The organism is Labilithrix sp., assembly GCA_019637155.1.
Lineage (GTDB): Bacteria > Myxococcota_A > Polyangia > Polyangiales > Polyangiaceae > Labilithrix.
The window spans coordinates 225,878-275,626 of the sequence record JAHBWE010000017.1 but is presented as its reverse complement, the minus strand read 5'-3'; the positions used below and the strand labels follow the sequence as shown (position 1 = coordinate 275,626).

The following is a 49,749-nucleotide window of genomic DNA, read 5'->3' as shown; positions in this document are numbered from 1 at the left end:
GGCGCGCGGCGAGGGTGCGCCGCCGGAGGCCGCGGTCGCGCGTCCGATCGGCGCGCTCGGGAGCGTCCTCGCCGCGAACGAGACCGCGCCGACGGAGCCCCTCGCGGCGCGGCTCGCGACGTTGATCGACGCGCTCCCGAGCTGAGCGCTCGGCGCGGCGTTACAGGAAATCGTCTGCTCGTTTGCGGCGCGGGTCTTGTACGATGCGGAGGTGTCGCGCGCGTGGATGCTCGTGTTGCTCGCTGCGTGCTCGGGCGCCGGCGCGTCCGAGACCGAGGCGAGGACGGAGGACGACCTCGCAGAGCGGCGCTACGTCGACGCGTACGCCGACGCGCCGATGACGGGCGTCGCGCGGACGAAGATGCTCGGCGCGCTCGACCGCCTCGCGAAGGTCGCGCGCTCGAGCAAGAGCGAGCTCCGGCGGGCGATCGCGACCGAGACGCTCGCGCGGATCGAGGACGGCGACGTGCTCCTCGGATCGATCCAGGCCGCGCGCGGGATCGATCGCTGGCACATGTGCAAGGACGAGGAGCTGCCGGTCTGCGCCGGCGCCCCGCCCGCGAGCGACGATCGGGTCTGGACCGGCGACGCCGAGCTCGCGCGGCGCCTCGAAGAAGGGCTCGCGGGCTACCAGTGGGGCAACCGCGTCTACTTCTCGATCACGGAGGAGACCGACGTCGGCGAGCTCGCCGCCACGCTCGTGCACGAGGCGGTGCACGTCGCGCATCGGTCCGAGTGCCACTACTACGCGGTCGTCGACGACCACGTCGTCGCGCCCGAGCCGGCGTACGTCGAGGAGTACCGCTCGTTCCTCGCGGAGTGCTGGTACGGCGACGACGCCGCGACGGCGGAGGAGTGCGTCGCGTACGCGAAGGCGGCGACCGACGACTACGGCTTCGGCGTGAGCCCCGACGCGGCGGCGCTCGGCGCGCGCCTGATCGGCGAGCTCGTGCCGGCGAAGGCGACGTGGCCTCGGGCGTTCGGCGCCTGCGAGTAGAGCCCGTCGAGGAGCGCGAGCGCCTCGGTCCGTGAAGGCAGGCCGGCGCGGCGGCGCGTCTCCGCGCTCAGGTCGTCGCGCGCGATCGCCGCGCGGAGCCGCGCGAAGCCGGCCGCCTGCGCGGCGACGACGCGCGACGGATCGGCGACGCGCGCGAGCGCCCACCGGTGGAGCGCCCACGAGAGCGCGGCGTGCGAGGTCTCGTCCGCGGCGATCCCGCGCATCGTCGCGCGGACGGCGGGCTCCGTCGCGCGCTCGGCCTGCCAGGTCGCGACGAGCGCGGCGTACGTCTCGAGCACGCAGCCCTCCACCGCGTTGTCGAGGGCGATCGCGTCGAGGTCGCGGATCGTGGGCTCGACGCGATCGCGATCGAGCGCGCTCTCCGCGCCGAAGCGACGCGCGAGGGCCGTCATCTCCTCGGCGTGGCGCGCCTCTTCGACCGCCGCGCGCGCCGCCCAGCGCACGAGCCGCTCCGGCGCGCCGTGCGCCTCGAGCTCGCGCTCGAGCCACTGGAACGCGTCGACCGAGGCGGCCTCGAGCTCGGCGTTCGCGAGGAACAGCGCGGCGAGGTCGTCGCGCCCGTGTGGCCGCGCCGCGACGAACCCGGGCGGCCGCCGGCCGGCGGTGGCCATGTAGCCTCCGGCGCCGGCCGCGCCGATTCCACACGTGATCCAGTCGCACGCGACCTCACACGTGTTCGCCTGCAGCGGCGCGCATCGGTGCGCGCACTCGCTCCACGCGGGGGACGCGCCGCAGAGCGCGGCGCACTCCTCCCCCGCGAGCTCGATCCCGACGTCGACGTCCGCGGGCCGCGCGACCGCCCAGCGCGCATGGCACTCGTAGCCGTAGTTGCGATCGTCGCCCTCGCAGGTGGCCTTCGTGAACATCGAAGGCTGCGGGCGCTGCACGCACGCGATCGTGGCCGGCGCGCCGTCGTCCTCGTCGCCCGGGGCGAGCGACGTCTTCGCTCCGCACGCGATGGCGCAGGAAGAGGAGGCGACGGCGAGGGCGATCGCACGGCGGAAGATCGCCGGCAGATCCGGATCGGCCATCCCATGAGGCTGTCAGGGCCGTGGATGGGGCGCCCGTCGCGTTCGTGTCTCTCGATCACGATCGCTGGTGCTCGACCATGAAGCTCACCGACGGGTACCCCGCGCGCGCGGCGGTCTGAAAGAGGCTCTTCACGACCGCGCTCGAGACGTCCTGGTCGATCCGGAGGACGACGTTGCCCGGGAACGGCTTGTTCGGGTGCAGCTGCTTCCACGTCTCGCGGCGGGCGACGAGCGCGTCGAACACCTCGTCGACGCGCTGCACGCGCTTGCTTTCGTCGACCGCGAGGGTGTTCCCCGCCGCGCTCCCGTCGACGAGGATCCGCGTGCCGGCGACGCTGATCATCGGCGCGTCGATCATCTCCATGACGTTCGACGCGTGCGGCAGCCTCGGATCGAGCCCGATGCATCCGCACTCGCTCGGCGCCTGGAAGGTGAGGAGCAGGAACACCACCGAGACGACGAGGAAGTCGATCATGCTCGTCAGCGAGAGCGAGGTCGTGACCGGCCGCTGCCCGCCGCCGAGCTTCCGCGCGACGAACGAGAGCGGGACGTTGCGGAGGAGGCGCGCGCCGGGCCTTGCGACGGTCATCGTGAGGCTTCGACCGGCGCGCGGCGCGCGCCTTGGGTCTCATTGCCGGCCGCTGCCCGCCGCCGCGAGGGTCGTCGCGAGGTGGACCCGCGCGCGGCGGTAGATGCGCGCGCGACGCATCTTCGCGCTCCGTATCTGGACGGACGTTCAGTCAAGCCGCGGGGGCGCGAGCGACTACGCTGGCCGCGCGATGATGCGGTCGATCGAACAGGTGCTCGCCGACTACGACGCGGACGCGCCGCTCGAGCGCGCGTTCACGATCCCGGGCTCCTGGTACACGGACCCACGCGTCGCGGAGGTCGAGGCGCGCACGGTCTTCACGCGCTCGTGGCAGCTCGTCGGCCGCGCCGATCAGCTGCTCGCGCCCGGCTGCTACGTCACGGCGGAGATCGCGGGCGAGCCGATCGTCGTCGTGCGCGGGCAGGACGGCGTGCTCCGCGCGTTCTTCAACGTGTGCCGCCACCACGCCGCGGCGGTGATGACGGAGTGCGCGGGCAAGGCCGATCGCCTGCGCTGCCCCTACCACGGCTGGACGTACGGCCTCGACGGCGCGCTCCGGGGCGTGACGGAGCTCGAAGGGTTGGAGGGCTTCGAGCGCGAGGGGATGGGCCTCGTGCCGGTGCGGGTCGCGGCGTGGGAGCAGCTCGTCTTCGTGTGCCTCGACCCGACCGCGCCGTCGCTCGAGGACTGGCTCGGCGCGCGCCTCCGCGCCGAGGTCTCCGCGCTCGGCGTCGGCGCGCTCCGGTTCGCGGGGCGGCGGGAGTGGACGCTCGCCTGCAACTGGAAGGTGTTCGTCGACAACTACCTCGACGGCGGCTACCACGTGCCGTTCCTCCATCGCGGCCTGAACAGCGTGCTCTCGTTCAAGGAGTACACGATCGACTGCTTCGATCGCGTGTGCCTGCAGGCGAGCCCGGTCGAGAGCGGCGCCGGGAACGACGCGATGACGGCTTCGGTTCGAAAGGGCCGCGCCGCGTATTACTGGCTATATCCGAATTTGATGCTCAATTGCTACGAGGGATATCTGGATACGAACCTCGTTTTGCCGCTCGGGCATGATCGGGTAAAGGTCGTCTTCGATTTCTATTTCGATGACGTCGAGAGCGAGGCGGCGCGCGCCCGGAACGAGCGGAGCATCGAGGTCAGCGCGCGCATCCAGGACGAGGACCACGCGATCTGCGAGTCGGTCCAGCGTGGCCTCGGCTCCCGCGCCTACCGCGCGGGCCGCCTGTCGGTGCGGCGCGAGGCGGGCGAGCACCTCTTCCATCGCCTCCTCGCGGCCGACCTGCGAACACGGTAATCGATGGAAGAAGGAACAGGGATAAAGGAGCTCTTCCCGGGCGTCTATCGCGCGGCGCGGCCGCAGCCGAACGGCTGGGAGAACGCGATGTACGTGCTCCGGCTCGCGGACGGCTCGCTCCTCGTCCACAGCGCGACGCGGCTCGGGGCGGGGGCGTTCGACGAGCTCCGCGCGCTCGGTGACGTCCGCTGGCTCCTGGCGCCGAACCACTACCACCACGTCGGCATCCCGGCCTATCGCGAGGCCTTCCCCGCGGCGCGGGTGATCGCGAGCGCGACCGCGGCGCGCCGCCTGCGCGCGAAGGGCCACGAGGTCACGACGCTCGATACCGCCGGCGTCGCGCTGCCCGGCGGCGCGTCGTTCCTCGTCGGCGAGGGGACGAAGAACGGCGAGACGTTCGTGTCGTGGCCGACGCCGGAGGGCCGCGTATGGCTCGTGTGCGACGCGTTCTTCAACGTGCCGTCGCTGACGCGCGCGTCGGGCGCGATCCTCCGCGCGCTCCGCACGGGCCCGGGCCTCGCGATCGGCCAGACGTTTTGCTGGGTCGGCGTCGGCGAGAAGAAGGTCTATCGCGCGTGGCTCGAGGGCGCGCTCGAGCGCGAGCCGCCGAAGCAGCTCCTCTTCTCGCACGGCGCCCCGCTCGTGCTCGCGGAGCGCACGCTCCACGATCTCGTCGCGCGCCGCCTCTGATCGGCGCCGTCTCCGCTCAGCGCCGCACGCGGATCGGGTGGCACGCGATGCCGTGGAAGTCGAGTACCTCGTCGGGCTTGCAGATGGGGACGCACGCCTCGAAGGCCTGGTTCCACTCCTTGCCTTCCGGACACGGCGTCGGCGTCGCGGGCGGTCGCTTCGGCGGCTTCGCGGGGCGCGCGCTCGGCTTCGGAGGAGGCGGTGGCGGCGGTGGCGGAGGTGGTGGCGGCGGCGGTGTGCTCGATGCGGGAGGTGGAGGCGGTGGCGGGGGAGGTGGCGGCGGGGGTGGAGGTGGCGGCGCCGACGTCGACACGCAGGCGCTGCGCGTCAGGCTCCATTCGGTGCCGGGGGGGCAGGGCGTTGGGTCGTCGACGCAGGTGGCGGTGGTGTAGTCGAGCGCCTTGCCGGGCATGCAGTAGGGGAAGCATGCGCCGCGGTTCTCGAACCACAGCGTGTCGGGGGCGCAGCCGTGGGTCTCGGGCACGCAGCCGGTGCCGGGGGCGTCGACGGTCTTTCCGGCGGGGCACGAGGTGACGCAGCCGTTGTGGAGCTCGCTCCAGCGCTTGCCGGCGAGGCAGGTCCGCGGGAGCCAGCCGCAGATGCCGGGCGCGGCGTCGGGCACCTGCACCTTGCCCGGCGCGCACTCCGCGCTGCACGCCTTCGTCGCGGGATCCCAATGCAGCGCCCCGGGACACACGCACCCCCCCGCCGCTTCGCTCCACACGAGCTCCCCAGGACACGCCCGGTACACCGGCTTCGGCGGAGGAGGCGGCGGCGTCTCCGCGCGCGCGATCGACAGCGCACCAAGAGCGCCAAAGACCGCGAACGTACCGAGCACGCGCCGCATTGCGGTCGCGGACTATAGCGCGCGTTCGCGACCCGGCGAAGCCGCGCGCGCTCGCGAGCGGGCTCGCCGCGCGCGCTCGCCACGCGCGTTCGCGAGCGGGCTCGCCGTGCGCGCGGTCGATGATCGCCTTCGGGTTCGCGCTCGGGCGTAGCATGTGGCTTGGATGACGGAGCCGCGGGTGCTCAGCACGTCGGTCGGGGAGCTGCCGCTCGAGGAGTATCACCTGCGCCTCGAGGGACGCGCGTGGCGCATCCTCCATACTGGCGCGGTCCTGAGCCACGAGGACGAGCAGCGGTTCCTCGGGGCCGAGGTTCGCCTGCCGTACGGCATCGTGCTGTGGCCCGCGGCGATCGCGCTCGCGCACGAGCTCGTCGCGCGCACGCTGCGCGGCAAGCGCGTGCTCGAGATCGGCGCCGGCACCGGGCTCCCCGGCATCGTCGCGGCGACGCTCGGGGCGCACGTCGTCCAGACGGACGTGCACGAGGTCGCGCTCGCGGTGTGCAAGATGAACGCGGCGCGCAACGACGTGGCGGCGATCGAGCAGCGCCTCGGCGACTGGACGGCGTGGACCGACACCGATCGCTACGACGTCATCCTCGGCTCCGACGTCATGTACGGCACGACGATGCACCCGCACCTGGCGCACATCTTCGAGACGAACCTCGCGCCGGGCGGCGTCGTCCTCCTCTCCGATCCGTTCCGGAAATCGAGCTTCGCCCTGCCCGAGGCGATGGCGGCGCGAGGCTGGCGCGCCTCGGTCAACAAGTGGACGGTGGGCATTCGGCCGCCCGAGCGCCCGGTCGGCGTCTTCGAGCTCACGAGGTGAGACGCTCCGACGGAGTGTCACGAGGCGCCGCCGCCCTGACAATCTGGCGATCCGTCTCCGAGCGCGCCTCGCGCAAAGTCCATGGAAGCGCGCGTGGCGCGACGGCATGATCCGTGGATGGAGCTTCGCGCATGAGCTCGTACGGTTCGCTCCTCCTCGCCGTTCCCGCCGTCGCCGCGCTCGGCGCGGTCTACTCCGTCGTGCGCACGCTCGTCGGCGTCCGTCGCCTCGACCTGGCGCCGCCGGAGCCCCCGCGCTGGCCGAAGATCTCGATCGTCGTCCCCGCGTGCAACGAAGCGGACACGCTCGCGGACGCGATGCGCGCGAAGCTCGCGAGCGACTACCCGAACCTCGAGATCGTCCTCGTCGACGATCGCTCGACCGACGAGACCGGCGCGATCGTCGATCGTCTCGCGGCGGAGGACGCGCGCATCGTCCCGCTCCACATCGATCGTCTTCCGGAGGGGTGGCTCGGCAAGCTCCACGCGATGCACGTCGGCGCGCGCGCGGCGACGGGCGAGTGGCTCCTCTTCAGCGACGCGGACGTGCACCTCGCCCCCGGCCTCCTCCGCCGCGCGGTGGCGGTCGCGGAGCAGCGCCGCCTCGACTTCATGACGATGGTCCCGCACCTGTGGACGACCGGCATCGTCGCGCTCGACGCGGCGCTCACGTCGTTCCTGCGCATCGGCGTCTCGCTCGGGCGGTTGTGGGCGGTCTCGGATCCGCTCTCGCGCGCGGCCGTCGGCGGCGGCCTCTTCAACATGGTCCGCCGGAGCGCCTTCGAAAGGACGCCGGGCTTCGAGTGGCTCCGCCTCGAGATCACCGACGACCTCGCCTTCGGTCAGATGATGAAGAGGAGCGGCGCGCGCTGCGCGGTCTTCAACGGTCGCGACGACGTGTGCCTCTACTTCTACCGCACCGTGCGCGAGATGGCGGGCGGGTTCGAGAAGAGCTTCGGCGGCACGAAGGCGTGGCCCGTCATCGCGACGTGCCTCGGCTTGCTCTTCGTCGAGCTCGCGCCGCTCGCGTTCCTGACCGCGCCGGAGCGGGCGGTGCGCGCCGTCGCCGTCGCGATCATCCTCGTGACGACGTGCGCCCAGGTCGCGGTCGCGCGCTGGTCCGGTCGCCCCGCCGCGACGGGCGCGGTCCCGTTCGTCGGCGCGAGCCTCCTCTTCGTCGTCGCGCTCCGCTCCGCCGTCCTCGCGCACGCGCGCGGCGGCGTGCGCTGGCGCGGCACCTGGTACTCGTCCGCCGCCCTCCGCGCGGGACGTCGCGTGGAGCTCTTCTGACGGGCGTAAAGGAACTGCGTACAATCGCAGCTTGGAGATACGAATGCCGCATACAACGGGCGCTGCTAGAACGTCCGCATGTTCGTTCACGATCACGTCGCGTTGACCGTCAAAGACCTCGCGGTGAGCCGCGGCTTCTACGAGTACCTGGGCGGTCGGGTGGTCAGCAAGCCGTCGAAGGCGTTCATGGAGATCGTGCTCGGCGAGATCCGTCTGCACCTGGTCCCCGCCGAGGGCGACACGAAGGCGGCGACGGCCCCGCGCATCGATCACCTTTGCCTCCGCGTCGGCTCGGTCGACGACCTCACGTCGGTCGAGGCGCGCGTCAACGCGCATCCGCTCCTTCAGGGTCGCGCGCCCTGTCACGTCGAAGACTCGCCGCCGCTCGGCGAGGGCGGCAAGGAGCACGCGGAGGAGCGCCCGCCGCGCAAGACGCTCTACTTCGAGGATCCGGACGGCATCCGCCTCGAGGTCCGCGCGTACTCCTGAGTCTCGTACTCCTGAGTCTCGCGCCGAGCCGCGCGTAGTACGTCAGAACGTCACGCCGGTGGTGACGCCGCTGCGGTGGATGCCGTCGACGTCGGGGATGAAGTAGACGTGGAACGGCACGTAGATCGAGCCGACGCGTGGCGTCCACCCGGCCGCCACGATCGCGTGCGCTTCGCTGCCTTTCAGCGGCGCGATGTTGGTGCCGATGCCGATCTGGAACGAGTTGTTCAGCTCCGCGCCGATGAGGAAATTGGCCGACGGCAAGAAGCGACTCTGCTCGAGCCCGGCGATCATCCCGTTCGCGAGCAAGAGCACGTTGAGCCACGAGTGGCTGACGACGCGATAGAGCACCTCGTATCCGACGAGGAGGTGACTCGGCGCGCGGAGGTCGGCGCGCTGCTTCAGCGTCTCTCCGTCGAGCCCGGCGGCGGGCCGGTTGTAGTTGAAGACGTAGCCGTACCCGATACGAAACCCGTGCAGCAGCTTGTCGTCATGCGGCGACCGCGCCCGCGGACTCGCACCCGTCGCGTCCGGCGGCGCATCGACCTGCGTAGCTTCGAGCGTCATCCTCACCGATGAGGACGACGATGACGGTGACGACGCGGGTGCGGGCGGCGGCTCGGGCTCGGACGCGGGTGGGTTCGGCTCTGCGTGCGCGGGGGTAGCGACGAGAAGCAAGGTGACGACGCCGACGATGGAAGGAATGTGCATGAATGACTCCTCGTCTCGCGGAAGAGCAGCCCCTGCGCCGCCCGCCCCCCCACACAATTCCGCGCCCTTCACGCGCTGACGTGTGCAGCGCGCTGCACACCGCTGTCGCCGCGAGGTCACGCGTTCCCGCACCCCGCGCGTCTCGACCCCGCCTGAGCGGGGGCTGCGAGGGCTCGGCGCGCGAGCGTTCAGCCGTGAGCGTTCGGGCCGTGAGCGTTCGGGCCGCAAGTGCTCACACGCGTTCCCGCGGACTTGGTCTTGGAGTGTGCGCGCTCAGGCCGTGAGCGTTCAGGCCGCAAGTGCTCAGGCCGCGAGTGCGAGCGCTCAGGCCGCGGGGGTTCAGGTCGCGAGCGTTCGGGCCGTGAGTGCTCTGGCCGGGAGCGTTCAGGTTGCGAGTGCTTCGCGGAGCGCGGTGGCGAGTGAGCGTGCGACGCTTGGCGTGGGCACGCCTGCGGCTCGAACGATGTCGGCGCACGGGACTTCGCGCTCGCATCCATGCGCGAGCGCGCGCCATGCGGCGGCGGTGGCGTTCTCGACGATGGCGCGGTCGCCGACGGTCAGCTTGGTCGCGTACCAGTCGGCGAGGTCGAGCGCGAGGGCGGCGTGCTCCGCCTCGTCGCGTGCGATGCGCCGGAACGTACGGCGCAGCGCAGGATCGGCGGCGTGCGTCGCTTGATAGGTGGCGACGAGCGCGCCGTACGCCTCCCGAACACAGCCCTCCACCGCATTGTCGACCGCAAGCTCGAGGATCGACCGTCGCACGGACCCCCCACGCGCCCCCCGCGCCAGCGCAGGGCCGAGTGCGCGCGCGTGGGCGGTCGTGATGCGCGCGCTCCGCGTCGGCGGCGCGTTGGGACCCGCGTGTGATCGGCCACGATGGGTCATGATGCTCGTGCCTCGCGCCGGCGGTGCGCTGAGCGCCCGCGCGTGGGTGGTCATGAGGTGGGCGTGGACTAGCTCGTCGCGGCGGGCGTGGGTGGTGCGTGCGAGGAGGGAGGAGGGGGCTCGATGGGTAGCGAGATTTTCGTGGAGGTCCTCGAAGGCTAGGACGGAGGCTGCTTCGAGGTGGGCTAGCTCGGCGAGGTATGCGGGGAGCGATGCGAGCCAGGGGCGCGGGGGCGGTTCGTAGGCGATCGGGCGGCGGCCGGTGGAGCAGCCCCACGTGCTGCCGTCGATCTCGTTTTGCTCGAGGTCGGTGAGCTTGCCGTCGCGGTGGACCTTGAAGAGTCGCTCGACGACGGGATCCTCGCAGCCGCCGTAGACCTGGCGGAGGACGAAGCCGTCGCTCTCCGTCCGCGCGTTTGGACCCGAGCAGGTCGGGCTGCGACGGCTCAGCGCCGCGACGATCGCGGCCTCCGCGAGCGTGTCGATCGGCGCGACGAGGGCGCGGAGCTCCTCCACCGTCGTGATGACGCGGACGTCGTCGCCGCTCGTCACGACGCCGTATTCGCGCTCGATCGCGTGGTCGTTGCCGTCGTAGCGCCAGCCCTCCTCGTCGCTCCGCGCCGCCTCGACCCGCGCGAGGCAGTCCTCCCGGTTCGTCGCGCCGCTGCACGGCGTTCCTAGTGTGCCCGTCGTCGCGCGCGCGCCGGGCGCCGCCGGGAGCTTGTGGCGCGCGGGGACGAAGCTCCGGAACACGGCGCCGTCGGCGCTCGGGCCGAGCGAGAGGCCCGCGTAGCGGTCCTCGGGGTGAAGGTCCAGGCACGGCACCGTCTCGGGCATCGGCGTCGGATCGGAGTAGCAAGCGACCGGCGCGAGCGCCGCGACGATCGCGCCGAGGACAGGGGCGAGCGTCGGCCGCATCGTTCGATGGTACCAGCGCGCTCGGGCGGCGAGAGGACCTCGTCGGTCGAGACGAGGGGCGAAGCGCCCCACTCCGAGACGATCGAAGCGGGAGACGAGGTCAGTGCGAGGCCCATATAAAAATCATCGAAGTGGGGTTGCGGGCTTTGGGGGTGGGCCTTACTTCTCTCGTCCGAGCGCGTGCCCTCGATCGCCGATTTGGGCGAAGGATGCCGCGGGCTCGAAAGTTTGGGTTTCTCCGGGTGTGAGAGGCAAGTGACCTTGGATCCAGAGTTGATGGTTCGAGTCCATCCCGGTCCACCGCTGCGCGTTTGCGCGCGTGGCTTCGTTACGGACTGGTAGCCGAAATTGGTAGAGGCGCGTCACTTGTTAGTGTCGAGTAATCGTAAGTCCATCGTGGCTTCTCCATCCGCGGGCGTTAGACGCCCTCCATTCCGGAGGGCGCGGGTAGTCGTGTCATGTCCACCGAAGTTCGTCAGAAGATCCCTGTTCCCCGGCGCTCCTTCCTCTGGTCTCTCAACGAGACCTCGGGAGAGATCCTCATGCACGTCGGGCCGACCGAGTTCACGCCGTCGGCCAACGACCGGATCGTTCGGTCCAACGGTCGCGGCGGGTTCGAGCAGGCCTCGATGGAGGCGCGGCCCTTCGTCGTCGCGCGCGACGGCGAGTACGTCGTGCTCGAGAACCCCGTCCGCGACACGCACGCGGACGACGCGGCGAAGAACGGCGCGTTCATCGCCGGCGGCAACAAGGAGAAGGAGCTCGTCTCCGGAACGAAGCGGATCATCCCCGGTCCGTGCTCGTTTCCGCTCTGGCCCGGTCAGAGCGCGGAGGTGCGGCCCGCCCACAAGCTCGGCGCGAACCAGTACCTGCTCGTCGAAGTGGTGGGTGAGGTCGAGGAGCGCGCTCCCTACTACCGGCTCGTGATCGAGTCGGCGGGGCTGTCGTCCGCCGTCATCGATCAGGGCGGGGAGGCCGAGTCGGCGCCGCTGACGGGGCCCGAGTCCGTGCCCGCGGCGTCGCTGCGGCTCGGACAGCGCATCGTCATCCAGGGACGCCACACGCAGCTCTTCATTCCCCCGTCGGGGATCGAGATCGTGCCGCCGGTCGAGGAGTCGGAGTCGCCGAAGGAGGCGGCGGACGAGGACGCGACGGTGGGGCTCCCGGCCGAGGTCGCGCAGGAGTGCAACAAGATGGTTGCGCTCGTGCGGGAGGGCGTGAGCGCGAAGCAGTTCAGCACGATGAAGAACGAGCTGCGGCACCGCCAGGAGCTGCCGCTCGGACAGCGCGCGATCATCCTCGCCGCGCTCGACCACGCCTTCGAGGCGCGGGCGGGGGCGGGGCCGGCGAAGCGCGTCGACCGCGGACAGCGGAGCGGCCCGACCGATCCGTACGCGCGGCGCGCGGTCGTGCTCGGACCGAAGGAGTTCTGCATCCTCTTCGACGCCGACGGAAACCCCCGCATCGTGCGCGGGCCCGCGCGCGTCTTCCCCGGACCGCACGACACCTTCCTCCAGCGTGGATCGCGGCGGCGCGTCTACGACGCCTACGAGCTCTCCGAGCAGCAGGCGCTGTGGCTCCGCGTCATCACCCCGGTCTCGCGCGCGCGGCTGCTCGCGCAGCTGCCGGCGGGCGTCACGCTCGAGCGGGAGCACTACGACGCGGGGTCGGAGCTGATCGTCCGCGGTCAGCCCTCGGTGTTCTTCCCGTTCATCGAGGCCGAGGTCGTCAACCCGTCGACGCGTGAGCCGCACGTCGGAAACGATCACGACGCCGTCATCATCAACGCGATCGGCATCGATCAGAAGAAGGGCGCTTACGTCCGTGACCTCCGCACCGGAATGGTGAAGATGGTCCGCGGCGAGACGTCCTACCTCATCGACCCGCGCTTCGAGGAGCACGTCCAGCGCCGGATGGCGCGGGAGTCGTGGAACCTCTGGGTCGCGCACGCCGAGCCGCACAAGGCGCTGAAGACGAGCGCCGGCGAAGAGCCGGACTCGTTCAGCACGCCGTGGGCGGTGTCGATCATCGTCCCGAACAACGAGGCTTGCCTCGTCGTCTCGCGGAACGGGCGGCGCGTGGAGATCGGTCCGAAGTCGATCCTGCTCGAGTACGAGGAGTCGCTCCTGGCGCTCCACCTCTCGAAGGGCGCGGCGAAGGACGGTCACCACACGGTGAAGACCTGCTTCCTCCAGGTGCAGGGATGGCGCGTCGCCGACACCTTCGAGCTCGAGTCGAGCGACTTCGTGAAGCTGCGCGTCAAGCTCGGCTTCGCGGGGCGCTTCGAGGGCGCGCCGGAGGCGTGGTTCCAGGTCGATGACCCCGTCAAGCTGCTCGCGCACTCCGTGCGGGCGCGGCTGCGGAAGATCGCGCGTGAGCACTCGTTCGCGCGCCTCGTCCGCGAGCTGGGACAGCTGATCCAGAGCACGCTCTTCGCTTCGGAGCTGCGCTTCGAGGAGAACGGGATGGTCGTGGAGTCGTGCGAGCTGCTGAAGCTCGACATCGTCGACGCCGCGCTCGCCTCGCTCTTCGCGGACGCGCAGCGCGAGGCGGTGAAGCTCCAGATCACCGACGAGACGGCGACCCGGCGCCTGGAGTCCGAGCGGCACCAGGACCAGGTCGACGCCGAGGAGCACGCGATCGTGCGGAGCGCGGTGGCGCGCAAGGCCGAGAGCCGGCTCGTCGACGCCGAGGCCGATCACCGCGTGGACGTGCGCAAGCTGAGCTTCCGCTTCGACGCCGAAGACGTCGAGCTGGAGCGCAAGCAGGCGCAGTCGCTGCGGGAGCTCGAGGAGGAGCTCCGTGCCGCTCAGCGGCGGAGCGAGTCCGAGATGGAGCGGCGCCGGAGCGAGTACGCGATCGAAGAGGCGCACCTGTCGAAGGTCGCCGAGGTCGATCGCGCGCGCGCCCAGGCGTTCGCGGAGGCGGAGGCGCTGCGTCTCCGCGCGATCCAGCCCGAGCTCGTCGGAGCGCTCCACTCCGCGGCCGATGCCGAGGTCATGAAGGCGGCTGCCGCCAACATGAACCTGGTCTCGCTGCTGGGAGGGAAGTCTCCGCAGGAGCTGTTCGAGCACGTCCTCCGTGGAACGCCGCTCGAGCGCAGCGTGCGCGACATGCGCGCGCGCTCGAACGGCAAGAACGGCACGACGACCGAGAGCGAGTCGTGATTCTTTCAACGTCGGGGGCTTCGCCCCCGACACCCCCACCCCAGACACGGCCCTCGCGCTGCGCGCTCGGGGCGCTTCGCGCCCGCTTTCGCGGCCGCTTCTGGGGCCCGGTCCGGCCGCCGCGCCAAAAACGCGGCGGTCGGGGTGGGATTTATTTCGAGTCGGCTCGAGCGCGCGGGGCGCGTCGGCGGCTCTCTGAATGACGGCGACGTGGCGGCCACGTGAGCATTAGGTGTTTTCGCGTTTTGGCTAGTGGTAAGCCAATCGACTGCTAATCGATAGACGCAGGTTCGAGTCCTGCATCGCACTAATAGACAGCCTTGGCTGGGCCGCTTCGTCGTTCGTCTCTATTTCGTCAGCCCATGCGCGTGACGAGGCTCGCGAGCCCGATCAGCAGCGCGAGGGCGGTGAGCGCGATCGCGACCATCACGCCGACGAACGCGGCGTTCTTCCGAAAAGCATCGAACGATTCGCCGGTTTGCATGACGGGACCCTCCTCTCGATCATGGGATGAAGCATCGATCGTTCCACCGCGCCGGCGCGGGCGGGGCGCGGCCGAGCTGGCGTGGCGTTTCGGCGTCTGGTCGCGAGTTGCCACCTCGAGCTTCGCGCGCTTCGTCGCGTGGGCCCGCGCGGCGCGTGAAGCACGCACGTTGCAGCGCTATCGAGGAGGAGGTGCGTCATGGAAGCTTCGCGCGAGAACGAGCACGAGCGCGTGAACGAGAAGGGGGCTCGTCCGGTCGTGCTCGCGGCGATCGATCGGTCGCTGGCGTCGGACGAGGTCATCGAGGCCGGCGCGCTCGCCGCGCGGAGCCGCGACGGCGAGCTGCACCTCGTGCACGTGCTTCCTCCGCCGACGTTCCCGAGCGGGCCCGCGATCCCGCCGGTGCCGTCGCTGGTCGAGGACGGCCGCGTCTTCCTGCAGAACATGCGCGACGTCGCGGAGCGCTCGTTCACCGGGCCCCTCGCGGTGCACCTCGCGACGGGCGACGCGCACGACCAGATCACCGCGCTCGCGGCGGACCTCGGCGCGGACCTCATCGTGGCGGGCGCCCCCGCGAAGAGCGCGCTGACGCGGCTGTTGCACGGTTCGGTCGCGCACCGCCTCGCGAACGACGCGCCGTGCGCGGTGCTGGTGGCGCGCCCTCGGGCGCGGGAGGACGCGCCGGCGATCGAGCCGCCGTGCCAGGCTTGCCTCGAGGCGCGCCGGCAGAGCGGGGGCGAGCGGATGTGGTGCGAGCATCATGCGCGCCCCCACGCCCAGGCGAGGCTGCACTACGCGGTGCCGCCGTCCTTCGGCCGTGGCTCGATGTTCCTCGAGCCGCGGCAGTGAGGGCGCGTCAGAACGTGGCGACGACGGGGGCGTGGTCGCTGCCGAGGACCTCCTTGCGGACCACGCAGCTCGTCGTCGTGGCGGCGAGCGCCTCGCTCGCGAGGATGAAGTCGATGCGCCAGCCCTGGTTCTTCTCGCGGAGGCCGCGCCACGGGGGCCACCACGTGTAGACGCTCGCGTCGATGGGGTAGGTGGCGCGGAGCAGGTCGACGAGGCCGTGATCGATCGCGGCGCGGAGGAGCGCGCGTTCGTCGGGGCGTACGCCGATCTGGCCCGGCTTCACCTGGCTTGGATGCACGTCGGCCTCCGTGAGGGCGACGTTGAGGTCGCCGCAGACGACCAGCGTCTCACCGTCGGCGCGGCGGGCGGCGGTCCATTGCTCGAGGTGGCGGAGGAAATCCATCTTCGCCGCGAAGTCCTTGCCGCCGTTGGGGACGTAGACGGAGGCGTAGCGGACGCCCGCGACGAGGGCGTCGACGATGCGAAATTCGTTGTCGAACGCGGGGTGGGTGAAGGCCGGGCTGGCGGGGAAGGTGGAGCGGCGAAGATGGAGGCTGACTCCCGAATAGCCCTTCGGGCCGCCGTGCCAGTAATTCCAATATTCGTGGAGGGTCGTGAGCGGGTCGGGGATCTGCGCGTGGGTGGCCTTGATCTCCTGGAGACAAAGGACGTCGGGCTTCTCCCACGCGATCCAGTCCAGGAGCTGGGCGTGGCGCGCGCGGAGGCCGTTGACGTTCCAGGTCGCGATCTTCACGGTGGTCAGCGGGTCGGAGGTGGGGCCTCGACGATCGTCGCGCCCGCGTCGTCGGACGCGACGAGGATCGCGAAGCGCTCGACGCGATCGAGGTCGTCGGTCGAGAGCGTCGCGTAGTCGAGGCGGCCGCGGAGGTCCGTGTAGCCGTCCTTGAAGAACGCGACGCGGCCGCCGCGCTCGCGGCCGTAGACCTTCACGTACACCGCCGGGAGCGACGCGCCGGTGGACGCGCGGACGACGCGCAGCTGGCCGAACGCGTGCGCGACCTGGACGCCGAGGTCGTGCGCGTAGTGCGCGACGGAGCGGCGGAGGCCCGGCGCGACCGCCTCGATGACGAGGTTCGCGCCGTGGAGGGACGGCGGGATCGGCACCGCCGTCGTCGCCGCGCCGGCGGTGAGCGCGACGTCGAGGACGAGGCCCGGCTCGATGAACGAGAATCGGTCGACGTCGCTCTGGACGAACGGCTGGCGCGAGAAGACGAGCTCGATATCCATCTTGAAGAATCGAACTCGGCATTCGGCGAGGTTCGCGTGCGTGATCGTGATGTCGCCGCCGCGGACCGCGATGTCGAGCGACGCCTGGCGCGCCGCCGCCTGCGTCATCTGCCGGTCGCGCTGATCGGCGTCGACGGAGGTGGCCTCCGGCGGCGGGGCGCCGGTGCCCTCGACCTCGTCGAGCATCTCCACGAGCGCGCCGTAGCGGCTGCGCCAGCGATCGATCGCGACGGTCGCCCACGGCGTCGCGAGGCGGCGCGCCGCCGCGAGGTCGCCGCGGTAGCAGGCGACGTACGCCGCGAGGTAGTCGTGCTGCAGCTTCGCCTCGATCTCGCCGGGGCGGACGCGATCGAGCAAGGCGATCGCGTCCTCGACGCGGTCCATGCAGAGGAGGTAGTGCGCCGCCGCGAGGAGCGCGTCGCTCGCCGGCTTCGCGCGGTGCGCCACGACGTCGAGGAAGGCGCGGTACTGCGCGTCGAGCCCGTCGTTGAGGATGCGCCGCTGCGCGCCGAGGCGATGCGCGCGCGCGTTGATGAGCGGCGCGTACTCGAGGTGCTGGAACCACGCGCGCTCGACCGGATCGACGACGCCGTCGAGCTCCGGGCCCCCCTCGCGGAGGAAGTCCTCCTGATGCCGCAGCCACTCGCCGGCGCGACCGCGGTCGTGGTGCAAGAGCGCGTAGGCCCAGAGGCGATCGTCGTAGACGCGGCGCGCGGCGAGGAGCTCGGTGACGCGCGTGAACGCCTCGCGATCGTGCATGCGCCAGGCGACGCGCTCGAGGTCGACGCGCCCGAGGTTCGCGCCCTCGAGGAACGCGAGCACCTCGGCGAGGGAGCCGCGCTGGGAGACGTGCGACCACGAGGCCTGGTCCACGGTGGAGGGCTCGCGCACGACCTCGAGCTCGCGAGCTTCCGCCGCGACGAGGAGCGCGCCGCCCCGCGTGACGTGGGCCGGGAAATGCGAGAAGCGGCCGGGGAGGGGGAAATAGAAGGCGTATTCGAGCGACTGCGTGCCGTAGGGCGAGAGGTGGACCGTCACCGTGCGGGTGAGGAAACCGCTCGCGACCGGGAGCGCGCCCTTCGGGATCTGCATCAGCACGTCGAGCTTCTCGCTCGCGCTCGTCGGGTTCGTGACGACGACGAGGCAGCGGTAGACGACGCCGGCGATCATCTCGCCCGCGACGCGCTTCTCGCGCTGCTCCGCGCCGTCCCACTCCCAGCGATCGTCGCTCCGCACGTAGCTCTGACCGACGAGGACGGCGGGCGGCGGCGCGTCCTTGGCGCGCGCGGCGATCTCGACGAGCGACGACCGCGCGGCGAGGGCGTGGCTCGCCGGGACCACGGTGAGGCGCGTCTCCTCGAGCTCGGTCGTGTGCTTCGCCGCGACGAACGGCAGGTCGAGGAACGCGAGCGCGCACATCGCCTCGGCGAAGCTCGCCGCGCAGTCGCCGACGTGAGGGGAGAGGAACGGGCCGTCGCCGCCGGCGCGGACGTGCTCGGCGAGGTCGCGCCAGAAGCGGTTCGGCGCGATGAGCGACTCGTCGATCTCGTCACGCCGCCGCTTCCACCACTGGACCTCGGCCCACTCCTGCGTCTTGTCGGCGCCGCGGTAGAGCGGCGCGGCGCGCTTGCGCTCGAGGAGGTCGGAGCGGAGGCCGTCGGCGCCGCCGCCGCCAGGACCACCGATCGCGACGGGACGATCGGTGTCGCCCTCCTGGCGCGCGCGCCCTCCCTTCTTGCGCTTCGGCGCCTCGTCCTCGTCGTAGGCCGAGCGCTCTTCGAGGAAGGCCATCTCCGGGGCCGCTTCGGCGAGCTCGCCCCCGCCCTCCTCGAGCGCCGCGGCGCCGAGGAGAGTCGCGACGAGCCGCGCGTCGCGCTCGGGATCGGGCGGCGTCAGGTCGACGGTGTCGCCGACGAGGCGCGCGAGCGACGGGCGGAGGGAGGGCACCGCCGAGGCGAGGAGGATGCGCTCGACCGTGTTCAGGCGACCGAACGCCCACGGCTCGAGGAACGATCCGAGGTCGGCGCCGAGGAGGAAGCGATCGACGAACGCCTTCTCGCGCTTGTTCGCGAGCGCGGGGCGCACGACCGCGTCGAAGAAGGCGCGGTCCTTCTTCCAGAGGAAGAGGTGTAGCTCGTGGCACGCGTACTTGCTGTAGCGCGCGCGCCGCGTCGCCTCGTCGAGCGCCGCCCACTCCGTGACGAACGAGAGCTCGCGGAGCTCCGTCGGGTCGGAGGTGAGCGTCGTCAGGAGCTGATGCGCGCGCGCGAGCGTGTCGACGAGCTCGATCTTCCCGCTCCGCACGTCGGGCACGACGAGGGGCGTGCCGGCGGGGGCGCCGTCGATGCGGCGCTGCTCGGCGAAGTGACGCGCGGGATCGAGCGCGAGCTTGAGGCGGAGATCGCGCGCGCGGAGCGGAGCGGGCGGGAGCGCGACGTCGGCGTGGAGCGGCGCCGGGAGCGAGGGATCGAGCACGAACGCGAGCAGCAGCTGCGCGCTCGCGCCGAGGTCCGCGCGCGGCACGCGCACGACGCCGTCCGCGTCGGGGCGGAGGTTCGAGAGCACGACCGCGCTCGCGGGCAGGAAGTCGACCGTCGGGAACCCGGGCTGCTCCGTCGCGCTGCGTTCGCGTTGTGGCGCGATGCTGCGCATCGCGCGCGCCGGCATCGAGGGCGCGGGGCGCATGGCCGGCCCCGGCGGCGGCGGAGGGGCGGCCGCGTAGACGCCGCCGCTCGCGGCCTCCTGCCGCTTGGTCGAGGTGGTGCGGAGCGGCCACGGGTGGAGGAGGAGGCTCGGCTTCTCGAGCATCATGCCCGGCCGGCGCTGCGCCTTCCGCCGCTCGAGGACGTAGCGGTACTCGTCGCCGATGTCGCGGCCCGAGACGTAGCGCGCCGTCGCGCGCTCGGCGCGGAACGCGAGCGGCGCGCGCGGTCGCGGCGGCGTGCCCGAGGGCGCGATGACGGGATCGGCGAGGAAGCGCGTCGCGACGAAGTGCACGCGCGTCGACGGCGTCGCGTTCGCGACGTGGAGGACGAGCGCGTCGCCGTCGGCCTCGAGCCGGCGCACGACGGGGAGCGGAGGCGGGAGCTCGAGGAGCATCTCGCCGGCCTGGACCCACGCGCGCGCGGCGGCCGACGGGTGCGCGGCGGCGTGGACCTCGCCGGCGCGCGGGACGACCGTGATCGCCGTCGTCGCGCCGTCGACGTCGAGTCGATAGTCGCCGGCGGCGAGGCCTTCGATCGCGATCGTTCGGTCGACGAGCGAGGCGTGCGCGCTCTCGTCGCCGACGTTCGCGCCCTGGCGCACGGCCATGAGCGAGAGATCGAGGACGGAGCGCGTCTCGCGCGGGCGCGGCAGGACGATCGGCTCGCCCTCGAGCGCGTGGACCGCGGGAGGCGGGACCTCGGCCGCGGCGCCGAGCCAGAAGGTGCGCTGCCCGACCGGCCACGTCGCGACGACGCGCATGACCTTGCCCGCGAGCGGCCCGAGGTCGATCTCGCCGCGCTCGTCGGTCTCGAGCGTGGTCTGGAGCAGCGTCGCGGTGATGCGATGCTGGAGCGCGATCGCGATCGCGCGGCCGGCGAGCGGCTCGCCCGTCTTCCCGAGGAAGGAGAGGACGAAGCGATCCTCTCCCGGCGCCGACGCGACGCGCGCGAGGTGCAGCGACGACGTGATCTCGGTCGACTGGATGACGTTGAGCGGACCGTACGCGCCGTCCGCGACCTCGACCGTCTCTTGCCGCGACGCGACGCGGACGCGGCCGCGGAGCTGGAGCGAGAGCTGGATCGTGCCGTCGGGGACGTTGAGATCGACCGTGACGTCCTCGTCGTCGCGCAGGACGACGGGCTGCGTGCGCGAGGTGGAGGTGCCGGAGAGGTCCGACGCCGTGATCTCGATCCGCGCGTCCTCGACCAGCGCGAGCGAGACCGGCGCGCCGCCGAGGGTGAGCTTCGGCCGGCAGAGGAGGCGCGCGTCCTGGTTCGCGACGAGCGACTCGCGCTCGACGTGGAAGCCGGCGGCGAGGACGGGCTGCTCGTACGGGCGATCGATCGTGATGCGCTGGACGACGCTTCCATGGACGAGGAGCGCGGCGACGACCCCGCCGCTCGTCGCGAACGGGATCGTGATCCCGCCGCCCTCGGCGGGGTCGCGCGGGGTGAGCTCGCGCGCGCCGAGCCACAGCCGCGCGGCCGGGAGCGGCGCGCCGCGCTCGTCCGTGATCGTCACGCTCGTCCCGGCCGCGGTCGTGCGCGCGAGGTGGCGGAGCGAGCCCTTTCGCACGAGCGCGCGGCTCGAGCGGCCGTTGCCGATCAGCTCGACGACGTACGTGCCGGGCACCTTGCACTCGGGCAGCTCGACGCGGATGCGGCGGCGGCGGATCGGCGGGTCATCGAAGGCGAGCTTCTTCTCCGCGCCGCTCGCGACCATGCCGTCGAGGTCGATGCTCGTGTCGACCTCGGCGCTCCGCGCGATCCAGTACGCGAGCGCGTCGATGCGGAACACCTTCACCTCGAGCTCGGGGACGTTCTTCACGTCGACGTCGAGCGCGACGTCGTCGTCCGCGCCGTAGGTGCGCGGGTTCTGCGGCGCGAGCTCGATGTCGACGCGATCGCGCAGCGCCTCGCGCTCGCCCGCGGCGAGCACCTTCGCGCAGCGCTCCGCCTCCGCGCCGCTCGCTCCGGCGAGGAGGCGCGTCGCGGCCCAGTGGCGCGCGAGCCAGTCGCGATCGAGGAGGTCGCTGAACGCGCTCGGGTCCTCGCCTTCGAGGAAGCGCGCGAGGTAGTCGCGGACGAGCGGCGCGTCGTCTCCGATCTCGGAGAGCCCGAGCGCGCCGGCGGCGGCGTTGCCGGGGACGACGAAGCGGTCCTGCGGGACCGACTCGACGCGCGCGCGGAGGACCCACTCCGCGACGCGCGGGAGCTCGAGGTAGGCGCGGAAGCGCTGGCGATCGTAGATGCCGGCTTCGCGATCGAGCTCGAGGCGATGGTAGAGGAGGGTCGCCTTCAGCGTGTTGAACGCGGGCGCGAGCGGCTCCGCGAACGCGAGCGCGCGCTCGAGGAGCCGGGCGCGCTCGTCGCGATCGACGCGCACGTCGATCCACGAAGGAGGGGCGAGGCGCGCGAGGACGGCGTCGACCCACGAACGTTGCTCGCGCAGCCACGAGAGGCGCGCCGCGAGGTCGTGGAGCTGCGCGAGCGTCAGGAGCGAGTGGATGGCGAGCGCGCCGAAGCGCCCGCTCGATCCGTTCTTGTCGACGAGGTCGTCCGCGACGAGGTCGAGCACGCGCGGGAGGTCGGCGCGGCGGAGGCGCGCGAGCAGCGGACGCCGGTACCGCCGCGCGTCGAACGAGGGATCGCGCAGGAGGTCCGGCAGCGCGGCGTCGGTGACGTCGTCGAGGTTCTGGCGCCGCCGCAGCGCGTCGGCGAGGACGGCGCGGTCGTCGAGCGGGTCGAGCCGCGTCGGGAAGCGCTGCGCCTGCGCGACGACCTCGGCGCGATCGTCGAGCCTCGTGTCGGTCTCGCGCCGGACCTCCTCGGAGGCCGCCGGCAGATCGCGCTGCATCTTGAGGAGGAGCTGGCGTCGCGCGAGGGTGACGTAGCGCTGCTCTTGCCGGCCGTGGCGGTCCTCCCAGCTCGCGAGGAGCGCGTCGACCTCGTCGAGGCGCCCGTCGTGCTGGAGGAGGACGCCGCGCCAGTAGTCGTGATCCACCGTGCCGGGCAGCAGCGTGGCGAGCGCGGCGGCGCGATCGCCGAGCGCGAGCTGTTCGAGGGTCGCGAGCTCCATCGCCGCAAGGTATCCGAATGCGACGCGACGCGGGCGCGAGGCGCGCATAATGTTCGTCATCGTGAAGCGCGTCCGGATCCGCTCCGCGGGGGGCTACGAGAAGCTCGAGATCGAGGAGGTCGCCGCGCGCGAGCCGGCGCAGGGCGAGGTCCGCATCGCGGTGGAGGCGATCGGCGTGAACTTCGCCGACTGCATCGTGCGGATGGGCCTCTACGCGTCGGCGAAGGAGTACGTCGGCTGGCCGATCACGCCGGGCTTCGAGGTCGCGGGGCGCGTCGATCGCGTGGGCGAGGGCGTCACGCGGCACCGCGTCGGCGATCGCGTGATCGGGCTCACGCGCTTCGACGGCTACGCGACGAGCGTGGTCGTTCCCGAGCATCAGGCGTTCGGCTTCCCCGCGGCGTGGTCGATGGAAGCGGCGGCGGGCTTCGCGGTCGTGTTCTTCACCGCGGACTACGCGCTCTCGGAGCTCGCGCACCCGCGGAAGGGCGCCTCGCTCCTCGTCCACTCCGCCGCCGGCGGCGTCGGCACCGCGCTCCTCCAGCTCGCGCGCGCGTACGAGCTCCGCGCGATCGGCGTCGTCGGCGCGCCGCACAAGGTCAAGGTCGCGAAGGAGCAGGGCGCGGAGCACGTGATCGACAAGAGTAGCGAGGACCTCTGGGCGGCGGCGGAGCGGTACGCGCCGAAGGGCTACGACGTCGTGCTCGACGCGAACGGCGTCGAGACGCTCGCAGGGAGCTACGAGCACCTCCGTCCGACCGGGCGCCTCGTCGTCTACGGGTTCCACACGATGATGCGGCGCGGCGGCCCGGGCACCCCGAGCTGGCCGAAGCTCGCGCTCGACTGGCTCCGCACGCCGCGGTTCAACCCGCTCGACCTCACGAACGACAACAAGAGCGTGATGGCGTTCAACCTGAGCTACCTGTTCGAGGAGCGCGCGCTCATCGACGAGGCGAGGGCGCGCCTGATGGCGCTCGCCGACCGCGGCGCGATCACGCCGCCCGCGACGCGCGCGTTCCCGTTCGACGCCGTCGCCGACGCGCACCGCGCGATCGAGAGCGGCACCACGACCGGCAAGCTGGTCCTCACCGTTGGCCCCCCGCGTGCAGATGCTGCAGGCGATGGGTCAGCGCCACACTCGCGGTAACGACGACGCGGTCGTGGTCGGCAGTGGGCCGAACGGCCTCGCTGCCGCGATCGTGCTCGCCCGCGCGGGCGTCCGCGTCCGCGTCCTCGAGGCGGAGCCCACGATCGGCGGCGGGACGCGCACGGCCGCGCTCACGGAGCCGGGGTATCGCCACGACGTCTGCTCGGCGGTGCATCCCTTCGCGGTGCTGTCGCCGTTCTTCGCGACGCTCCCGCTCGCGGAGCACGGGCTCCGCTGGGCGCAGCCGCCGATCGCGGTCGCGCACCCGCTCGACGACGGCGGCGCGGGCGCGCTCTTCGCGTCGGTCGACGAGACGGCGCGCGCGCTGGGCGGCGACGGCGCGGCGTACCGCATCGTGATCCGGCCGCTCGCGCGGGACCTTCGCGCGCTCGCCGGCGACGTTCTCGCGCCGGTGTTGCACGTGCCGCGGCATCCGCTGAAGCTCGCGCGGTTCGGGCTCCGCGCCGCGCTCTCCGCGCGCATGCTCGCGCGCGGCGCCTTCGAGGGCGCGCGGGCGCGGGCCCTCTTCGCCGGGCTCGCGGCGCACTCGTTCTTGCCGCTCGACGCGCCGTTCACAGCGTCGTTTGCGCTCCTCCTCGCCGCGTCGGCGCACGCGTGCGGCTGGCCGTTCGCGCGCGGCGGCTCGCAGCGGATCGCGGAGGCGCTCGTCTCGGTGCTGCGGACGCACGGCGGCGAGGTCACCGGCGGCGTGCGCGTCCGGGACCTGGATTCGCTCGCCGCGCGCGCGGTGCTGTTCGACACGTCGCCGGCGATCCTGGAGCAGGTCGCGGCGGCGCGGCTGCCGGAGCGCTACCGCGCGCGCCTCCGCCGCTGGGAGCGCGGTCCCGGCGCCTTCAAGATCGACTATGCGCTCCGCGCGCCGGTGCCGTGGCGGGCGGAGGAGTGCCGGCGCGCGGGGACGGTGCACGTCGGCGGGACGTTCGAGGAGATCGCGGCGGCGGAGGCGGCCGTCACGCGCGGCGAGCACCCCGAGCGCCCCTTCGTCCTCGTCGCGCAGCCGAGCCTCTTCGACGACACGCGCGCCCCGCCGGAGCGGCATACGCTCTGGGCGTATTGCCATGTACCGAACGGCTCTACTTTGGATATGAGAGAGGCTATCGAAGCGCAGATAGAGCGATTCGCGCCCGGCTTCCGCGACGTCGTCCTCGCGCGCGCGGTGCTCGGGCCGCGCGAGCTCGAAGCGCATGACGCCAATTTCGCCGGCGGCGACATCAGCGGCGGGCTCGGCTCGCTCTTCTTCAGGCCCGTGCCGGCGTGCGATCCGTATTCGACGCCGGCGCGGGGTATTTATCTATGCTCCTCGTCGACGCCGCCGGGGGCAGGGGTCCACGGGATGTGTGGCTATCACGCCGCCAGGAGCGCGCTCCGGCGTGAGCTCAGGGCGCCGCCGCGAACGTGAGCTCCGTGCGGTCCTCGACGGTGGGATCGAGCGTCACCGTGCAGGTCGTGCTCGTCGACTCGACGCACTGGCCGGCGGGCCACGTCACGTTCGCGCGCGTCGTGACGCGGAGGCGCACCGGCGCGAGCGGATCGTTGCCGCGCACGCGCACCGCCGCGCCGTTCGTCGCCGCGAGGCCGGTCGCGCCCGCGGACTCGATCGCGTTCGCGTCCCACGGGTTCACGTCGCCGCCGGTCGTGCGGTGGCGCGCGACCACGCCGCCCTCGATCGCGAGGTCGACCGCGCCGGGCCCTCGCACGACGACGGGCCAGCTCGGGTTGCAGAAGCGCGCCCCCGCGCCGAGCACGTTGCGCTCGAACCACGGGCGGTAGGGCGCGAGGGTCGTGGCGTAGCCGTCGTTCGAGCCGTTGAGGCTCCAGCCGATGACGCCGCGGACGCCGAGGTTCGAGCGCACCGACGCGCCGCTGTCGCCCTGGCAGATCCCGTAGCGGCCGTTGCTCCCGCTGAGGCGAAGGAGCGTCGGCGTGCTCGCGACGCGCACGCCGGGGATCGCGCCGCCGGTGGAGTTCGTGACGTTGCCGCCGCGGAAGAAGCCGTAGCGGAGGACGCCGTCGCCGGTCTCGTCGCACACGTTGAAGCCGTAGCCGTGGATCGTGTACGGGTCGTTCCGCACGGGGGTGGAGAAGTCGAGCGGGATCGGCCTGTAGTCGCTCCGGTGATCGACCGTGCGCGGACCGGGGCTCGCGGAGGCCGACGCCCAGAGGATCTTGATGTCGTCGGCGGGGCTCCAGTCGAAGGAGCCGCCGGCGTAGCGCGGGAGCGGGGTCGAGTCGCGGAGCGAGAGGCTGCGCGCGCTGAACGTCGTCTTGAGGCGCGGGTCGGAGAGCCCGACGTTCACGTCCGGCCCCATCTGGAGCGACCCGCCGCTGCAGTGCGCCGCCGTGATGAGGCAGCGCGCGCGCGAGACGAACGTCGCCGTGCACACGGTGCCGTACGACGCGACGGGCACGCGCCCCTCTTCGCGCGTCCCGTTCGCGATCGCGCCTTCGTCCGCGCCGTCGGCGTCGGCGTCGCCGTCGTCCGCCACGCAGGCGCTGCCCGCGAGGGCGAGAGGAAGAAGGCACGTCCACATCCACCCGCGCGAGCATGAAAACATGAGAGTATCTATGTACGACGATGTGGGCCGCGCAACCGCACGCCCGCGGATTTCTCGGGGCGCGCTTTCATTTCAGATTTCCGCGCCGCCGCCGCCGGAATGCTGCACCCCTAGAACACGCTGCCCGCGAAGCAGAAGTCCTCGGGGGCCTTCGCGTAGTGAGCCTGGATGAAGGCGCCGAGCGTGAGGGGGTCGACGCAGTCGGCGCGGTAGGTGTGGCCCCACGCGGCGGCGGCGACGGGGACGTCGTTCGACGAGCGCGGCGCGATGATCACGCGGACGCGGATCGCCTCGCTGCACGACGGATCGGTCGGCACCGCGGCGCGGACGGCGCGGAGCTGCGTGACCATGTCGGCGCAGGCCGCGCTCGCGTCGTCGTCGCACTCGTAGAAGAGGACCACCGCGCCGTGCTCCATGCTGTGGACGAGGTAGCCGTCGTCGATCTCGCGGCTATACTCCTGGAAGTTCGCCCACGCCCCGTAGTGCTCGCCGCTCGAAGGCGGGTTCGACGCGTACACGATCGGCGTCCCCACGGCGACGTGGTTCGCGCCCGTGATCGGCGGCGCGTCGACGCGGACGTTGCACGGCCCGCCGTCGAGCGGCACCACGAGGACGTCGTCCGCCGCGTCGACCGGCGCGTCGGCGCCGGCGTCGACCGGGGGATCCGCGTCGACGCCGCCCGCGTCCGGTGGCGCGGCGCCGGGCCGGTCGAGGCGCGCCGGAAGATGCTCGTCGCACGACGCCGCGACGAGCGCGAGCACGCCAAGGGCGACGACGACCGCGACGCGACGACACTCCATTCTCCGGCCCCGCATAGCATCGTTCCGAAACGGCGGCATCGAGCCTCAGCCTCGAGGATCCGGATGGAGCTACCTTCGCCGCGAAAGGCGGTCACCATGTCCATCGTCCTCCATCACCATCCGTACTCGCGCGCGGCCGGCGTCGTCTGGGCGCTCGAAGAGGTCGGCGAGCCGTACGAGCTTCGCTGGGTCGACATCATGAAAGGCGAGCAGAAGTCCGCCGACTACGTCGCGCTCAACGGGATGGGCAAGGTGCCCGTCCTCGTCGACGGCGACGCCGTCGTCACCGAGTGCGCCGCGATCGACCTCTACCTCGCGGACAGGTACGCGTACGGCCGCCTGTCGCCGAAGATGGACGACCCCGCGCGCGGGACGTACCTCCGCTGGTCGTTCTTCGCGCCCTCCGTCGTCGAGCCCGGCGTGACGGCGAAGATGGGCGGCTGGCAGCTCAAGGACAGCCAGGTCGGCTGGGGCACGTACGACGCGATGCTCGCGGCGATGGAGAAGGCGGTCACCGGTCGCGACTTCCTCCTCGGCTCCACCTTCTCGATGGCCGACGTCATCTTCGGCGGCACCGTCCGCTACATGCTCATGACGAAGATGCTCGACGCGCGCCCCGCCTTCACCGCGTACGTCGAGCGCCTCGACGCGCGCCCCGCGCTGAAGCGCGCGGACGAGAAGAACGCCGCGATCGCGAAGGAGCACGGCTTGGGTCAGTGAAGGTCGCGCGCCGCCGCGGGGGGAGGTTTGTCCCAGGCGATCGTCATCGTGATCGCCTCCCCCGGCGAGCCGGACCAGCGGACCTCGAAGCCGGCGTCCTCGAGCGCGGTCGTGACCTCCTCGCCGATCTGCTGCGTCGCCTCCCTCTCGAGGCGGAGCGGCTCTCCGCTCAGCCCGCCGAACCGCAAGAGGAGCTCGCCACTCTCGACCGCGCGGTCGGTGTCTTGCGAGTGGAAGTAGACGTAGCCGCGCACCTCCTCGCCCGCCTCGAGCGCCTCCGCGATCTCTTCGTCGATCGCGGCGTACGCGCACGACTGGCAGCACCAGTAGTTCTCGCGCGCGAAGATGCCGCTGTCTTCGAGGAGGTCGAAGACGTCGCTCAGACGATCGTAGGCCGACGCGCCGGCGAGCTGCAGCTCCCGTCGCCGCTCCCGCATCTTCGCGTCGACGAGCTCCGCGAGCTGGCTCTCGTCGATCTCGAGGTCCTCGCGATCGACCTCGTCTTCCATGAGCGCGCGCACGATCTGATCGGCCGTGAGGTAGCCGCCACGGACCATCGTCGAGATCCACTCCTCCTGCTCCGGCGTCATCCGACGATCCATTGGAGCACGGCGGGTTCACGCTGGCATCAGCTGTATAGTGATCGAGGGCGATGCGGTTTCCGGCCTATCTCAGCGTGAATCGCGTCGCGCTGCCGCGGCTCTTCTCGCGGATCTTCAAGGGCCTCTACGTCCTCAACGGCCTCTTGATGGTGGCGCTCCGGTTCAATTGGCTCGGCCCGGATCTGTACTCCGTCTACGGGCTCGTGTCGGTGACGAGCTTCGTCGCGATCGTCGCGAGCTTCGTCCTCTCCTTCGTCGACTCGTTCCATCGCGGCGAGGTCGAGGTGACGCCGGACGCGGTCGTCCTCCGGCGCGAGCGGAAGGGGACGCGCATCGTCCCGCGCTCGTCGATCGTGAGCGCGCTCGCGGTCCATCGCCCGCACCCCGGCGTCCACGTCTCCACCGTGGAGCTCACGCTCGCGAACGGCGACCGCCTCCACCTCCGCCTGAACGACGCCGCCGCGGCGGCGACGATCGTGAGCGCGCTCGGCTTCGGGCCCGAGGGCGCGCGCCTCCCTGTCGACCTCGCGATGCCGTCGCGGCGGTGGCTCCACCTCTTGCTCGGGTTCGGCGTCTACGCCTTCGCGATGGTCGTGTCCGCTTTCCTTCTCGCCGCTTCGCGGGGCCGGGAGGTCGACGCGCTCCAGGCCGGGAGCGCGCTCCTCCAGATGGCGCTCTACGTGCCGCTCGTGAAGCTGCTCGCCGCGCCGCGCGTGGTCGTCGGTCGTGACGGGGTCCTCGTCGAGCGCGGCTGGAAGCGGAAGGCGTACCGCGCCGGCGACCCCGCCCTTCCGAACGTCCTTCGCGGGATCGGCGTCGACGGCGCTCGCGTCGACGCCGTCGTCCACGCCGCTCGCGAGCGCGCCGTGGGCGGCGGCGCGGCGATCGGCGCGCTCTTCGAGCGCGGCGGCCTCTCGCTCCCGGAGTGGCGCGCGCGCATCGTCTCCGCGCTGGACGGCGGCTACCGCGCGAGCGGCAACGTCACCGAGCTCGCGCGGTCGGTGCTCGCGAGCGCCGACGTCACGCCGGACGAGCGCGTCGGCGCGGCCCTCGCCCTCCGCGTGGCCGGCGACGTCGAGCCGGTCCGCCGCGCGGCGGTGGCTACGGCGGACGATCGCGTCCGCGTGGTCCTCGACGCGATGGCGGACGGCGCCGACGACGTCGTCGAGAGGCGCCTCCGCGAGCTTTGATGGAGGAGTTGCCGCGGCGGCGAGCGGGCGATAAATCCAAAGGTCGGCATGTCGAATCTTGCACGCTTTCCCTTGGTCGCCGGCGTCCTCCTCCTCGGAGCGATCGGCTTCGCGTGCGGGTCCGACAAGAAGGTCGTCTACGTCTCGGTCCCGCCCGACGCCGGGCCGCTCGAGCCCGCGGCGTGCGCCCTCGACGAGGAGTGTCCGGTCGAAGGCGAGACGTGCGACGTCGCGGCGGCGACGTGCGTGCCGATCGGCGACGGCAGCGAGATCGGCACCGGCGACGGGACGCCCGGCTCGGTCAAGCTGACGACGATCTACACCGCGGAGAAGGGCGCCGCGGTGCAGCTCGTCGACGTCCAGTTCAACGGCGACGATCCGACCGAGGCGTGGGCGATCGGCTACGGCAACGACTCCGTTCACGTCGGCAAGGGGATCTCGGAGACGTCGCCGGGGACGTGGGAAGAGATCATCGATCCCGCGGCGGTGCACTTCATGCACAAGCCGCCGGCGTTCGCGTGGGGAGCGAACGGCTTCTGGGGCATCTGCGGCGACAACGACAACGCGCAGAACGATCCGCGCCTCCTCGGCAACTACTTCATGGGCCCGGCGCTCTTCACGTCGGACCTCTCGGTCTTCGCGAAGCCCACGCCGGGCGGGCTCGGCTCCCACTACGACATGCTGCACAACACGTCGATGTGCCGCGGCATCGCGCACGTCGAGAGGAACGTGTTCTGGGTGTTCAACGGCGAGCTCGGCGCGCTCGAGCGCTACAACTTCAACAAGCCCCACGGTCCGGGCGAGGACGACCACAGCGACGGCGAGATCTACCGGTACGCGGTCGAGCAGGTGAAGGGCGTCGACGGCGTCTCGAGCCACGTCTTCTACGATCCCGCCGACCGGTTCTTGTACGTCGCGGACACCGGCAACGCCCGCATCGTCCGGCTCGACACGACCAAGGGCACCGAAGGCAAGGAGCTCCCGCGCAAGAACGAGATCCTGAAGAAGGGTGTCGTGATGAACGGCACCGCGGTCGAGGAGGTGGTCGCGCCCGGCTTCCTGACGCACCCGAGCGGCCTCGAGGTCCGCCGCGGCGTCATCTACGTCACCGACGCGGCGACGGGGGCCTTCTACGCGTTCGACAAATCCGGCAACCCGCTGCGCTCCCTCGACACCGGCCTCGGCCGCGGCGCGCTCTCCGGATTTACCTTCGGGCCGGACGGGAAGATCTGGCTGACGGATCGAAAGCAAGGAAACGTCCTCCGGCTCGACGCGCTCTGATTCTGATTTGAGCTACCAAACGAATCGGTCGAGGACGAAGTCGGGGGTGACGTGCTCGCGCTCGAAGAGGGCGTCGAGGGCGGAGGGGGCCACGCCGGCGTGCACGCCGGAGCGCGCGACGAGGGCGGAGGGGAGCCCGGCGTCGCGGGCGCCGCGGACGTCGGTCTCGAGCGTGTCGCCGAGCGCGAGGATGCGCGTCGCGTCGATCCGCCGCCGCGCCTCGGCGTAGATCGGCGCGTACGGCTTGCCGTAGAGGAAGATCGGGCCGCCGAGCTCGGCGTAGGCGTGCGCGACCGCGCCGGGCCCGAGCTTCGGACCGCCGGCGGTCGGGATCACGCGATCGGGGTTCGTGCACACGAGCGGCACCTTGCGCGCGGCGGCGCTCGCGAGGTGCGCGCGCGCGGCGTCGAGCTCGGCGTCGTCCGCCACCGCGCCAGTCGCGACGACGAGGTCGGCGTCGGCGACGTCGTCGGTGAAGGCGAGATCGAGCGCGAAGAGCCACGGCACGAACGACGCTGCGCCGTAGTGATAGCAGCGCGGCGCGCGCGGCAGCGGCGGCGCGCGGAGGGCGAGCGCGGCGCGCGTCACGTCGCCGGCGGTGACGACGTCGTGGAAGAGCGCGCGATCGATCCCCATCCCGCCGAGCGTCGCCGCGACCGCGTTACCGAGCCGCGACGTGTTGGTGAGGAGGACGACCTCGCGCCCCGCCGCGGCGAGCCCTTCGAGCGCGCCGACGACCCCGTCGAAGGGCCCGTCGCCATGATGAAGGACGCCCCAGACGTCCACGAAGAACGCATCGAACCTCGGCGCGAGCTCACGGAGACCGGAGGCACGAGTCGGCATGGTCGCGCTTCGATCCTACCTCGTCAGACGAGGAGCACGCGGTCGAGGGTCTGCTGGAGCTCGATCAGGTCGACGAGGTTCTCGACGTAGTCGAGGTCGGTGGTGTCGATGCGGACGATCGGGCCGAGGTCGTAGCCGTCGAACCACGCGCTGTAGAGACGGTGGAGGCGGCGGAGGTAGGGCGTCGGGATCGCCTGCTCCATCTCGCGGCCGCGGCGGGCGATGCGCTTCTTCGACGTCGCGAGGCTGCAGGTGACGGCGATGAGCACGTCGGGCGGCGGGAGCGTCCGCTTGATGCCCTCGTAGAGCTTCTCGTAGACCTTCCAGTCGCGGGCGCTCAGGTAGCGCTGGTCCTTGAGGCTGCGCGCGAAGATCTCCGCGTCCTCGTAGATCGTGCGGTCGATCACGGCGGGCGCCGTGCTCGCGAGGAGCTCCTGATGGAGCGCGAGCTTGTGCGCGAGGAAGAACATCTGGGAGTGGAAGGCCCAGGTCTTCATGTCGCGATAGAAGTCGGCGAGGTACGGGTTCTCGTCGTTGGGCTCGTAGTATGGGACGAGGCCGTACCGCTTCACGAGCCACGCCACGAGCGAGCTCTTGCCCGATCCGATCGTCCCCGCCACCGCGACGTAGCGCTTCACCGAGGCGGCAGTCTAGCGGCTCTCGGAGCGATGCCGCATCCCCTTGCCGACGCGGCGGAGGAGCGACGTCAGCCGGCGCCCCGACTCGACGAGGGAAGGGCGCGCCGCGCGCAGCGTCACGAGGCGGCGCCGCTCGAGCGAGAGCGCCGTCTTGTAGTCGAGGACGCCGGCGAGGAAGTCGTACTCGCGCAGGCCGTCCTCGATCGCGGCGCGGACGAGGAGCGCCTGCAGCGTCACCCCGACGCGGACGTCCTCCGGGACGCCGCGCGCGTGCCCGCTCTGGTAGTGCCACGCGCGGCCGTTCCAGCGAAGGTTGTAGAACGCAGCGATTGGCTCGCCGCGGACGGAGAGCCACCCGGCGTCGAGCGCGCCGAGGGCGAGGAGCTCCGGCATCACGCGCTCGTGGAAGCGGCGGAAGCGGGCGGACGCGTACACGCCGCCGCCGGGGTGGTGCGCGCGATGGAGCGCCTCGAGGACGCGGCGCGCCTCCGCGAGCTCCTCCGCCGTGCGCGCGCGCACGAGCGCCGGCGCGCCCCAGCGCTCGAGCGCGTCGAGCCAGCGCGTGAGGCGCTCGCGGCGCGGCGGGTCGAGCTGCGCGAGGTACTCGTCCCACGTGCGCGGGAGCGGGATCCACGGCGCGATCGCGCGCTCCTCCACCGCGACGAAGAGGCGCCGCGCCTCGAGCTCGGACGCGAGTCGCTCCGTGAGCGCGCTCTCGTCGTTCATGCCCGGGATCACCAGCTCGTCCCACGCTCCGAAGCGGCCGTCGCGGAGCGTGCGCGCGAAGGCGGACACCACCGCGCCCTCCGCGCCGCGCGCGGCGATGAGGCCGAGGTGCTCCGAGCACGTCTCGTCGGCTTCGTCCTCGCCCGACGCGAGGGACTCGAGGCGGCGGAAGCGGAGGCGCGGGGGATGGACGAACGGCCGCGCGAGCAGCGGCGCGAGCCCGACGAGGCGGCTGCCTTCGTAGAACGCGATCGTGCAGAGGCGGCGGCCGCCGGCGTCGCCGAACGCGTCCCACCACGCGAGCATCCAGGTCGGATGGAGCGTGATCTCGTTCGTCGCGCTCTCCTCGAGGAGCGCGGCCCAGTCGGTCGCGAGCGCGCGCAGCCGCTCCGGATCGTCGATCAGGACCGGCGAGAGCAGCTCACGGCCCCTTGCGTGTCACGAGGAACTGCTCGCCGCTCGCGCTCGAGAGGCACATCGCGACGAGCTTGTCGTCTTCGATCCGCGAGCTCGTCACGAAGTAGAAGTCCTTGCCGAACGGCAGGCCGGACGCGTCTTCGAACGAGAGGAACGCGCCGAGCGCGGGGTTGTCCATCAGCGTCGTGATCGTACCCGTTTGTCCCGCGCACGCGTCGCTCGTCATCGGCAGCGGGCTGTCCTTCGTGAGGCTCGAGCCGTCGCCGATCGCGACGAAGTCCATGCACGGCGCGGTCACGTCGCGCGTGTAGCTCGCGTTCTTGCCCGCCCAGCCCGCGATGTCCTCGAGCGCGCCGATCGTGAACCCTCGCATCGTGTTCGCCGCCGACGCCCCGACGCGCTCGTAGGTGCCGGGCAGCGCGAGCATCGCTTCTTCCGGGAACGAGCCGGGCTTCGTGCAGTCGAGGACGGGACCGGTGTCGGTCATCTGCGCCTCCGACGACGTCGTGGGTTCGTCGTTCGCGCTCGTGCACGCGACGGCGGAGGGGAGGAGCACGAGGCAAAAGATCGCGTGGAGCGGCCGCATGCCCACCTACGAAGCAACATGGGTACCACAGGTGGGACAGAGTGCGTGCTGAAGGATTCTCGATGGTTGGGCGGCTCAAAAACCTGAAATTCGTGGGTTCGATCGGTCCGATCATGGTGTGCGCGTCCCTGCGATAGTCTCGGTTCGAGCTTGGAACGGTCGACCGAAGAACAGGTGCTCGGCGCGAGCCCGCGCGAAGGTGGCCTTCGCGACCAGACCCCGACCGGCGTTCTCCTCTTCCTCACGCTCGGGCTCCTCCTCTCTCTCCTCGCGCTCAGCATCTCGCGCGGCGCGTACCTCCGCGCGGTCGATCAGGTCACGCGCTCGACGGAGGTGAAGCTCACGATCGCGGAGGCGCGCATCGCGGTCGACGAGGCGCGGCCCGATCGCGCGAAGGAGGCGTTCAAGCGGCTCCACGATCTCACGGCGGACGACGCGCGGCAGCAGGCGCGCGCGGACGCGCTCCGCTACGACGAGGCGAACGTCCGCGCGGTGCGCATCCAGCTCGACGTGATGAGGGGCGACGAGGACGCCGCGCTCGCGGTGCTCGAGGCGGACGCGCGGAGCAAGCGCAACGTCGAGGGGATGGTGCTGCTCTTCTGCACCTTCTTCGCGCTCGCCTTCGCGGCGGCGGCCTACTTCGTCATCCAGAGCGGACGGCAGGACATGAAGCGCCAGAACGCGCTCCTCGGCTCGATCCTCGACAGCATCGGCGACGCGGTCGCGGCGGTCGACCGCGACGGCAAGTGCGTCGTCGTGAACGCGGAGTTCCGGCGCATGTTCGGGGTCGGCTTCGGGCAGGGACAGATCGGGATCGACGAGGCGATCCGGAACGGCGTCCGCCGCGTCGACGGCACGCCGTTCGACTTCGGCGACGGCCCGTTCGGCCGCGCGCTCCGCGGCGAGGCGCTCGACAACCTCGAGGTGACGCTCCCCTCCGACGGGAAGGAGCGCGTCCATCTCAGCGCGACCAGCCGCCCGGTGCGCAACGAGCGGCGCGAGGTCCTCGCCGGCGTCGTCGTCTTCCGCGACGTGACGCGCGAGCGAAACGACCTCGAGCTCCTCGCGCTGCAAGCGGCCGAGCTCCAGGTGCAATCGCTCAGCGACGAGCTCACCGGCCTCTACAACCGTCGCGGCTTCACCGTCCTCTCGAACCAGTACGCCCGCACCGCGATCCGCGCGAACCGTCCCTTCGCGATCCTGTTCTGCGACCTCAACGGCCTGAAGACGATCAACGACACGTACGGCCACGAGGCGGGCGACGACGCGATCCAGCGCATGGCCGCGGTGTTGAAGGCGACGTTCCGCGAGTCGGACATCGTCGCGCGCCTCGGCGGCGACGAGTACGTCGCGCTCGTCGACGGCGCGGACGAGTCTTCGATCGCGACCGTCCTCGACCGCCTCCGCGCCGAGATGGACAAGGACGCGAAGCAACACGACACGCCGTATCGTCTTCACAGCAGCACCGGCGCCGCGTTCCAGCCCGCCGGCGGCAAGGCGACGATCGACGAGCTCCTCACCCTCGCCGACGAGCGCATGTACTCGGAGAAGAAGACGGCGAAGGAGTCCCGCGACGGCAAGGCCCGCGAAGAGGAGAAGCGAGCCGCCGCCCTCCGCGAAGCCAAGCTGAAGGAGGCCCAAGCCCGCCTCAAGCACGCCCAGGCAGTAACCCGCACCGCCGCGCACCCACCCCCCTCCTCGGCCCGCATCCCCCGCCCGACCCCCCGCGCAAAGGCGTGAGCCTCGCGCGCCCCCGAACCTTCAACGGAGCCCAGCGTGCTCGCGGCTCGCGTCTCCGTGTGGGCTACGGGTGATCGGCGTGTAACGAGGTCATTACACGGAATAGCCGCGGATCGTCGGGTTTTGACGGGGTTTCTCGACGGCATCGGGATTGCGTGAGGTCGGCTTGGATGACGAAAGTGGCGTTTGCGATCGCGGCTCTCTTTCTCGCCGCGTGTGCGGCTGATGCCGCGGCGCCGGTTTCGCTGGGCGCGGGCGAGACGCCTGCGTCGTCGGAGAAGCGCGCGGGCGACGTGAAGGACGACGGCGATGCCGACACCGCGGCGCCCGCGAATCCGGAGGAGCTCGCGGAGGCGTTGCCGGCGAGCGGGCCGGGCGAATGGAAGTGGCTCGACGAGCAGCACTTCGACGGCGCTCCGCAGTGCATGGACGGCTCGAAGACGGGGCTCGGCGTCAATCGATCGCCGACCGGATCGAAGAAGGTGCTCGTCTTCATGATGGGGGGCGGCGCCTGCTTCGACGGCCAGACGTGCGCGATCGCCGACCGTGCGCTCTCCGCGAACCACGCGAACGCGGAGGACTTCGCGACGTGGTCGACGACGGACGGCAAGTCGGCGGTGATGAACCGCGAACGCCCCGAGAACCCGTTCCGCGATTGGAACTACGTCTACGTGCCCTACTGCTCGGGCGACACCTTCGCCGGCGCGAACCCCGCCGGCTTCAAGGGGCGGCCGCAGGTCGGGTTCAAGAACGTCGCCGCATACCTCCCGCGCGTCGTCTCGACGTTTCGCGACGCCGATCAGCTCGTGCTCACCGGCATGAGCGCAGGCGGCTACGGCGCGGCCTACAACTTCGTGCAGGTCCAGAAGGCCTTCCACTGGCTCGACGTCACCATGATCGACGACTCGGGGCCGCCGCTCTCCTCCGACTTCACCACGCCGTGCCTCCAGCAGAAATGGAAGCAGACCTGGCTCATGGAAGAGACGTCGCCGGTCGAGGGTCCGTTTCCGCTCGGCTTCGACAGGACGAGCGGCGTCGCGGGGCCGGGGCTGAAGGCGCTCGTGAAGGAGGTGATCGCGAAGCACCCGAAGAACAAGTTCGCGTTCGTCTCGCACGAGCACGACCTCGTGATGCGCTACTTCCACGGCATCGGTCACACGCGGAGCTGCGGCGCGCCCGGCCTCCTCAGCGCGCAGTTCTTCGCCGACGGCCTCCGCGACATCCGCACGATCGACAGCCCCAACTTCTCGACCTTCTACGGCCCCGGCTCCGGCCACACCTACTTCACGAAAGACGACGCGATGTACGGCGCGACCGCGGACGGCGTCGCCCTCACGGAGTGGCTCCGCCAGCTCGTGACGACCGGCGACGAAGCGAAGCGCGTGCCGGCCACGTTCTGAGCGCGCGGAGAGCGCAGAGAGCGCTACGGATCGTCGTCGGGCTCCTCCGGCTCGGCGGTGACGAGGAGCGGCATGCCGAGCTCGCGCGCGTAGTCCATGACCGCGGCGGCCTTCGTCTCGGCGACGTCGCGCGTGTAGAACGCGGCGGCGCCCTTGCCCTTTCGATGCACCGACATCATGAAGTTGGTCGCCGTCGTCTCATCCATGCGGAAGAAGCGCTGCAGCACCTCCACGACGAACCACTTCGTCGTGTAGTCGTCGTTGTAGAAGACGACCCCCCACCGTCGCGCGCGTCCGACCTTCGGATCCTGGACGACGAGGACGTCGCCGTCGCCGTCACCGTCGTTCTGCGAGGACATCGGCCGAGCATTGTAGCGGGCAGATCACCCCGTCGCTCGTCGTGGATCGCAGAGGCCGCGATCGCGTCGTTCGTCCCTAAAATGGCGGCATTTTGCGGTGAGGACGCACGGGGTATGGGCGTTGCTGTCGGGGACGTTCCATGCCGAAACGTTTCGTCGTCGTCGTCGGGATCATGGTCGGGGCTTGCAGCGGGGCGAGCGCCCACGGCCCGCTCGCGGTCGCCCTGGCCCTCGTCATCGGACGCCGCCGCCGCGAGGCTTATTGACGATCGAAGAGCCACGCCGATACGGTCGGCGCATGGCCATCGGTCGCCACATCGCAGTCGCCGTCGCCGCCGGGGCGATCGCATCCAAGAAAGAAACGGGCGCGGCAGTCCAGGATCGGTTCAAGGAGCTCAAGCGCGCGATCGCGAAGAAGAGCGACAAGATCCGCGTCGCGGACGTCGAGGCCGATCCCAAGGCGGACGAGCATCGCGACGCGCTCGCGAAGGACCTCGACGAGCACGGCGCGTCGAAGAACCGCGACGTCGTCACCACCGCGAAGGAGCTCCTCGGGCTCATCAAGGTCGACGAGGCCGCGCGCGACGCCGTCGACGCGATGATCAAGGACGTCGAGGCCGCGCTCGTCGAGCTCGCCGACGTCGAGGTCGAGGAGGAGAAGCCGAAGGCGAAGACGGAGGAGAAGAAGGCCGAAGAGAAGGCCGAGAAGAAGAGCGAGGAGAAGGCGAAGCCCGCGGTCTCCTCCGATCGCGGGAGCAAGCGCCTCATCCCGCCGGACGAGCCGAGCAAGACCGACTTCGAGCGGCGCGCGCTGCCGATCCACAAGCGGACCGATCGCTTCTTCCTCAAGGCGGGGATCGTCACGTCGTACGTCCTGATCGTCGTCTTCTACTTCGTCTTCCTGCGGCCGCCCGCGAACGCGGCGCTCGAGCGGTGCCGCAACGACGATCCGAAGAGCTGCTGGCTCGTCGTCGCGGGGGAGGACTCGCAGAACGACGAGAAGAAGGTGTCGCTCGAGCCGCTCCAGCTCCTCTGCGAGCACCACCTCGATCCGTGCGGCTGCGCCGGCTACGCGTACGTGCAGGCCGCGCACGCGCAGGGCGTCGTCGACTGCACCGCGCTCAAGGCCGCGACCGACCTCGACCCGAAGTGGCCGTGCACGTGCGCGCGCTACAACTACTGGCGCTACGGAAAGCAGCGCACCGGGCACTGCGGCGCGCCCAAGTGCGAGTCGAACTAGGCGCGCGTCGAGCCAGCGCCGGAGAGCGACGCGGGCGCGACCGACGTCGCGATCTCGTCGATCTCGATCTCGCTGTCGATCAGCTTCTCGATGAAGCGGCGATCTTCGTAGAGCGGCCACCAGTCGTAGAGCAGGACCTCGGCCGGCCGCCACATCGCGACCCAGCCCGTGATCACGAGCCCCTCGCGCAGGACCGCGCTCACGAGGCCGAGGTGCGCGAGCAGATCGCCGCCGACCTTCGCGAGGGTGAGGAAGAACCCGAGCACGACCGCGCCGATGAAGAAGAGCTGCCGCCCGTGCCGGAAGTTCTGCCGGATCGCGCGCTGGACGACGTTGCGCTCGTGGCGGAGGTGCGCGCGGATCGCCTCCGCGAGGACGGCGTGGGGAATGTCGTCTCCGCCCGTGGCGGCGATGTGGAGGTTGATCTTCACCGGCGTGCGGAGCCCGATCTCGCGCACGGACGTGAGGAGGTGATCGACCGCGCCGGGATCGAGGTCGCGCTCGCGGAACGGAGCGGGGTCGCGCAGATCGAAGAGCTGGCGCGCCGAACGGAGCTGGATGTCGATGCACGACTTCCCGTCCTCGACCCTGTACCGCGTCTGCGCCATCAACGCGTTTTCTACCCTGCCGTGTTAGGGTCGGTCCACGGAGGAAGTCATGCAATCGGCGATCGTCCTCGGCGCGACCGGCCTCGTGGGCCGAGAGATCGTCGCTCTGCTCGAGCAGGATCCGGCGGTGGAGCGCGTCGTGCTGCTCGTGCGCCGCGCGCCCGATCGCGCGCTCGCGAAGAAGACCGAGGTGCGCGTGACCAACTTCCGCGAGCCCGCGAGCTTCGCGGAGAAGCTCGCCGCTGCCTCCCCGAACGCGGCCGACGTCCTCTTCTCCGCGCTCGGCACCACGCTCAAGACGGCGGGGAGCAAGGAGGCGCAATACGAGGTCGACTACACGTTCCAGTACGAGGTCGCGAAGGCGGCGAAGGCGGCGGGCGTCGCGACCGTCTCGCTGTGCTCGTCGCTCGGCGCGAGCCCCGACGCCCGGAGCTTCTACACGCGGATGAAGGGCGAGCTCGAACGCGACGTGATCGCGCTCGGCTTCGCGCGGACGCGCATCGTGCGCCCCAGCTTCCTCGACGGCGACCGCGAGGAGTCGCGTCCCGGCGAGAAGGTCGGTATGTGGATCATGCACGGGCTCGGGAAGCTGCCCGGCATCGCGCGGTACCGCCCCGTCTCCGTCCGCACGGTCGCGGGGGCGATGATCGCGCTCGCGAAGGACGAGACGCCGGGGGTGAAGGTGGTCGAGAACCACGAGCTCTTCGCGCTCGCCTGACGCGTGCGAACGCGAGCGTGCGAGCGATACGCGATCACGGGCGGCTATCGAGCGAGCGCGTCGAGCGCGCCCTGGATCGCGTCCTGGAAGCGGCCGGTGAAGACCTGGCCCCACGTCCGCGCGCTCGTGCTCTGCCTCGTCGTCCGGTCGTAGGCGAAGACGCTCTGGACGAGGATGCCCTGCGTGTTGACCTTGTCGACGTAGCGATCGAGCTCCGTGCTCGGCGGCGGTGGTCCCGCGACCTCGAGCACGACCTGCAAGCCGAGCTGATTCCACCACGACGATCCGAGGAAGCCGCCCGCGCTCGCGCGCATCGTCTCGACGTAGGCGCGGAGATCGGGCGTCGTCGGCGCCGCGAGCACCACGCCGCGGTTCGTGCTCCACGTCTTCCGCCGGTAGAGGGCGAGGACCCCGCTCGCCTTGCGCTCGTCGTCGGGCGCGACCTCGGCGAAGCCGAGCGGGCCGAGGCGCTCGGCGAGGAGCGACGAGAGGGACGGCGCGCTTCGATACATCCGCGCCGGCCTACGTAGTACGCTCGGCCCCACTTTGTCGACCGAGGTCCCCGTCGAGCTGCGAGGACGCGAAGCCACCGTGCGCTTCCTGGCGCCGCTCTTCGAGGCGGCGGCGCGCAAGGGGAGCTCCGCGGACGCGATCGCGGAGGGCACCGGCTGCTCGGCGGCGGAGCTCCGCGACCCGCGCGCGCGCATCTCGTGGCCGGCGTTCACGCGTGTGCTCTCGAGCTTCGGGCGCGTCCTCTCGGACGAGGAGCTCGTCCGCGCGGGGGCGGCGGTGCTCGAGACCCCGGTCGCGCGCGCGTTGATGCTGCCGGGCCGGCTCCTCTTCTCCCTCGTCGACCTCTATCGCTGGGGCGCGCGGCCCGACGCGCCGGTCGCGCAGATGATGGCGGTCGCCGACATGTCCGTGACGCAGCTCGGCGAGCGCCGCCTCCGGTTCGACGTCCAGATGAAGCCCGGCTACACCGCCGTGCGCGAGTTCTGGCTCGTGCGGCTCGGCGTCATCCGCGGCGTCCCGCGCGCGTTCGGGCTCCCGCCCGCGACCGTGACCTACGAGGCGACCGAGACCGCGGCGAGCTACCTGATCGAGCTGCCGGAGGAGCGAGGCCTCGCCAGCCGCGCGCGGAAGCGCGTCTCGTGGATCGTCGCGGCGCGCGCGGCGGCGGCGGAGCTGCAGCGCGCGAACGACGACCTCCACGCGCGGTACCTCGAGCTGCAGCGCGAGGTCGAGCGGCGGAAGGCGGCGGAGGAGCAGCTCCGCGCCGAGCTCACGTTGTTCAGCGCCTCCGTCGCGCACGACTTCCGCGCGCCGCTCCGCGCGATCAACGGCCTCGCGAAGGGGGTCATCGAAGACCACGGCGATCGCCTCGACGCGCACGTGAAGCGGGAGCTCGGTCGCGTCATCGCGAGCGCGGTGCACATGGGGGAGCTCATCGACGCGCTCCTCTCGCTCTCGCGCATCACGCGGCAGGAGATGAGGCAGGAGCGGGTGGACGTCTCCGACGCCGCGCGCGCGGTGCTCCAAGACCTCTACTCGGCCGAGCCGGAGCGGCAGGTCGAGGCGACGGTCGCGGACGGCATCGTCCTCGACGGCGACGCGGCGCTCGTGCGCACGTTGATGGAGTGTCTCCTCGGCAACGCGTGGAAGTTCTCCCGCCACCGCGCGCCCGCGCACATCACCGTCGCGCGCGACGGCGACGCTGTCTGCGTCCGCGACGACGGCGCCGGCTTCGACATGCAGCACCTCGGCGCGATCTTCGCCCCGTTCCATCGCCTCCACACCGCGAAGGAGTTCGAGGGCATCGGCATCGGCCTCGCGATCGCCGACCGGATCGTGCGGCGGCACGGCGGCACGCTCGCGGTCACGACCGCCCCCGGCGAAGGCGCCGCGTTCACGTTCACGCTCGGGCCGCGATGACCTCGTTCGTCTACGGCACGGCGTGGAAGGAGGACGAGACGCGGCGGCTCGTCGGGCTCGCGCTCGCGCAGGGCTTCCGCGCGATAGACACCGCGAACCAGCGGAGGCACTACCACGAGGCCGCGGTCGGCGAGGCGCTCGCCGACGCCTACGCCGCCGGCGTCGTGCGCCGCGAGGACCTCTTCCTCCAGACGAAGTTCACGCATCGCGGCGGGCAGGACCACCGTCTGCCGTACGACGCGAACGCGCCGGTCGCGGCACAGGTGAGGCAGTCGCTCGAGAGCTCGCTCCAGCACCTCGGCGCGCGCGTCGTCGACTCGTACGTCCTCCACGGTCCGTCGCAGCGCGTCGGCCTCGCGCGGGAGGACCTCGAGGCGTGGGAGGCGATGGAGGAGCTCCACGCCGCCGGCCTCGTGCGCGCGCTCGCGGTGAGCAACGTCACGCGGGCGCAGCTCGAGCTCCTCCTCGGCCGCGCGCGCGTGACGCCGAGCGCGGTGCAGAACCGCTGCTACGCGAGCCAGGGGTGGGACCGCGAGATGCGCGCGCTCTGCCGCGAGCGCGGGATCGCGTATCAGGGCTTCTCGCTCCTCACCGCGAACCGGAGAGAGACCGCGCTCCCCGCCGTCCGCGCGCTCGCGACGCGCCACGGCCTCACGCCGTCGCAGCTCGTCTTCCGCTTCGCGCTCGACGCCGGCATGACGCCGCTCACCGGCACGTCGAGCGCCGAGCACATGCGCGCGGACCTCGCCGTCCTTCGCGCGCCGCCGCTGCCGGACGCCGACGTCCGCGCGATCGAAGCGATCGCCGGGTAGCTACGGCGCGCCGGCGGGCGTGATCTTCACCATCTCGACCTCGAAGACGAGGGTCGCGTTCGGCGGGATCGCCGAGCCGGCGCCGCGCGCGCCGTAGCCGAGGCTCGGCGGGATCGTGAGCTTGCGCTTGCCGCCGACCTTCATGCCGACGACGCCGTCGTCCCAGCCCTTGATCACGCGGCCGGCGCCGAGCTCGAACTCGAACGGCTTGTCGCCGTGCTTCTTCGACGCGTCGAACTCCTTGCCGTCGGTGAGCGTGCCGACGTAGTGCACCGCGACCTTGTCGCCTGTCTTCGCCGCCTCCCCGGCGCCGGGCGCGAGGTCCTGCATGACGAGCTTGCCGTCGTCGGCCGGCGGCGGCGCCGCGCTCTGCGTCGCGGACGGCTTCGGCGCGGGCGCGGGCGCAGGCGGCGGAGGGCTCTCGGTCGTCGGGGCGGCCTGCGGGCCCTCGTTCCTGTTCGCGTAGACGACGGACAGGAGGCCCGCGCTGCAGAGGAGGACCATCACCATGTAGCCGACCGACGGGCTGATGCCGGACGATCGCGGCGGCTCTTGCGCGCTCATGACGCGAGCCTATAGGAAAAAGCGGCCACCGTGATCGAGCTCGAAACGCTGCGTGATCTCGCCCGCCGCGGCGACGGCGCGGACCGCGCGTTCGTCGACGGCGCGCTGCGGATGCGGTGGCCGAAGGCCGGCGCGGCGCGCGGCGCGCTCGAGGACGTGCACGCGGAGCTGGCGGCGGCGGCCGCCCGCGCGCACGCGGACCTGCGCGCGCGGATCGCGTCCGGCGCGCTGCGTGGCGCGGCGCTGCGGGCGTGCTTCGAGGCGCCGCCTCCCGCCGAGCGCGATCACTTCGTCGAGGAGGTCCTCGGCATCGCGTACCCGCCGCTCGCGGAGCCGGCGCCGGAGCGCGAGCTCGTGACCTACTGCCCGAGCGGCTACGACGAGATCGTCCACGCGTTCGACGTGACCGGGCTCGGCGCCGGCGATCGCTTCCTCGACGTGGGCGCCGGCGCGGGCAAGTCGGTGCTGCTCGCGGCGCTCCTGTGCGGCGCGCGCGGGGAGGGGATCGAGCGGGACGAGCCGGTGTATCGGATGGCGGCCGGCGCCGCGGACGCGCTCGCGGCCGACGCGCGCTTCGTCCTCGCCGACGCGCGCGACGCCGCGTTTCCCGAGGCCGACGTCGTCTTCATGTACATCCCGTTCACCGGCGCGACGCTGGCGGCGGCGCTCGCGCGGCTCCTCGCGCGGCCGCCGCGTTTTCTGTGCGCGAGCGCCGTCGACCTCGCCTGCCATCCCACGCTCGTCCCCGCCGGCGAGGCGCGGTCGTGGCTTCACGTCTACGCGTGTGGGTCTACGATGCGCGCATGAGCCAAGGGGAGTCGGTCGACGTCGCGCTGATCGGCGCAGGGATCATGAGCGCGACGCTGGGGACGCTGCTCCTCGAGCTCGATCCGTCGTTGCGGGTCGGGATCTACGAGCGGCTCGACCGCGCCGCGGCGGAGAGCTCCGACGCCTGGAACAACGCCGGCACCGGCCACGCGGGCTATTGCGAGCTGAACTACACGCCGCGGCGCCCCGACGGCACGGTGGACTGCGCGAAGGCGCTCCTCATCGCCTCGCAGTTCGCGCTGAGCCTCGAGCTGTGGGACTCGCTCGTGAAGCGCGGCGATCTCCCGGACCTCACGCGGTTCCTCCGCTCCGTCCCGCACATGAGCTTCGTGTGGGGCGAGGGCGACGTCGCGTTCCTGCGCGCGCGGCACGCGCAGCTCCGCGAGACGAAGCTGTTCGCCGGCATCGAGCTGACCGAGGACCGGAACCTGCTCGCGGCGTGGCTCCCGCTCGTGATGGAGGGGCGCGCTCGCGACGTGCCGGTCGCCGCGACGCGCGTGCTCCACGGCACCGACGTCAACTTTGGAGAGCTGACCCGCGCGCTGATCGCCAATCTGTCCGCGCGCTCCGACGTCGAGCTGCACCTCTCGCACGAGGTCCGCGGTCTCCGCCGCGACGGCAAGACGTGGTGCGTCGACGTCCACGACCTCGCGACCGGCGCCGAGCGCACCGTCCGCGCGAAGTTCGTATTCATCGGCGCCGGCGGATATTCGCTTTCGCTCCTGGAGCAAAGTGGCATTCCGGAGGCGGCGGGTTATGGCGCGTTCCCTGTTAGTGGGCAATGGCTGAAATGCACGAACCGCGCCGTCGTCGCACGGCATCACGCGAAGGTCTATGGATGTGCGGAGGTCGGCGCCCCGCCGATGTCGGTGCCGCACCTCGACTCGCGATGGATCGGCGGCGAGCAGGAGCTCCTCTTCGGGCCGTACGCCGGGTTCACGACGAAGTTCCTGAAGCAGGGCTCGTGGCTCGACTTGCTCCGCTCGGTCGGCGTCCACAACGTCGGCGCGGTGATGAGCGCGGGGCTCGAGAACCTCGATCTCACGCGTTACCTCGTGGGGCAGGCGATGCTCTCGGTCGAAGAGCGGATGGCGCTCCTGCGTCGCTACTACCCCGCGGCGGCGGACGACGACTGGGAGCTCCAGATCGCGGGCCTCCGCGTCCAGATCATCAAGGCGACCGGCGACGGCCGCGGCGAGCTGAAGTTCGGCACCGAGGTCGTCACCGCCGCCGACGGCTCGATCGCGGCCCTCCTCGGCGCGTCCCCCGGCGCCTCGACCGCGGTCGCGATCATGCTCGACCTCCTCGCGCGCTGCTTCCCCGATCGCTGGAGGTCCGAGGCCTGGCGGACGCGCCTCGCGGCGGTGCTGCCGTCCCGCGTCACGTAGTATGTACGACAGGAGCGCGCCGGTACGTGCTAGGGATGGCGTTCGTGTACCGTGGCTCCCACCGCAACGGTAAACGCGTCGCGATCGAAGGTCCTTCACGCCGACCTGTGACTGCCGTGGCTGGCAATCTGAGGACGGCTCGGGTCGCGGGGGGGCTCATTTTTGCGCTGCTCGCTTCAGTGAGTCTCGTCCCCGCGTGTGCGGATGATAGAACCTTCACTTTCGTTGGGAAAGCGGGAGGAGCGTGTCAATCTTGCGATCCACAATGCTCTCCCGACTTAGTATTCGGCAATGATGATAGTAAGTGCGTCTGCGAGTCGTGCATCAGGTACGGCTACGATCCCGACGCGAGAATCATGTTGCTGTGCGCGGAGTCGATCTGGCGCATTGCAGCCTGCTGTCCTGGTGGTGTCTCGGCGTCGTGCTCGGACGGTCGCGAGGTGCTTCGCTGCTTGAATGCGTCCGGACAGGAAGTGCCGGCCGCCGAGTTTGGTCAAACATGCCAGCGGATTCCTAATGCGGGGTGTTCCTGTTAGCGGTCGGAGGTGCATGCGTGGTTGGTCTCTCTTCGCTGTCGGAGCGAGTACGTGCGCGCTCGTCGCATCGTTCGTCCGAGGCGAACGGCGCGAGAGCCGAGCGGGAGCGGCGCCGCCGACTCCGATCTGGTGCCCCGCTGTTTGGGGTCTTGGTCGCGGATGGTAGGCAGGGTGCGATTGCAATGACCGCCGCGCACTGCCTTGTCTCCGAGGCTCCTCTCGTGGTCTCACGCGCAGGGGGCTTACCGTCCAGTGTGCAACGCCGATGGATCCATCCTCGATTCAAGAGCTGCGGGGGAGAGCCCGCCAGCGCAACGGTCGCAGCTCCCGACGCCGCGATGGATGGATCCGCGCCGATGAGCGTCGTCGAGGCTGGAGCGACTGGCGGCTTGGACGCCGACGCTGGAGATCGCGGGCGACTTGACCCGGTATGCGAAGAGGTACGGGCGAGCGGCGAGCGTGTCATCGCTTCGTCCCGAGGAAGAGGACGTGGCGCGCGCGGGAGCCGGGGTGCACCGGGACGCGGACCACCTCGGTCGCGAAGCCGGCCTTCGCGAGGCGCGCGGCGTAGGCGTCGCTCGGGCCCGCCGACCAGACGCCGAGCACGCCGCCGGCGGCGAGCGCGTCGCGGCACGCTCGCACGCCGCGGTCGGTGTAGAGGCGCCGGTTCTCCGCTTGCGAGAGCGCCTCCGGGCCGTTGTCGACGTCGAGGACGACGACGTCGAAGGCGGCGCGCGCGCTCGCGAGCACGTCGAGGACGTCGCCGGTGACGACCTCGACGCGCGGATCGTCGAGCGCGCCGGCGTGGACCGCGGCGAGGTGGCCGCGGTTCCACGCGACGAGCTCCGGCACGAGCTCGGCCACGACGACGCGCGCGCTCGCGGGGAGGCGATCGAGCGCGGCGCGGAGCGTGAAGCCGAGCCCGAGGCCGCCGATCAGCACGCGCCGCGGTGAGGCGGCGCGCGCGATCGCTCGAGCGGCGAGCTCGATCTCGGACTGGTGGGTCCGGCTCGACATGAGCGTGCGGCCGTCGACGCGCACGACCCACTCGTCGCCGCGCCGCGCGAGGACGAAGTCGTGCGCTCCGATCCGCGCGCGTTCGACCGTGACCCATTCCACCATCGAGGAGGCGGGTCGATGTTACGTCACTTCGCGGCGGTCCAGGTCGCCGCGCCGACGAGCTTCTCCTCGTCGTCGACCTTCGCGTAGAGCTCGACCTCGATCTCCGTCCCGGCCGCGTCGGCGCCGAGCACGTTCGTCGCGCCCTCGGTGCAGACGAGGGAGTCGCCCTTGTCGAGCTTGGCGTTCGAGTTGGCGTCGGTCGTCGTGCACGACACGGTGAGCGCGTCCTTGCCGTCGCGGAGCGCCTTCACGGTGAGGCCGTCGAGCGCGTAGCCCTCCTCCGGCGCGTCGTCGACCTTCACCGTGAAGAGCGCGTCGTTGGGGTTGTCGGTCGGCGGCGTCGTCGCCGCCTCCACCGTGATCTCGCCGTCGCCGGCGGAGCAGCCGGTGACGAGGGCGAACGAGGCGAGCAATGCGAAGAAGACGGTCTTGGTCATGATGTTCTCCAGTCTCGAGTCGAAAGGGAGCGGGACGTCCCGCCGGGAATCACCATGCGACGGCGGCGCCTGACACGCGACTGGCTCGAAATGACATCTCGGATACGCTCACGGCGTGTTTCGCATCACGGTCGAGGACCGTCGCGGCCCGCGGACCTTCACCTTCGTGAAGGACGCCGTCACGATCGGGCGCGCGCCGGAGCGTGACCTCGTCCTCGAGATCGACCGCGTCTCGCGGCTTCACGCCGAGGTCCGCTTCGATCGCGCGCGCGGCGCGGTGCTGCTCGAGGACCGCTCCGCCAACGGGGTGTGGCGCGGGGACGAGCGCGTCGAGGGCCCGTACGTGGTCCGCCCCGACGACTGGCTCACGATCGGCAGCGTGCGGATCCGCGTCCAGCACGACGACTACGAGCTCGGAGGCGTCGCGGCGCCGGAGGAGCAGGCGTTCCTCGCCGCGCTCCTCGCCGATCCGCGCGACGACGAGACGCGGCTCGTCTACGCCGACTGGCTCGAGGAGCACGGCAAGACCGCGCACGCCGAGTTCCTCCGCACCCAGGTCGCCGCGCGCGGGAAGAGGAAGGACGGTCCCTCCGCCGCGGAAGGCTTCGCGGAGGCGAGCGCGCGGCTCGCGGAGCTCGCGCCGCTCGTCGAGGTCGCGTGGCGGGCGCGCGTCGCGATGGCGGCGGTCCAGGCGTGCGGCGAGCAAGCGACCGGTCGCCCCGGCCGCGTCGCGTTCGAGCTGGAGTGCACCCAGCGCTGGGACGACATGGTGCCGACCGAGATCGAAGGGATCCGCCGTTGCACCGCGTGCCGAAAGGACGTCGCGTACGTCACGACGCTCGAGCAGGCGTACGGCTGGGCGGAGGAGGGCGGCTGCGTCGCCGTCGACGCCGGGATCTCGCGGACGGCGGCCGGCGTCGACGTCCCCCTCGCGTCCCTCCGCGGTCGCCTCGCGCCAAACGTCGCGTCTCGCGGCACGAAGCGCCTCTCGTTCTGAGCGCCTCTCGTTCTGAGCGGCACGCGCGCTGCAGCTCCACGTCGCGTGGCCGATCGAGCGCGCGCGGCTCGACTCGTTCGTCCGCTACCGGCGCTGTCGGCCATGTGGCTTCTCTCCTTATGGCGCGCTCGGCGCGCACCGTTCAGCTCGGCCTCCGTCACTCCGTGCATCGACGCGGGAGTGATGTGTAGGCGCTGCGAGGCTCATGCCGCGGCGCGGGTCCAGCGCGTGCGGCTCTGGAGGAGCTCGATGATCTCCGCCTCCGATTTCTCGGCGCCGTCGAGCTTCACGTAGCGGCGCGCGAGCCAGTCGTAGCGCTTCAGCATCAGGAACATCCACACGATGAAGAAGTCGATGCCGTCGAAGACGACCGCGCCTTCCTTCGCGTAGGTCGCGAGGTTCTTCGTGAAGTCCTCCGGCATCTCGGTCCAGTGCCGGGTCTGCTTCACGTGGTGTCCGATGTGATAGCCGTCGTTGAAGCAGCGCCGGTTGTAGCCCGTGTTGATGCAGGTGATGCTGTTCCGATAACAGTTCTCCGGCGCGGCTTCGTCGACGAACGCGTGCTGCCCCCAGTTCCCGCACATCATGAGGAACCGCGTCGAGACGTAGGGGACGACGAGCACGGCGACGACGGCGCGCCAGTCCGTGAAGTATGCGAGCGCGCCGGTGACGGCGAAGAACAAGAGCTCGCCGGCGAGGCTCTTCACCACGAGCGAGCGCCGGTTCTTCCGCAGGAAGTAGCGGGGGAGCTCGACGATGACGCCGAAGAAGAAGCGGAGGAAGTAGCGAACGAAGCCGCGGACGGAGTCGCGGCGGTAGGGGAGGGTCGAGCTGAGGTCCTCCTCCATGTTGTTCTCGGGGTGGTGCATCCCGACGTGATGGGCGAAGTACGTGTCCGGCGTCTCGCCGAAGAAGGGCCCGAGGAACCACGGGATGAAGTGGTTCAGGCGCTCCCACTTCTTCTTGAAGAGCTTCCGGTGGCTCGTGTTGTGGAGCATCAGGATGTACGGCCCGAGGAACCAGAACACGAGGACGAGGTGCACCGCCGCGTGCCACCAGCGGAAGCCGCTCACGATCATGAAGACGCCGCTCGGCACGACCGTCAGCAGGAGCGTCGCGATCAGCTTGAGGAACGGCGTGTCCCGTACGTCGTTGATGAAGACGAGAGAGGCGCGGTGGAACGCGTTCGGCTCGCTCGTGGTCCAGGTCGGATCGGTGAGGCTGACCTGCTGCATCGGGTGCGGCAACCTAGCACGCCAGCCCGGCGGTTCGAAGGAGAAGACGCGCCCCGAGAGCCGCGACTCACGAGCGGGCTACTTGACGAGGAGCTGCGCGACCGCGGCGACGTAGAGCGAGAAGCCGGCGATGAAGAGGGCGGTCGCGGCGCGGAGGAACCGCGACTTGTGGTTCCGGATCT

The 49,749-nt window shown here is 71.4% G+C and carries 44 protein-coding genes and 1 tRNA gene (1 of these 45 running past the window's edge); 23 read left to right on the top strand and 22 right to left on the bottom strand.

The features are described 5' to 3' along the window. Window positions 1-211: 211 nt before the first annotated feature. The gene (locus KF837_33335; GenBank protein MBX3232258.1) at window positions 212-997 is read left to right on the top strand and encodes a hypothetical protein; all 786 of its coding nucleotides are present in this window, start codon (window positions 212-214) and stop codon (window positions 995-997) included. Here KF837_33335 and KF837_33330 read toward each other — a convergent pair. After that, window positions 889-2,049 carry a hypothetical protein gene (locus KF837_33330; protein MBX3232257.1) on the bottom strand — a complete coding sequence of 387 codons (1,161 nt, stop codon included), beginning with the start codon at window positions 2,047-2,049 and terminating at the stop codon, window positions 889-891. The genes KF837_33335 and KF837_33330 overlap by 109 nt on opposite strands. Window positions 2,050-2,104: 55 nt before the next feature. Beyond that, on the bottom strand, window positions 2,105-2,638 hold the full coding sequence (locus tag KF837_33325) for a biopolymer transporter ExbD (GenBank protein ID MBX3232256.1): 534 nt from the start codon (window positions 2,636-2,638) through the stop codon (window positions 2,105-2,107). Window positions 2,639-2,828: 190 nt separating this feature from the next. On the opposite strand from KF837_33325, the gene KF837_33320 reads away from it, so the two are divergent. Then, window positions 2,829-3,938: an aromatic ring-hydroxylating dioxygenase subunit alpha gene (locus KF837_33320; protein ID MBX3232255.1), complete on the top strand. Its 1,110-nt coding sequence runs from the start codon at window positions 2,829-2,831 to the stop codon at window positions 3,936-3,938. A 3-nt stretch (window positions 3,939-3,941) separates the two neighbouring features. Continuing rightward, window positions 3,942-4,628, top strand: a complete 687-nt coding sequence (locus KF837_33315; protein ID MBX3232254.1) for a hypothetical protein — start codon at window positions 3,942-3,944, stop codon at window positions 4,626-4,628. A 16-nt stretch (window positions 4,629-4,644) separates the two neighbouring features. On the opposite strand, the gene KF837_33310 is transcribed toward KF837_33315, so the two are convergent. After that, window positions 4,645-5,475, bottom strand: a complete 831-nt coding sequence (locus KF837_33310) for a hypothetical protein (GenBank protein ID MBX3232253.1) — start codon at window positions 5,473-5,475, stop codon at window positions 4,645-4,647. A gap of 163 nt (window positions 5,476-5,638) precedes the next feature. Here KF837_33310 and KF837_33305 point away from each other — a divergent pair, with 163 nt between their 5' ends. From KF837_33305 to KF837_33295, 3 genes are all read left to right on the top strand, one after another. After that, window positions 5,639-6,301 (top strand): methyltransferase domain-containing protein, encoded by a 663-nt coding sequence (locus KF837_33305; protein ID MBX3232252.1) that lies wholly within the window; start codon window positions 5,639-5,641, stop codon window positions 6,299-6,301. Between the two features lie 131 nt (window positions 6,302-6,432). Then, window positions 6,433-7,590, top strand: a complete 1,158-nt coding sequence (locus KF837_33300) for a glycosyltransferase (protein ID MBX3232251.1) — start codon at window positions 6,433-6,435, stop codon at window positions 7,588-7,590. Window positions 7,591-7,668: 78 nt separating this feature from the next. Next, the gene (locus KF837_33295) at window positions 7,669-8,079 is read left to right on the top strand and encodes a VOC family protein (GenBank protein ID MBX3232250.1); all 411 of its coding nucleotides are present in this window, start codon (window positions 7,669-7,671) and stop codon (window positions 8,077-8,079) included. 42 nt (window positions 8,080-8,121) lie between these two features. Here KF837_33295 and KF837_33290 read toward each other — a convergent pair whose 3' ends face one another. Both KF837_33290 and KF837_33285 read right to left on the bottom strand, forming a co-directional pair. Then, window positions 8,122-8,646: a hypothetical protein gene (locus KF837_33290; protein ID MBX3232249.1), complete on the bottom strand. Its 525-nt coding sequence runs from the start codon at window positions 8,644-8,646 to the stop codon at window positions 8,122-8,124. Between the two features lie 528 nt (window positions 8,647-9,174). Further along, the gene (locus KF837_33285) at window positions 9,175-10,593 is read right to left on the bottom strand and encodes a hypothetical protein (protein ID MBX3232248.1); all 1,419 of its coding nucleotides are present in this window, start codon (window positions 10,591-10,593) and stop codon (window positions 9,175-9,177) included. Window positions 10,594-11,051: 458 nt separating this feature from the next. Here KF837_33285 and KF837_33280 point away from each other — a divergent pair, with 458 nt between their 5' ends. The 3 genes from KF837_33280 (at window position 11,052) to KF837_33270 (ending at window position 15,093) form a co-directional block, all read left to right on the top strand. Beyond that, window positions 11,052-13,760 (top strand): hypothetical protein, encoded by a 2,709-nt coding sequence (locus tag KF837_33280; GenBank protein MBX3232247.1) that lies wholly within the window; start codon window positions 11,052-11,054, stop codon window positions 13,758-13,760. Window positions 13,761-14,000: 240 nt separating this feature from the next. Next, window positions 14,001-14,069: transfer RNA gene (locus tag KF837_33275), tRNA-Ser, on the top strand. Between the two features lie 373 nt (window positions 14,070-14,442). Next, a complete protein-coding gene (locus tag KF837_33270; GenBank protein ID MBX3232246.1) occupies window positions 14,443-15,093 on the top strand; it encodes a universal stress protein in 651 nt (216 codons plus the stop codon). A gap of 7 nt (window positions 15,094-15,100) precedes the next feature. Here KF837_33270 and xth read toward each other — a convergent pair whose 3' ends face one another. Continuing rightward, the gene (gene xth / locus KF837_33265) at window positions 15,101-15,847 is read right to left on the bottom strand and encodes an exodeoxyribonuclease III (protein MBX3232245.1); all 747 of its coding nucleotides are present in this window, start codon (window positions 15,845-15,847) and stop codon (window positions 15,101-15,103) included. A 5-nt stretch (window positions 15,848-15,852) separates the two neighbouring features. Then, entirely contained in the window at window positions 15,853-22,125 is a 6,273-nt protein-coding gene (locus tag KF837_33260; GenBank protein ID MBX3232244.1) for a hypothetical protein, read from the bottom strand. 49 nt (window positions 22,126-22,174) lie between these two features. Here KF837_33260 and KF837_33255 point away from each other — a divergent pair, with 49 nt between their 5' ends. Continuing rightward, window positions 22,175-23,272 carry a zinc-binding dehydrogenase gene (locus KF837_33255; protein MBX3232243.1) on the top strand — a complete coding sequence of 366 codons (1,098 nt, stop codon included), beginning with the start codon at window positions 22,175-22,177 and terminating at the stop codon, window positions 23,270-23,272. After that, window positions 23,247-24,692, top strand: coding sequence for an NAD(P)/FAD-dependent oxidoreductase (locus KF837_33250; protein ID MBX3232242.1), 1,446 nt, complete (start codon window positions 23,247-23,249; stop codon window positions 24,690-24,692). The genes KF837_33255 and KF837_33250 overlap by 26 nt, the downstream gene beginning before the upstream one ends. On the opposite strand, the gene KF837_33245 is transcribed toward KF837_33250, so the two are convergent. Then, window positions 24,670-25,824 carry a trypsin-like serine protease gene (locus KF837_33245; protein MBX3232241.1) on the bottom strand — a complete coding sequence of 385 codons (1,155 nt, stop codon included), beginning with the start codon at window positions 25,822-25,824 and terminating at the stop codon, window positions 24,670-24,672. The genes KF837_33250 and KF837_33245 overlap by 23 nt on opposite strands. Window positions 25,825-25,958: 134 nt before the next feature. Further along, entirely contained in the window at window positions 25,959-26,648 is a 690-nt protein-coding gene (locus tag KF837_33240) for a DUF3105 domain-containing protein (GenBank protein MBX3232240.1), read from the bottom strand. A 96-nt stretch (window positions 26,649-26,744) separates the two neighbouring features. On the opposite strand from KF837_33240, the gene KF837_33235 reads away from it, so the two are divergent. Beyond that, window positions 26,745-27,368, top strand: a complete 624-nt coding sequence (locus KF837_33235; protein MBX3232239.1) for a glutathione S-transferase family protein — start codon at window positions 26,745-26,747, stop codon at window positions 27,366-27,368. On the opposite strand, the gene KF837_33230 is transcribed toward KF837_33235, so the two are convergent. Continuing rightward, on the bottom strand, window positions 27,362-27,970 hold the full coding sequence (locus tag KF837_33230; GenBank protein MBX3232238.1) for a hypothetical protein: 609 nt from the start codon (window positions 27,968-27,970) through the stop codon (window positions 27,362-27,364). The genes KF837_33235 and KF837_33230 overlap by 7 nt on opposite strands. A 50-nt stretch (window positions 27,971-28,020) precedes the next feature. Between KF837_33230 and KF837_33225 the strand changes: the two genes are divergently transcribed. After that, a complete protein-coding gene (locus KF837_33225) occupies window positions 28,021-29,160 on the top strand; it encodes a hypothetical protein (GenBank protein ID MBX3232237.1) in 1,140 nt (379 codons plus the stop codon). 48 nt (window positions 29,161-29,208) lie between these two features. Next, window positions 29,209-30,441, top strand: coding sequence for a hypothetical protein (locus KF837_33220; GenBank protein MBX3232236.1), 1,233 nt, complete (start codon window positions 29,209-29,211; stop codon window positions 30,439-30,441). A 12-nt stretch (window positions 30,442-30,453) separates the two neighbouring features. On the opposite strand, the gene KF837_33215 is transcribed toward KF837_33220, so the two are convergent. The 4 genes from KF837_33215 to KF837_33200 form a co-directional block, all read right to left on the bottom strand. Then, on the bottom strand, window positions 30,454-31,284 hold the full coding sequence (locus KF837_33215) for a TIGR01459 family HAD-type hydrolase (protein MBX3232235.1): 831 nt from the start codon (window positions 31,282-31,284) through the stop codon (window positions 30,454-30,456). A 23-nt stretch (window positions 31,285-31,307) separates the two neighbouring features. Beyond that, window positions 31,308-31,922, bottom strand: coding sequence for a deoxynucleoside kinase (locus tag KF837_33210; GenBank protein MBX3232234.1), 615 nt, complete (start codon window positions 31,920-31,922; stop codon window positions 31,308-31,310). A 12-nt stretch (window positions 31,923-31,934) separates the two neighbouring features. Beyond that, on the bottom strand, window positions 31,935-32,954 hold the full coding sequence (locus KF837_33205) for a GNAT family N-acetyltransferase (GenBank protein ID MBX3232233.1): 1,020 nt from the start codon (window positions 32,952-32,954) through the stop codon (window positions 31,935-31,937). A 115-nt stretch (window positions 32,955-33,069) separates the two neighbouring features. Beyond that, entirely contained in the window at window positions 33,070-33,651 is a 582-nt protein-coding gene (locus KF837_33200; protein MBX3232232.1) for a hypothetical protein, read from the bottom strand. 150 nt (window positions 33,652-33,801) lie between these two features. On the opposite strand from KF837_33200, the gene KF837_33195 reads away from it, so the two are divergent. Next, window positions 33,802-35,391, top strand: coding sequence for a diguanylate cyclase (locus tag KF837_33195; protein ID MBX3232231.1), 1,590 nt, complete (start codon window positions 33,802-33,804; stop codon window positions 35,389-35,391). Between the two features lie 179 nt (window positions 35,392-35,570). Next, the gene (locus KF837_33190; GenBank protein MBX3232230.1) at window positions 35,571-36,791 is read left to right on the top strand and encodes a hypothetical protein; all 1,221 of its coding nucleotides are present in this window, start codon (window positions 35,571-35,573) and stop codon (window positions 36,789-36,791) included. A 23-nt stretch (window positions 36,792-36,814) separates the two neighbouring features. Here the strand turns inward: KF837_33190 and KF837_33185 are convergent, their stop codons facing one another. Further along, window positions 36,815-37,150, bottom strand: a complete 336-nt coding sequence (locus tag KF837_33185; GenBank protein MBX3232229.1) for an ATP-dependent Clp protease adaptor ClpS — start codon at window positions 37,148-37,150, stop codon at window positions 36,815-36,817. A gap of 298 nt (window positions 37,151-37,448) precedes the next feature. On the opposite strand from KF837_33185, the gene KF837_33180 reads away from it, so the two are divergent. Beyond that, the gene (locus KF837_33180; GenBank protein ID MBX3232228.1) at window positions 37,449-38,390 is read left to right on the top strand and encodes a hypothetical protein; all 942 of its coding nucleotides are present in this window, start codon (window positions 37,449-37,451) and stop codon (window positions 38,388-38,390) included. On the opposite strand, the gene KF837_33175 is transcribed toward KF837_33180, so the two are convergent. Continuing rightward, a complete protein-coding gene (locus KF837_33175; GenBank protein ID MBX3232227.1) occupies window positions 38,387-38,998 on the bottom strand; it encodes a hypothetical protein in 612 nt (203 codons plus the stop codon). The genes KF837_33180 and KF837_33175 overlap by 4 nt on opposite strands. 49 nt (window positions 38,999-39,047) lie before the next feature. Between KF837_33175 and KF837_33170 the strand changes: the two genes are divergently transcribed. Further along, a complete protein-coding gene (locus tag KF837_33170) occupies window positions 39,048-39,716 on the top strand; it encodes an NAD(P)H-binding protein (GenBank protein MBX3232226.1) in 669 nt (222 codons plus the stop codon). Window positions 39,717-39,760: 44 nt separating this feature from the next. Here the strand turns inward: KF837_33170 and KF837_33165 are convergent, their stop codons facing one another. Then, window positions 39,761-40,228, bottom strand: a complete 468-nt coding sequence (locus tag KF837_33165) for a hypothetical protein (protein ID MBX3232225.1) — start codon at window positions 40,226-40,228, stop codon at window positions 39,761-39,763. Between the two features lie 34 nt (window positions 40,229-40,262). Here KF837_33165 and KF837_33160 point away from each other — a divergent pair, with 34 nt between their 5' ends. Together KF837_33160 and KF837_33155 are read left to right on the top strand one after the other, a co-directional pair. Further along, window positions 40,263-41,648 (top strand): hypothetical protein, encoded by a 1,386-nt coding sequence (locus tag KF837_33160; GenBank protein ID MBX3232224.1) that lies wholly within the window; start codon window positions 40,263-40,265, stop codon window positions 41,646-41,648. Beyond that, window positions 41,645-42,460, top strand: coding sequence for an aldo/keto reductase (locus KF837_33155; GenBank protein ID MBX3232223.1), 816 nt, complete (start codon window positions 41,645-41,647; stop codon window positions 42,458-42,460). Before KF837_33160 ends, KF837_33155 begins: the two co-directional genes overlap by 4 nt. Here KF837_33155 and KF837_33150 read toward each other — a convergent pair whose 3' ends face one another. Further along, window positions 42,461-42,790, bottom strand: a complete 330-nt coding sequence (locus tag KF837_33150; protein ID MBX3232222.1) for an FKBP-type peptidyl-prolyl cis-trans isomerase — start codon at window positions 42,788-42,790, stop codon at window positions 42,461-42,463. A gap of 264 nt (window positions 42,791-43,054) precedes the next feature. Between KF837_33150 and KF837_33145 the strand changes: the two genes are divergently transcribed. Together KF837_33145 and mqo are read left to right on the top strand one after the other, a co-directional pair. After that, entirely contained in the window at window positions 43,055-43,831 is a 777-nt protein-coding gene (locus KF837_33145; GenBank protein MBX3232221.1) for a class I SAM-dependent methyltransferase, read from the top strand. After that, window positions 43,828-45,240 carry a malate dehydrogenase (quinone) gene (mqo, locus tag KF837_33140; GenBank protein MBX3232220.1) on the top strand — a complete coding sequence of 471 codons (1,413 nt, stop codon included), beginning with the start codon at window positions 43,828-43,830 and terminating at the stop codon, window positions 45,238-45,240. The genes KF837_33145 and mqo overlap by 4 nt, the downstream gene beginning before the upstream one ends. A 998-nt stretch (window positions 45,241-46,238) precedes the next feature. Here the strand turns inward: mqo and KF837_33135 are convergent. Beyond that, window positions 46,239-46,898, bottom strand: a complete 660-nt coding sequence (locus tag KF837_33135) for a hypothetical protein (protein ID MBX3232219.1) — start codon at window positions 46,896-46,898, stop codon at window positions 46,239-46,241. 23 nt (window positions 46,899-46,921) lie between these two features. After that, window positions 46,922-47,335 (bottom strand): hypothetical protein, encoded by a 414-nt coding sequence (locus tag KF837_33130; GenBank protein ID MBX3232218.1) that lies wholly within the window; start codon window positions 47,333-47,335, stop codon window positions 46,922-46,924. A gap of 115 nt (window positions 47,336-47,450) precedes the next feature. On the opposite strand from KF837_33130, the gene KF837_33125 reads away from it, so the two are divergent. After that, complete coding sequence (locus tag KF837_33125) at window positions 47,451-48,332, top strand: TIGR02996 domain-containing protein (protein ID MBX3232217.1); 882 nt, start codon at window positions 47,451-47,453, stop codon at window positions 48,330-48,332. Window positions 48,333-48,535: 203 nt separating this feature from the next. Here the strand turns inward: KF837_33125 and KF837_33120 are convergent, their stop codons facing one another. Continuing rightward, a complete protein-coding gene (locus tag KF837_33120; protein MBX3232216.1) occupies window positions 48,536-49,567 on the bottom strand; it encodes a fatty acid desaturase in 1,032 nt (343 codons plus the stop codon). A gap of 78 nt (window positions 49,568-49,645) precedes the next feature. Further along, a protein-coding gene (locus tag KF837_33115; GenBank protein MBX3232215.1) for a hypothetical protein crosses the window boundary here: on the bottom strand, window positions 49,646-49,749 show its end. The gene runs 328 nt beyond the window's last position; only the last 104 of its 432 coding nucleotides appear in the window; the start codon falls outside the window, past its right edge; it ends in the stop codon at window positions 49,646-49,648.

Bases quoted from the DNA above. Each gene is read 5' to 3' on its own strand.
- KF837_33325 (MBX3232256.1), bottom strand. From the start codon at position 2,638: ATGACCGTCGCAAGGCCCGGCGCGCGCCTCCTCCGCAACGTCCCGCTC.
- KF837_33330 (MBX3232257.1), bottom strand. From the start codon at position 2,049: ATGGCCGATCCGGATCTGCCGGCGATCTTCCGCCGTGCGATCGCCCTC.
- KF837_33235 (MBX3232239.1), top strand. From the start codon at position 26,745: ATGTCCATCGTCCTCCATCACCATCCGTACTCGCGCGCGGCCGGCGTC.
- KF837_33155 (MBX3232223.1), top strand. From the start codon at position 41,645: ATGACCTCGTTCGTCTACGGCACGGCGTGGAAGGAGGACGAGACGCGG.
- KF837_33135 (MBX3232219.1), bottom strand. From the start codon at position 46,898: ATGGTGGAATGGGTCACGGTCGAACGCGCGCGGATCGGAGCGCACGAC.
- KF837_33240 (MBX3232240.1), bottom strand. From the start codon at position 26,648: ATGGAGTGTCGTCGCGTCGCGGTCGTCGTCGCCCTTGGCGTGCTCGCG.
- KF837_33185 (MBX3232229.1), bottom strand. From the start codon at position 37,150: ATGTCCTCGCAGAACGACGGTGACGGCGACGGCGACGTCCTCGTCGTC.
- KF837_33180 (MBX3232228.1), top strand. From the start codon at position 37,449: ATGGCCATCGGTCGCCACATCGCAGTCGCCGTCGCCGCCGGGGCGATC.
- KF837_33220 (MBX3232236.1), top strand. From the start codon at position 29,209: ATGTCGAATCTTGCACGCTTTCCCTTGGTCGCCGGCGTCCTCCTCCTC.
- KF837_33150 (MBX3232222.1), bottom strand. From the start codon at position 42,790: ATGCAGGACCTCGCGCCCGGCGCCGGGGAGGCGGCGAAGACAGGCGAC.
- KF837_33200 (MBX3232232.1), bottom strand. From the start codon at position 33,651: ATGCGGCCGCTCCACGCGATCTTTTGCCTCGTGCTCCTCCCCTCCGCC.
- KF837_33255 (MBX3232243.1), top strand. From the start codon at position 22,175: ATGTTCGTCATCGTGAAGCGCGTCCGGATCCGCTCCGCGGGGGGCTAC.
- KF837_33310 (MBX3232253.1), bottom strand. From the start codon at position 5,475: ATGCGGCGCGTGCTCGGTACGTTCGCGGTCTTTGGCGCTCTTGGTGCG.
- KF837_33170 (MBX3232226.1), top strand. From the start codon at position 39,048: ATGCAATCGGCGATCGTCCTCGGCGCGACCGGCCTCGTGGGCCGAGAG.
- KF837_33320 (MBX3232255.1), top strand. From the start codon at position 2,829: ATGATGCGGTCGATCGAACAGGTGCTCGCCGACTACGACGCGGACGCG.
- KF837_33250 (MBX3232242.1), top strand. From the start codon at position 23,247: ATGGGTCAGCGCCACACTCGCGGTAACGACGACGCGGTCGTGGTCGGC.
- KF837_33245 (MBX3232241.1), bottom strand. From the start codon at position 25,824: ATGTGGACGTGCCTTCTTCCTCTCGCCCTCGCGGGCAGCGCCTGCGTG.
- KF837_33260 (MBX3232244.1), bottom strand. From the start codon at position 22,125: ATGGAGCTCGCGACCCTCGAACAGCTCGCGCTCGGCGATCGCGCCGCC.
- KF837_33305 (MBX3232252.1), top strand. From the start codon at position 5,639: ATGACGGAGCCGCGGGTGCTCAGCACGTCGGTCGGGGAGCTGCCGCTC.
- KF837_33120 (MBX3232216.1), bottom strand. From the start codon at position 49,567: ATGCAGCAGGTCAGCCTCACCGATCCGACCTGGACCACGAGCGAGCCG.
- KF837_33300 (MBX3232251.1), top strand. From the start codon at position 6,433: ATGAGCTCGTACGGTTCGCTCCTCCTCGCCGTTCCCGCCGTCGCCGCG.
- KF837_33205 (MBX3232233.1), bottom strand. From the start codon at position 32,954: ATGCTCGCGTGGTGGGACGCGTTCGGCGACGCCGGCGGCCGCCGCCTC.
- KF837_33280 (MBX3232247.1), top strand. From the start codon at position 11,052: ATGTCCACCGAAGTTCGTCAGAAGATCCCTGTTCCCCGGCGCTCCTTC.
- KF837_33165 (MBX3232225.1), bottom strand. From the start codon at position 40,228: ATGTATCGAAGCGCGCCGTCCCTCTCGTCGCTCCTCGCCGAGCGCCTC.
- KF837_33285 (MBX3232248.1), bottom strand. From the start codon at position 10,593: ATGCGGCCGACGCTCGCCCCTGTCCTCGGCGCGATCGTCGCGGCGCTC.
- KF837_33295 (MBX3232250.1), top strand. From the start codon at position 7,669: ATGTTCGTTCACGATCACGTCGCGTTGACCGTCAAAGACCTCGCGGTG.
- mqo (MBX3232220.1), top strand. From the start codon at position 43,828: ATGAGCCAAGGGGAGTCGGTCGACGTCGCGCTGATCGGCGCAGGGATC.
- KF837_33290 (MBX3232249.1), bottom strand. From the start codon at position 8,646: ATGACGCTCGAAGCTACGCAGGTCGATGCGCCGCCGGACGCGACGGGT.
- KF837_33130 (MBX3232218.1), bottom strand. From the start codon at position 47,335: ATGACCAAGACCGTCTTCTTCGCATTGCTCGCCTCGTTCGCCCTCGTC.
- KF837_33270 (MBX3232246.1), top strand. From the start codon at position 14,443: ATGGAAGCTTCGCGCGAGAACGAGCACGAGCGCGTGAACGAGAAGGGG.
- KF837_33230 (MBX3232238.1), bottom strand. From the start codon at position 27,970: ATGGATCGTCGGATGACGCCGGAGCAGGAGGAGTGGATCTCGACGATG.
- KF837_33215 (MBX3232235.1), bottom strand. From the start codon at position 31,284: ATGCCGACTCGTGCCTCCGGTCTCCGTGAGCTCGCGCCGAGGTTCGAT.
- KF837_33315 (MBX3232254.1), top strand. From the start codon at position 3,942: ATGGAAGAAGGAACAGGGATAAAGGAGCTCTTCCCGGGCGTCTATCGC.
- KF837_33175 (MBX3232227.1), bottom strand. From the start codon at position 38,998: ATGGCGCAGACGCGGTACAGGGTCGAGGACGGGAAGTCGTGCATCGAC.
- KF837_33225 (MBX3232237.1), top strand. From the start codon at position 28,021: ATGCGGTTTCCGGCCTATCTCAGCGTGAATCGCGTCGCGCTGCCGCGG.